We start from the raw sequence: 57,671 nt of genomic DNA on the forward strand, positions 1-57,671 counted from the left end.
TGGTCGATGACGATGGCTGGATCGTCGCCCAGTGGACGCTACTAACGAACGTCCCTGGTGACGAAGCTGATGCGTCCGAAGTAGGCAAATGGTACTACTTCCGCTGGCGCATCGAGAGTTTTTTCAAACTCCTCAAGAGTCACGGCTTGGAGTTGGAATATTGGCAGCAGGAAACGGGTTTGGCAATCGCAAAGCGTCTGCTTCTGGCCGCAATGGCGTGTGTGCTAGTGAAACAGCTGGAGGCCAGCGAGAGCGAAGCGGCGATTAAATTTCGTCGACATCTGATCCGATTAAGTGGACGCCGGATGAAACGCGGCGTGGAGTTCACCGGCCCCGCTTTACTGGCCGGGTATTACGTCCACTTGAATATGCTGGACTACTTGATGGCGACCGAACTTTCACTCCAGGAGATGAAAGACATGGAAAACGCCGCCCTCTCAGAGATAATCGATGTGTAGACACCAATGCCCAGCGGGAGGGTGAATTCTACGACGAATCTAGGCGGCACGACGTGCGGTCGACTCGGCTGCGACACTGGCGATGATATTGGGCATGACTTGTTCCTGACGCTGGCGTGCGGCATGGACAAGCGATGACGCAGCGAGCTGCGATAGAATGCCGACGCGGCCTCCGCTGTAAGCATGCAATTGATCCACGGCGCGAGGATGAAACAGCGACTGGCGTCCACCGACTCGCGTCACCGATTGCGAAAGAAAACGATCGGTATCCTCGGCGGTAAAACGGCCCAATTTGACGGTCTGATAACCGGAGGTTCTTGCGGTGGGCAATCGTTTGACTTGCGTTGCGGTTGCGGCCAACACCAACGAAATGTGCTCGCAATTGGACATCGATTTCAGTACCGACAACACTGCGGTGGTAACCCCGTCGACCAACCACACTGTATGCACTCTCTGGCGGGCGAGAAACTCGATCGCGTGTTGCAACTCTCGCGTATCCGCAGGGCGATGCCGACGCACCGCCGTATCGTTGTTGATCCCCAAGCCACGCGTCAGTTGGCGGATTGTCGATGAAGCATCCAGCGCACGCGACGCGTCGGTCATGACGCACTGAGTCGCCAGATCTCCCATCCCGCGACTGGCCACCAATTGATGCAGTAAGGTGGAAACGCCGCAACGTGGTTCGCTTTGAACGATCACGCAGCGAGTGTGAACCGCTAACGACTGGGCGATTTGAGCCATCGCCGACTTTTGTGCCGAGCCAGCAAAGAACCATTGGCCCGGGGATTCCGAAAACGGCAGGGCCGAAAGACGCCAATATTTGAGGACGTCAGTCATTGCGTAATATCCTTGTCGATTGGCTGGCCATCTATTTCAAAGGGGAGATTCGCTGTGGGAACCTCCTCCAGACGACACCACCCAGACGTCGATCGTCATTACGTGTATTATCGGCACTGCATTGATCGATCCTCCAGCATCCCTGGGTCACCGACTCGCGTAATCGCCACGCTCCCCCGATTCCACAATGACTCGTCGTTATTATTGTTCTAACCTGCCCTCCAACGGGGGAAACATCGTCCTGGTCGACGCCGAGGCCCAGCATGCCATCCGGGTGATGCGAGTCAAAACTGGCGAATCGATCACGCTGTTTGATGGCAAGGGAAGCGAGGCCGAGGCCGTCATCGACTCGATCACCCGGCGTGAGTGTTTTTGCAGCACCCAGCCGACCACCCAACCGGATCGTGAGCCTCAGGTGTCACTGCATATGGGCGTGGCTCTACCCAAACCCGATCGTTGTCGCGAGCTTGTCGAACGCTTGACCGAAATCGGAGTGAAAACGTTAACACCGATCGTGGCTGCACGGACCCAGCGTGAACCATCGGCTTCGCTGCTGGAAAAACTCAGACGGACCGTGACCGAAGCTTGCAAACAATCCGGCCGCAACCATTTGATGGAAATCCAGGACACGGTCACCAGCAGCCAATTTTTTGCCAGCGCGGCACATCAAGATCAACTCCGCTGGATTGCCCATCCTGCCGACGATGTTGACCATGTCGCGATCGCTAATCGCGACGACGCGACAAATTGCTGTGCCGCAGTGGGGCCCGAAGGTGGATGGACCGAGGACGAAGTCGCCTTGGCAATGCAACATGGATTCCAGTGTCTGCCGCTTGGGAACCGAATTTATCGAATTGAAACTGCCGCAGTCGTGATTGCCGCTCGCATGCTGTAAGCCACGTTTATATTGGTCCGATGCGAATCGCCCTTGTCATTACCGAATTGAATCCCGGCGGCGCCGAACGGTGCCTGTCCGAGATCGCGATCGGACTCGCCGACAACGGCGACGACGTGCGTGTCTACAGCTTTGGCTCGCCGCCGCTTCCGCAAAAGGCGATCTTCGCCGAACGCCTTTCTTCGCATGGCATCTCGGTCACCTATCTGAACCTCGACTCGGCATGGCACTTCATGCGGGCCCGCCGCGAATTGGCCAAGTTGCTGCGATCGTTTCAGCCATCACTCGTACAGACCTTCTTGTTCCATGCCAATGTGATTGGAACGTTGGCGGCAAAAGATGCGGGAGTGAAGGTCTGTGTGGGCGGCATTCGCGTCGCCGAGGCGAATCGAATCCGCTGCCAAATCGAACGGCGACTGATTAAGAAAATGGATCATGTCGTCTGTGTCAGCGAAGAAGTAAAACTGTTTTCGCACCAGTATTTGGGTACTCAAGCCGAGCGAACCTCGGTTATTCCCAACGCGGTGGACGTTCCCGCATTTTCAACCGCCCATCCCGTCGCACTGCACACGATCAGCTGGGACGACGACAGCGTGGTGACTCTTTTTGTGGGGCGGATGCACCCGCAAAAAGGACTGGAACTGATTCAAGAACAAATCGATACGCTGGCGCCGGCAGGTTCGAATCGCCGCGTGCTGTTGATAGGCGAGGGACCGCTCGCAAAGAAAATCGATGATTGGACGCAGCAGGTTGGCCATGACCGAGTCCAGCGATTGCCGTGGCATCCCAACATTGCGGCCTGGATGCGAGCATCACGCGTGCTGGTTCTGCCCAGTCGTTATGAGGGCATGCCCAATGTCGTGCTCGAAGCGATGGCGGCGGGTCTGCCGGTCGTTTGCAGTAATGTCGAAGGATCCAGTACGTTGTTGGCTCACGCGGCAGACGACCAACTGTTCGACTCGGGCGATTCGCCGGCGATGGCTAAGCGAGTCACGCGTTTTCTCGATGACGCCGATTTTGCACGTGAACTTGGACTTCAGAACCAAGCTAGGGCTCGTATCGATTTTTCAATTCCGACGATGGTCGATCGTTACCGGACTCTGTATCGCGATCTGCTGAATCGCTGAGTAGTGCGAACAAGCTCGATTCTACCGGATTGCCAGAGGATCGGCCGCTGAAAGCGGACGGGGAGGGCCCGGTGAAACCATGCTTGCATGGTCCACCTCTAACACTGCGAGCCCCACCCAGAACCGGCCGCCGCCGGCTCTGACCTCCCCACGGGGGAGGTGAAATCGGTTTACCGATCCCAGCTTGCGTCGGGAGGGTCGGAAAGCGAGCCTTCAGCGAGATTTCCGGGGAGGGCCTGGTAAAACCATGCTTGCACGGTCCATCTCTAACACTGCGAGCCCCACCCAGATCCGGCTGCCGCCGACTCTGACCTCCCCACGGGGGAGGTGAATTCGTTTTACCCTCCCAGCTTGCGTCGGGAGGGTCGAAAAACGAGCCTTCAGCGAGATTTCCGGGGAGGGCCCGGTGAAACCATGCTTGCACGGGCCATCTCTAACACTGCGAGCCCCACCCAGAGACGGCTGCCACCGACTCTGACCTCCCCACGGGGGAGGTAAAATTGGGTTTGGCTACGGTTGGGAGGGCGGCGCCGATCACTTCGTTCCGGGCAACGCGGTGCGGTTGACCTTGGGAACCTCGTATTGAGTTTGACGAACCGGTGTAAATCGTTTGACACGCACTTCGTCCTCGCTGAACGGATCTGACAGACTATCGAACAGCGATCCCCCTTCTTCTTTTGGTGCCGCTGGTGTGTTTTTGGGCTGCTGACGTGGCACGTCCGGCCGAGGCGTGGGGATGGCACGGGGCACTGCACGCGATTGAGGCATGACGCCGGATCCAATCGACTCGCCACTGCGTGAACGAGGCTCTGTCGGCAACGATCCCGCCCGGACATCGCGTGGTTCGCGTGGCGATGGAGTGGATCGAATGATCGGTTCGCTCATTTGCATCGGCATGCGAGGTGCCATCATGCGGGGCTGAGACATTCGTGTTTGCGGCATTCGGGGCGATGCCATCTCGACACTTTCCTCATAGATTTCGGTCTCGCCACCGAAGCCGTGCGATCCGCTGGCGTACGGCACCACGCTAATCTCGTGTCCTTCGAACGGCATCATGGTGCCCATCGCCGAGTCACACGATAGCGTGTCACAGCCCCCGGTTCGACATTTGTCCAATCCGAGCAATTTTTCGATCCCGCCGGCAAACGCGTCCAGCGAGCGGTAGATCGGACCATGTTTTGGCGGGCAAGCCATTCTCGCACCTCCATCACATCCACAATCGCCCATCATGGGCAGAGCGATTCCGCCACAATCACAGGCTGCGGTTTCACAGCCGCATTCGGCTGCGACCACGGGAAGCGTCGGCGTCGCCAAGGATGCGGCCATGGTGCCCACCACGGCGAATCGAATGACCGCCTTGATCGTGCGGGATCGACGTGACGAAATGACAGTTTTACGGGAATTCATCGGGAACCTCTATCGATGGGATCGTGTTGCCCTCTGATATCGTCGCCGTAGAACCGGAATGACCAAGAGAATCCGAACGAGCCGCAAACTCGCCCTATCTTGCCAGACCGGCATCATTGGAGGGATCGTGCCCGCCAAACAAGGGAGAGCATTTCGCTAAACCGAACGCCCCAGCACGCTGTATTTTGCCAATGCTGCGTGCAAGTCGATCCCCCAATTGACTCCTTACAGACAACGGGGCATTGGATCGTTAAACTGTTGCCATCGGTTAATAATGCATATTTTTTAAGTCCACTTTGCTAGAGAATCCTGCTGTGAATTTCGATCCATTCGGCGCTCGCGATCAATTTGACACTGGCCACGGTACAGCGACGATTTATCGTCTCAGCAAGCTCGAGGAAGCTGGGTTAGGCGAGATCAGCCGTCTGCCATTTTCCATCCGAGTCTTGTTGGAGGCTGTTTTGCGAAACTGTGACGACTTCCTCGTCACTCAGCAGGACGTCAAGAACTTGGCCGCTTGGGACGCCGCTTCCCCGGCCAAACAAGAAGTCCCTTTCAAACCGTACCGCGTTGTCTTGCAAGACTTTACCGGCGTTCCTGCGATCGTCGACTTGGCGGCGATGCGTTCGGCGATGGAGCGAATTGGCGGCGATCCAAACAAGATCAACCCGCTGATTCCCGTCGACTTGGTGATCGACCACTCGGTGCAAGTCGACTTTTTCGGTACCGACGGAGCACTCGCCCAAAACGTCGAACGTGAGTTCGAGCGTAACCGCGAACGCTATGAATTCCTGCGTTGGGGTCAGAAAGCATTCGACAATTTCCGCGTCGTTCCTCCGAACGTGGGCATCGTCCACCAAGTCAATCTCGAATACTTGGCCAGCGTCGTCGCGCTCAAAGAGACCGACGAAGGCCCGGTTGCGATGCCCGACACCCTCGTCGGCACCGACAGCCACACCACGATGATCAACGGACTCGGCGTGCTGGGATGGGGCGTTGGCGGTATCGAAGCGGAAGCCAACATGCTCGGCCAACCCCTTTACATGTTGATGCCCGAGGTGATTGGGTTCGAATTGACCGGAGCGCTTCCGCAAGGTGCGACCGCAACCGACATGGTTTTGCGAGTGGTCGAAATTTTGCGTGAAGAAGGCGTTGTCGGTAAGTTTGTCGAGTTCTTCGGAACCGGAATGAACAAGATGAGCGTGGCGGACCGCGCCACGATCGCCAACATGGCTCCCGAGTACGGTGCGACGATGGGCTTTTTCCCTGTCGATCAAGTCACGCTCGAATACATGCGTCAAACCGGTCGCAGCGAACAACAGATCGCGTTGGTGGAAAGCTATTGCAAAGAACAAGGCTTGTTCCGCACCGATGATGGTCCTGAACTGAACTACACCAAGAAGCTGTCATTGGATCTCGGTACGGTCGAACCCAGCTTGGCAGGTCCGAAACGCCCGCAAGACCGAATCACGCTAAAGGACATGAAAAAGTCCTTCGAAAAATCGCTGACCGCTCCGGTTGGCAAGACAGGATTTGGGCTCGATTCAGAGGCACTCAAACGCACCGCAAAAGTAGAAAACAACGGCGACAGCAGCGAAATTACTCACGGTGCCGTGGTGATTGCAGCAATCACGTCGTGCACCAACACCAGCAACCCGTCGGTCATGATCGGTGCTGGTTTGCTGGCCCAAAAAGCTGCCGAGCGAGGATTGAAAGTTCCGTCGCACGTCAAAACCAGCTTGGCACCAGGTTCTCGCGTGGTCACCGAATATTTGGACAAAGCGAACCTTACCGACAGCCTGCGAACACTCGGTTTCCACACGGTCGGCTACGGCTGTACGACCTGTATCGGAAACAGTGGTCCGCTTCCCGAACCCGTTGCAGCGGCGATCAAATCGGGTGACTTGGTGGCCTCGGCCGTACTCAGCGGCAACCGCAACTTCGAAGGCCGCGTCAACCCGTTGACCAAAGCGAATTATCTGGCGAGCCCTCCGTTGGTCGTCGCCTACGCTTTGGCTGGAACGACCGATATCGATTTGTTGACCGAACCACTTGGACAAGACCAATCGGGTAACGATGTCTTCTTGAAAGACATCTGGCCGACGAACGAAGAAATCCGCGAAACCATGGCAACGTCGATTGATCCATCGATGTTCACCGAGCAATACGAGGCCTCGGTGACAGGCAACGAATTGTGGAATGCCATCGATGTTTCGGGCGGAGCGTTGTACCCGTGGGACGAAAACAGCACTTACATTCACCATCCTCCGTTCCTCGATTCGGTGACCGCCGAAGCCGTGCCGGACATCGCACCGATCAAGGGTGCTCGCGTGTTGGCGCTGCTCGGCGATTCGGTCACGACGGACCACATTTCTCCCGCCGGTGCGATCGCGTCGGATGGACCTGCCGGCCGATTCTTGAAGGATTCAGGCGTCGAAGTGCGTGAATTCAACAGCTTTGGATCACGCCGCGGCAACGACCGAGTGATGGTGCGAGGGACGTTTGCCAACATTCGCATCCGCAACCAATTGGCTCCAGGGACCGAAGGGGGCGTCACTCGCTATCTGCCCGATGGTGATGTGATGAGCATTTACGATGCGTCGATGAAATACCAAGCCGCTGGCGTTCCGTTGGTGGTTTTGGCGGGTGCTGAGTACGGTACCGGCAGCAGCCGCGACTGGGCCGCCAAAGGCACGATGCTATTAGGTGTCAAAGCCGTGATCGCAGCCAGTTACGAGCGAATCCATCGCAGTAACTTGGTTGGCATGGGCGTGTTGCCACTTGAATTTGCCGACGGTGCCACTTGGCAATCGCTTGGTTTGACAGGCGAGGAAACGTTTGACATTCCTGATCTGTCCGACGCGATCGAGCCTCGTTCGACGATCACCGTGCACGCCACCGACGTGAACAACAACACCAAGACGTTCCCATGTGTGGTGCGAATCGATACGCCGGTGGAACTGCAGTACTACCGCAACGTTGGTATTCTGCCCACGGTACTTCGCAATCTGTCGAAGTAAGACGGTTCGAAAAAAGTCGGTCGGGCGGCGGACGCCCGATGCCAGCAACACGAGTCCCCTCGCCCAAGCTTCGCTTGGGCGAGGGGACTGCCGCATCAAGGAATCTTGATGACGTTCAGCAGAAAATCGCCTACCTTGTTCATCATTTCTCGCAGCGGCCCGAGCCCTAGCGGTTTGGTGATGTAGGCGTTCGCGGTGGCTTGGTATGCCTTGGTCACTTCGCTCGGTTCATCCGAAGCCGAGCAAATGATCACAAACAAATGGGCCAACGAGGGATCGCGACGGATTTCGCTCAGCACCTCGCGTCCGCCCATCATCGGAAGATTTAGATCCAAGAGGACCAGATGCGGCATTTCCGCATCCTCAAAACCTGGTTCGCGGCGAAGATAACTCAGTGCTTCTTCACCGCTGGCGACGCGGGTCATCGCGTTCTCAAAATCACACGAAGCCAAAGCTCGCTTCGTGATCTCGGCTTCAAACTCGGCGTCTTCGACGAGTAATATCCGCAGCCTTGTTCTATGCATCATTGCGTCTGTTGAAAAAACGATCGTTTACTTGGTGATTTGAAAACAGAATCGACTGCCACCTTCGGCGGAGGCTTCCACCCAAATTTCGCCGCCGTGACGCTGCACAATCCGCTTGCAAAGCGCCAGTCCAATCCCGGTTCCTTCGATCGTACTTCCATCATGAAGCCGCCGAAACACCTGAAAGACTTCGAGACGAAATTTGGGATCGATTCCGATGCCATTATCCTCCACAACCAACAACCAATGCTCGGGTTGCTCGATCGCGGATATCGTAATTTCCGGACGCCGATTTGGATCGCGATACTTGATCGCATTGCCAATTAAATTTTGCATCAATTGACACAATCGCGACTCGATCCCGCGGACGGTCGGCAAAGGGTCAATTCGAATCACCGCTCCGGTCTCTTCGATTGATACTTCTAATCGCCGCATCGCTTCGTGAACCACCTCCTCCATATTCACTTCGCTGAGATCGGCGTCATCCCGGCTGACCCTAGAATACTGAAGCAAATCGTCGATCAATTTTTTCATCCGCTTGGCAGCTGCAATCTGCAACTGCAAATAGCGTTTGCCTTCCTCGCCTAATTTGTCGCCAAAGTCTTCGTTTATAAACTCGGCATAGTTCGAAATAGCTCGTAGCGGTTGCTGTAAATCGTGCGAGGCGACGTAGGCGAATTGTTTCAATTCTTCGTTGCTCTCGTCGAGCAATTCGGTCTGACTACGCAAATCCTCTTGAGCATGCAAACGCACAATCAGTGTCGAAACAATATACGCGAGCTGGCGGAGCACGGATTCATCTTCGTAATCAAAATCCCCTGTTTCTTTATCCGACAACCAAATTGCTCCTAGCGTTTGCCCCTCGCCATCGATCAATAAACAGACGAGCAGTCCACGCAGCGCGGGTCGATGAGCCGTCGCTTCGCAGAAGCTCGCACCGATCGGGTGCGACCGCAACTGCTCCGCCGTCAACGACACCACCGCTCGGTCGAGCGAGCGAAAAAAATCGCATAACGCGATATCATCAGAATGCTCGGTGGGCTCGGATTCCGCCGGTGCCTCCCCTGCCGCATCGCTTTGGACGACTGTTTCGCTGGACCTTTCGGCAGCTTGATACGTCGGATGTTTCTCGGAATAAGAGCGTCCGTGCATCGCCGGTTTACCGTTTGGCGTATGGCATAAATCCATCCCTGCGATCTCCGCCGAACACAATCGACGAGCCTGCCTGCAAACGATCTGGCTAAGGCCTTCGAGTGACGTCACACGCAATGTCGACTCGAGCGTTTGCAGCATCACCTCACTTAAATGCAAGTCTTTGCTGAGACGTTGCTCGTGTATTTTTTGATCCGTCACATCCAAGTGCACGCCGAGTAATCGGCTGGGCTGGCCGCTGGAGTCACGAAACAGTTGGCCGCGTGCCAAAATCCAACGGTACACTCCCGAGGCATGCTTCATTCGGAATGCGGATTCATATTCGCTGTTCGTACTCGCCAGCAACGCTTTGACACGCGAGATCGCTTCGGGCAAATCGTCGGGGTGGACACGTGATTCCCAGTCCACATATTCCGAAAGCGTGCCGGGGACTTCTCCCAATTGCCGGTGCCACTGGTCGGAATAAAACACTTCGTTCGTCGCTAGATTCCAATCCCACAGTCCAACGTCACCTCCCCGCAGTGCATGTTGCAGTCGGGTTTGCGCCCGCAGCAGCTCCTCTTGTTCGATGCGGCGATCGGTCACTTCATGCCAGACTCCGACGACCGCGTCGCCCGACTCTAACTGCACCGCCGTCAACGCGACTTCACAAACGAATTCATTTCCATCGGTGCGACGAAACAGCCACTCAACGCGATGTTTGCCATGTTCTCGAACCTGTGTCTCGATCTGCTGCCATCGCTCGCTCGACAAACCACCGTCCATTTGGAACTGCGGCGAGAACTCAGCCGGGTGACGCCCCAAAAGTGCTTCCGAATTGGACATCCCCAACATTTTCGCCATGGCAGGGTTGCACTGCAAAATGCCTTGCGAATTGTAAATGAACTGAGCATCTAAGGATTGTTCATACAGCACATTGCGGAGCACCGATTCGGACAAAGGTTCTCTCATTCGGCCATCGCCTCGGAGTACTTTTCGATTTGTTGGTGTAGATGCCATTGTCCAGGATCATCCAACAAACAGCCACTCTCGATCTGCAGCGCTTCGTCGACGCGATCGAGCAGAAACAGAATTTCAGCGAGTGTATCGCGATAAATAGCACTCTCGGGTTCAAAATAAACCGCTTGCTCGGACAACCGTGCGGCCTCGTTGAGTTCACGTTGGTTCATGGCGGCAACCCAAGCCAGATTATTGCCGGCGGTGGCATCAAACGGATAATCGGCAATGTACGCTCGGCCAGCCTCCCAGACACGCTGGAACGAGGCATCCGCGATCGCATCCATTCCTTTGTCGCGCATTTTGGGAAGCAATCGTTCGGCCACATCAATATCCAGCGGATCCATTTGATAGATTCGATCGAGATGTCGCTGCACTTCTTGCTCGTCTCCCTTTGCGATCGCACCTTCGAGCTGCCAACGGCGAACAAACACGGGCAGCGAGATATAGGCCACCGAACGAAAGAAGGTGGTTTCAAGAGTGCCACCGATCGCCAGATCGAACCATTTTGCCGCGTCAATCGGATTGGTTTCACGAACCAGGGTGGAATAATTCCGAGCGACATCATACAGCTCCGTCGCTCCCTCGGAACCAAACGCCGCCATCGGCAACAAGCTTCGATAGCCCTCGAGCGTCATTTGACGCTCACCCCGTTCGCCCAAGTACTCCAGCAGTTCGCTGCGCAGCTCCATCGCAGGCGAACACAACATCAATCGCAATTGGCGTTCGAGACTTTCCGCCTGCGTCAAATGACCCTGGCGTCTCGCCAAAATCCACTGGCCCACCGTCGCTTTGGCCGCGTAATGAATCTGCTCAGGATTTTGGCGAATGTAGCGAACCGTCGCGGCAGAAAGCGCCGGACGCGGAGTCGCGGCCACCGATTTCCAAACACCGTCGAAACCAGTCAATGCACTTTCAGCGCGGCCCAGATCCAGTTCACGTTGGGCAATCGAAAACGTGGCAGAAATATCGCCACCGGCCGCAAGCGTCGCCAAGATCTCGCTGGCAATCTCGGCTTGACCAAGCTGCGAAAACAAGGTCGCCAGTTGAACGTTGAGTCGACGAGGCAGCGAGCGGCGAACGAGCGAGCGCTGACCCGCCGGAGGAAAATAATCTTGGCTGGATGTCAGCGTTTGATAGAGTTGCTGAAAACGTTTTTCATCCTCAAACGCCGCCGGAATTTCACCTCGACACAAATCAAATGCGATCTGCACCCGTTGATCAAACGGAGTCGTCGGCATCATCACCGAAATCGACTCGAGGATCATTTCCCACGTTTTCGAATCGACGCCGGAAAGCGACGCAACAATCAATCGCTGTGTCTCGCTGGACAATGAACTCTCGCCGGGACGCACCGCCAAGCGAGCCATCCAATCGTCACGATTGGTGACCAGCAACGTAATCAGCACCGTGTCACGGATCCGTTGACTGCCAACAATGGTATCGGAGTCCGATAAATCACGGGCGATCGTCCACGCCGCTTGTTCACGCCCCACGGCTAACAAACAACGCATCAGCGACAGTAAGCGATTCAATTTCGGAGCGACCCTTGGCGTCACGCCAAGGGTTTTCGCATCCATCGTGTCTTGCGTTTGCTCTTCGATCGCCTCGGCAATCCAAGTCTGCAAATTCGCATCCACGTCGTTGTAGGGGTACCCCAAAATTTCAAAGGCTCGATTCGTGCGAGCCGCCGAGATGGCGACCACCGCTGCGGAATCCGAGCGAGGCCGTTTGACGGCATCATAGAGCTCTTCGCTGCGAGCCAAAATGGTGATCGCTTCGTCAACGTACCCGTGGCTAGCCAAGCACTTCCATCGCAGGTCGACCGAGGCATCGCTTACCGTAACCGGTAGGTCGACCAATTCCTTTACCGCATGCGTTCGAATGCCTTCATCGTTCGCTCGGTCCGCAGCCACCAACGCCTGGCACCACAATCGACTACGCTCGGCGGATCCTTCATCCGCTTGGGCCGCTTGGCGAGCCGTCTCGGTTGCTATCGCCTGCCATTGCCCCACCAACATTTGGCAAATCCGAAGCAGCGATTCGTCTCCGTGATTCTTGGCTCGTGCGATGGCATCGTCCATTCGCCCCAACACCGCCAGCACAACAATTTCAGCTTCGCTACGGACCATCGGTGTCCAATTCTCAGCCGCCTGAGGCAACAAGCCAGCGTCATCAAGATCGAGCCCTAGTTCTTGCATCATCTGAACTCGACACACCGCCATCTCTTTCGAATCGGCGACAAGATCGACCAAGCGAAGCAAATCCATCAACAAATCATCTTGATAGGCCCGCCGCACATAAACGGGGAAACGCCGATTCAGTGCCGCCGCTAAACGTTGATTCAACAGCATGCGCTGCGAGGTCCCGGCGGACTCTTCGACCGCAACGACGACGGCACCGAATTGGCCGACTTCGAGCAATTCCTCGAGCACCGAGGGGTCGTCGTCCTGTTGTAACAACCTCGCCAATTCCGGAGGTGTCTCGGGCAAAGCACCGCGTCGCCACTGCCGTAAAATCCAATTGGCTCGGTCCGCCACTTCCGGATCAGGATGACGCGCGGCGTCTTGGACCGCTTGCCGTGACGTTTCTCGCAGTCGCCACATCTGCATCATCGCCGCTTGCCGTCGTGAATAACGGTCGTCCGACAATTGCTCGATCGAGACCGCCTCACCCGTGACGGAGCGTGGGGAATCCGTCACCAAGTCGCCGCCATCCCGCGGGCCGCCATCGCGTGGTCCGGCCTTCAGCGGCGAAGTGAACGCCAGCGGACTGAGCAATACCAACAACAGAAATAAACGCTGCGTCGGCGACCAGCCCATCCGATTCACGCGGCGCAAGCTCTCGCGACACGATGTCGTAACGAGTCGTGTGGTAACGAGTCGTGCGGTAAAGAGTTGGGCGGTGACGAGTCGTATGGTGACGGGCGGTGCTGGCTTCACCGACGTTGCATCGAGAGTCTCAGATTCGATCGCTTTCGATCCACTTGCTACGATTCGATACCGCAATGATTGACCGCCGGTTATTGGAGTCATGAAGAGACGCGTTTATTTTGGATGAAAGAGTTTTTTTTAGTGGCAGAGTTAGCCGCTCATGCTGCGACACGTGATGCACCGATACGGTTAAAATTTTACCCAAGCCAGCGTCTTGCCGATGGCTATTCTAGGCGTTTTTGGCTGAATCAAAGGATTTTTGTCACCCTGTTTCCTGTCGTCGCATTGCGTATCTTGTAGAGGTAAACAAATCGCCTCCCACGTTTGATTTCACAGATGCCCCGTCGAAGCACGTTTTTGTGTCGCTCGACATGCCCCATCTGCCATTCCCACCCCACCCATTTTAAAGTGAATTTCCTCATGCGAAAGCTTTCTTTGATTTGCCGCAGCTTCACCGCGGCTTCCCTCACCGCAGCCTCGCTGGTCGGCTCTGGTTTCGCGGCTCTTGGCCCGATGGGCATCGCCTCGCCCACGACCTGCGTGGCCGAAGAACTGTGGCCACAGTGGCGTGGCGCCAACCAGAACGGGGTCGCTTCGGGGGATCGCTTCCCGACCCAGTGGAGTGAATCCAAAGGAGTCGATTGGAAAGTCAAACTGCCCGGTTCCGGTGGCAGCACCCCGGTCATCGCCGGTTCGCATGCCTACCTCACCTACGGCGATAAAGACAAAAATCATCTTGCCGCAATCGATTTGAAGTCAGGGAAAACCAGCTGGTCGGTGCAACTGGGAACCGACCGCGGAAACAAACATCGCAAAGGCAGCGGTAGTAACCCGTCGGCCGTGACCGATGGCAAGCACGTGTATGCCTATTTTCGCAGTGGAGACCTGGCCTGTGTTGACACCGATGGCAACGTGAAATGGGAACTGAATCTGCAAGAAAAATATGGCGAAGACACACTTTGGTGGGACCTGGGCACCTCGCCGCTGTTGACCGACAATGCGATCGTGATCGCCGTCATGCAAAGTGGCCCCAGCTATGTGGTCGCGATTGACAAAACGTCCGGCGACGAGCTTTGGCGGACCGAGCGGATGCTCGATGCACCCGAGGAAGCGGCTCAAAGCTATGCCACTCCGCTAAACGTTTCTGTCGATGGCGAACCGATGATCGCCGTGATGGGCGCCGATCACTTGACGCTTCACAACGCCAAGGATGGAAAGCAAGTCGGGATTTTAGGCGGGTTTAATCCGGATGGCGAAAAATTCTTTCGCTCGATCTCGTCGCCCGTTGCTGTGGGCGACATCATCGTTTGCCCCTATGCTCGTGGTGCAACGCTCACGACGGTTAACATGAAAATGCTGGCCGCGGGCAAGGGTGACGAAGCCATTATTTGGTTCCGGGACGACCTTGGCAGCGACGTCCCCACCCCGGCTGCCCAGAACGGTAATCTGTACCTCGTCGGCGACGGCAAAGCCAACCGCGGCCAAGTCAGCTGTCTGGATATCGAAACCGGAAAGGCAAAATGGCAAGTCCAACTGCCCAAGTCGCGACAGGGTTACAGCAGCTCGCCGCTGGTCGCAGGAAACCATCTCTACATCACGCAAGAAGACGCGGTGGTCTTTGTTGTCGGCCCATTGGATGCCAAAAATCCCGCGCTCGTCGCCACCAACGAACTCGCCGACAACGAACCCTTTACCGTCGCCAGCCCAGTGCCGGCAGGCGATTCGTTGCTGATCCGAACCCACGATTATCTGTATCGTGTGTCGGGCCAGAAGAAGTAACCCTTTTTTACGTCGTTACTCATTTCGCACGCCTACCACAAAAAAACGCCCTGAGGAATGCATCCTCGGGGCGTTTTTCTTGTTTGAAACGGTAGATTGTGGCGGCCGCTTTAAGGTACCGCAACGACTTCGCGACCTGCTCGTGTCGACAAGCCTTGCCACAGATCAAGATCAATTGAATCCGTAACGAAGCGGACCGAACCGTCCATCAAGCAAGTGTTCACGCCGCCTACGTGGTAGCTTCGCGAGGTGACCGCGGCGTAGGTTTTTGGAATCGGTGCGGTCGCAGTCTTGCCTTCACGAAAGTTCGTAAAGTCGACGTCGTACTCAATGCCATTCTCGGTGCAAAGCACTTTCTTGTTAGGCGAAAATGCCGTCGTGAATCCGCTTTGATGAACGCGTCCGTCAACCCATTCGGTGTGCCCGGTGTTGGTTTTGAACGAACCACCCAGCGTACAGATTTCGCTTGGCTGCGTTGGCTTGGTGAGATCTCCGGCTTGGGAAAGGTCTCGATAGTAAGGTGTCCAAGCTTTGACTTCGGAAAACGCCAAGGTGTTACTGAGACCATCCAAACAGTCACGGAACTTCAAGTAGCGATTGGCTGCGAACGATCCATCGCCGATCGTGTTGTCGTTGGGGTTGAATGTAAACCAAACGCCGCCGTTGTAGCCGTAGTTAAGTGGATAGTGCTCAGGCCCACTGCTGCCGATACGCTGCATGTCGTTGGGCTCACTAGGGCACAAGTAGGTCGGTACGCGGTAGCTCGAGATCGGAACGGCCACGCCATCGACTTGCAGCGTCGCTCCGCCGTAGCCCGCGCCAAAATCGATTGCCGAAGCAAGGGAGATGGCTTCGATATAGGGCAAGATGCGAGCTTGCGTGGACCATCCGTCACCGGTCGTCGCCGAAGGCGACCAAGCTGCGGGCAGCGATTTGGTCGCCGATTCATAATTGTGAACCGCCAAACCAATCTGCTTCAAATTATTGCTGCAGCTCATCCGGCGAGCGGCCTCGCGAGCGGCTTGGACTGCAGGTAGCAAAAGGCCTACTAGAACGCCAATGATCGCGATCACAACCAGCAATTCGACGAGCGTAAATCCAAAGTGACGCGGTGCACCTTTGGCCATATCAATTTCTCCGGATGGGTGGCTATTCGTTAGCGAACGCCGGTGAGTTGGTATTGAGAATCAGTCGCAACAAGGAGAAATCTAGTCGTTCGCCCGATTATTCGCAACCACTAAAGCGAAAAAGAATGGGCTAAAAATGCTGGTCCCAGCGATTGCAAGATGGGCAAAAACAGCGTGTTTGATGGCCGAATCGCCACTTCGTTAGCGTGAAGGGAGCGGAAAGGCCCGATATTTCCTTTGGAACTTCGAATTGGCGCATTGGAACGTCGCAAAAAAAAAACGGCCGGAATCACTGACACGTGACTCCGGCCGCCCGAGGTTTAGACGGCTTGTAGCACTCCGTCTTCCATTTCTTTTTGCAATCGCTTTCGAGCTACGTGCAAACGACGTTTGATCGTTCCGACGGGAGCGTCGAATTCGTCGCTCATTTCGATCAACGACTTGCTGTGCAAGTAAAACGCCTTCAGCGTTTGTCGATCCAAATCGCCCAATCGATCGATGCTGTCGCGAACCACCGCGGCTTGCTCACGATCCTCGGCAAACGAATCGGGAGTCCCGATGGCGAAGCAAGTCGCTTCGAGCGTTTCGGGATCACACGCGATTGCGGTTCGATTTCGCGTCATTCGATTGATCGCCATGCGATGCACGATTCGGCGTAACCAACCACCAAATGCCTCGGGCACTCGCAATTGGTCGATCTTTTGCATCGCTTGGATGAACACGTCCTGCGCGAGTTCTTCGGCTTCGTCGGCATTACGAACGCGTCGCATTGCCAATGCGACGATTCCGCCTCGGTAACGCTCGAACAATTCACCGAAAGCGTCTTGGTCGCCGTTTTGTACGGCCAATACGAGTTCGGCAACCGTTGCCGTGCTGAGATGGGTCTTTAAGTCAAGGAAGCTGTTTTCAGTGATGTTCATGTTTTCGGTCCTTCCGAAAATCAACCACGCACGGTAGCGATGTTAGGCCATCGCAGAGGAAAGGTGGTTGTGGCTGCTGCGACAACGGGGGTGTGGAAATGACCACGGACCTGTATGCAGCAGTACCAAGGTTTGATTCGGTTCTGGGGCGTTTGATCAAAGAACAGAACGAAGACGCTCAAATTTCCTTGGTCAAACGAGGGAAACAATCGCCGGATCGCTTCGTGAATCGATCAAATTCGCATTAAGGAACTTGATGAGTCGCGAAACCAAGCGGAGGTGTTACCAGCTTTGGCGGTTGAGAACCTCGAATGATCACGGCATTGCCGTGGTCCAAGCGGGGCGCTCACCGGGTATGGAAAGAGGGGGTTTAGCCTCTGCCAATACCGCCGGCTGGATAATCCGCCGCTATCGCCACTTGTAGGTGGCACAGCGGATTACCGGGTTTAAGCCCACGTTTGCTGGCATTCCACATCACGTCATGATGGCTGAGTTGACTCGGCCATAACGTCGATGTGGACGTCAACGTGCGCGTACCCGTGCAACACGACATCCCCAGAAGCATCCGCCCTAGCCATGAATGGAGGGCAAACGCGACGACGGTCGATACGGCGCTACGGATCTCACGGACTTCGTTGACGACGAAGAAACGTGTGACGATTGCTGTGATCGATTCGATACGCATTTGAATCCTCCCGGCACCTCGAGGGTGCGGCGGCGGAGCAAAGGAAAAAAACAGAACTACAAGCCAGCAGAACTCTCTGCTGACCGTTACCTAGGTGAACAATACCCTCGCCAGGAGAGGAAATCCAGTTAGAAATCCTCCAGTGGCACGGATCTTGTCCGTGGTAACGATGACTTAGACATCGACATCGACCACAGGTTCAGGGGTAAAATCAAAAAAGCTGGATTTTCCTAAAAACTTTTAGTGATGCCAAATGTCGACATTGCTGGCTGGAACGATCACAAAATTCCGTCTCGTGGGCGGTGCCGTCCGCTCGGGGGCCGTTTCTGCAAAAAACGCGATTCTCGACCTTGCCTTCCCCCCCGCATGTCGGCTGTGCAGTCGTTTGGTTCCGCCGCAGCATGATTTTTGCCAAACATGCCAGTCGGCATTGACGGCGTCCGAAGCCGAAATGAGACGAGGATGCCGCCGCTGTGGATTTCCACTTGGCCGCCAGCAAAGGCAGCTCGAATCCGCAGACAACGCCGATTTTGCCGATGAGCACGCTAAGGTTGACGATTGGGGGAACCAGACTTCGGGTTCGCCGCAATGCCCGCAATGCAAGGAAAAAACGTTCCAATTTGACCGAGTGGTGGCGTTGTGGCGGTACCATGGACTCGTCTGTGACGCGGTGGTGGCGGCCAAGTATGTCAGCCAATCGCCACTGGCCGACGCGCTCGGGCGGCGACTTGGCAAGATGTTGGCCGATCAACTCGCCAGCGATTTCCCGACTCTAGTCACCTTTGTCCCCTCGTACTTCACTCGCCAATGGTCACGTGGCGGCATTGGGGTCCGCACGATCGCCGCTGCGGCCGCTTCGACACTTGGTATTCCCTGCGTTCCACTGCTGCGAGCATCCCGCCGGATCGCAAAACAAGCCTGGCTGGAAAATGAAGATCGTATTGACAATGTTCGTGATGCGTTCGAAATCCGAAAACGATATGGTGTGCTCCGGTCGCCAGATTTGTCGAATCAGCATATTTTATTGGTCGATGATGTTTTCACCACCGGAGCCACGTCCAACGAGGTAGCCGGAGTGCTGCGTCAGGGCGGAGCCCCCAAAGTGACGATTGGGGTTGTTGCCCGGGCCGTCCGAGCGGGGTGATGACTCTCGCCGTACTGCGATTTTTCCGTTCACGGTGGCCGCATTTTAAGTTACAACCCACTTAAAAATTTCCCATTTAAAAATTTCCGACGATCGCGTCGGCCCCCATAACTATCGACCCGCATGCAACCCACTCATTCTGAATCGGAAACCATCGAAACGTTCAAGCCGACTCGTGCGGGAGGATTCCGCCGTGCCGTCCTTCGTGGACTGGGCGTCGTGCTTCCTCCGCTGTTGACGATTGCGGTACTCATTTGGGCCTGGAGCACGATCGAAAGCTACGTCCTAGGCCCGATTGAATCGAGCATTCGCTCGGCGATTGTCAAAGGCGTCAGCCACAGCAAAACGTTCTCTCAGGTGCCCAAGGGAGCAACGGCAACCGGCGCGCGTCGGTTGGACGGTTTTTCCTACAAAGGCGAACGCTACGTCCCCGATCCCACCGGCCGACGCTTTTTGCCCGAATATGTCGTCAAGGTGGTCAACGAAAACGCCGATCGCTTTGGACCGTACACCGCAGCGCCGGCCAGCGCGAATGCGTTTTGGCACCGCTACGTCGAAGTCGTGTACATGCCACGCTCGATCGTGGTCCCCGTGTTCCTGATCGTCTTTCTAACGATCCTCTACTTTGTCGGACGCTTGTTCACGTTCGGACTAGGACATTGGTTTGTCCGCTCGTTTGATGCGGCGATCTTGCGAATCCCGATCGTCAACAAAGTTTACGGCAGCGTGAAGCAAGTGACCGATTTTGCCTTTAGCGAACGCGAGATCGAGTTCAATCGCGTGGTGGCGATCGAGTACCCGCGGAAAGGCATCTGGTCGCTCGGGTTTGTCACCGGCAATAGCATGAAAGAGATCTCGTTGGCCACCGGCGAACCGATGCTCAGCGTGCTGATGCCGACCAGTCCGATGCCAATGACCGGATTTACCGTGACCGTCAAACGCAGCGAAGCAATCGACTTGGATCTGACGATCGACGAAGCGATCCAGTTTGTCGTCAGCTGTGGCGTCGTGGTTCCACCGCAACAACGCTCCGATGCGCCAGTTGCGGTACGATCCGCGTCCGTGGTCAAGCCCAACGCAATCACTCACGATCGCAAATAAGGATCGAGCTTCGAGCGGCGCGGGCCCAATGCCATCTACTTTGGGTAGCGGTGCGGCGCGGGGCCTCGCCCGGTTAGTACGAAAGTAGATGCGGGCTTAAGCAAACAGCTTGGCGATCGGAACGCCATTGTCGGTGATCGGTACGGGACGGTCTCCGTCGTACAAATACTTGCTGGGGTCGATCCCCAGCGACGCATGGATCGTCGCGAAAAAATCAGGCACGCTGACGGGATCCTTCACGATCGATTGCGACAACTCGTCACTTTCGCCGTAGGCACCACAGTGATTTAAACCGCCACCGGCCAACACACAGGTGAACGTCTTGCCTTGATGTCCTCGTCCGCCGCCGCCATCAAACTGAGGCGGCCGCCCAAACTCGCTGGTGATCACAATCAGCGTTTTATCAAGCATCTTGCGAGCTTCTAAATCGCGGATCAGCGTCGCCATCGCCACATCCAAATCTTGGATCAATTGATGCTGGTTCACAATCCCAGCGTTATGGACATCCCAACCCGTTCCGTTGACGAAGTTCAAGTTGTGCGAGACTTCGATAAAACGCACGCCTCGTTCGACCAAGCGACGTGCCAACAAACATCGCTGACCAAACTCGCCGCCATAACGATTGCGAAGGTCGTCCGATTCTTCATCCAACTTAAACACGCGATTGAACTCGGGGCCGCTTAGCTTCAACGTTTGCGACAACGCGTCGTCGTAGTCAAGCAGCTTCTTGTCGCCAGCAAAACGTTGACGAGCGGCATTGCGAGTGGTCGCTAGAAACCGCTCGCGACGCGATTGGCGATCCGAGTGAATGCCGTAGGGATGCGACAATCCCGAGGGTCCTTTGGATGTATCGGTCAAATACAAGTAACCACTCGAGGCGCCCAAGAATCCGGGACCTCGTGAAACGTTTGGATAACCGATCAAAACGTAGGGCGGCGCATCGTCGCTGACGGCCCCCTTCTGATTCGCGACGATCGAACCGAGTGACGGATAGACCACCGTCCCGGTGACTGGTCGTCCGGTATGCATGCGGTTGGATGCGGCGGCATGTTCGTCGATCACATCATGGTGGACGGTGCGTACCGCGGTGACGCGGTCCATCAACGGCGCCAGCGTCGGCAAATGTTCACAGACCTCGACCCCCTGGACCGCAGTCGGAATCGCGTCGTAGTAGGAACCTGGCTTTTTGGTTTTCGGATCGCCTCGACGCTTGGGATCAAAGGTATCGATTTGCCCCATCCCGCCGCCCAGCCAGATCGAGATCACATGCTCCGCTTTACCACGTGGCATCGGCGAAGTTTGCTCGCTGCCGTACGCCGAAAGACTTGGCAAACAAGCGGCACCTGCAGCCAGCGAGATTGCGTTACGGCGATTCAGTTTCATGCGATCGATTGTCATGGTCGTTTTTCAAATGGGAGAGAGGTTTCCAGCCAACGTGGGATAGGCTTCCTAGCCTGTCATCGGTGTCCAAGTTATGCGGCCGCCTAGCAATTAACATCCCGACGCAACGCGTACGCGAGGGAATATCAGTCTTGACTCGGTCCCTCGCTTACGCTTCGGGTGATGATTTTCCTAGTCCGGCCGCTTACGCGTCTGGCTCAGTAAATCAACATTACGGAATCCAAACAAACTCGGGGGAATTGAACACGGACCACACCACGTCCTCGTATCGCTCGCGCCACGCGGGCACCAGTCGCGGATCCGGCGGATCACCTTCGCGTGCACGTTGCTCTAATTCCATTTTAATACTGTTGGCTTTCGCCGCTAAATGGTTGGACCACGAAACCCGCCCCAACATCGGCGGATAGACCGGCTCGCTGATCTGATTCACAGGTACCAATCGCGAATCGAATCCTTCGGCCAACACCGGGACGAACGCGTCACGCTCTGCCGCCGTTGGCATTCGTGTCAGAAAACGCAAATAGATCGATTCGAGTAGCGTTTGCGGACTTTGCGTCGTCACCGCCAGCTCCGCCAACTCGCTGGCGTGCGATGCGGATGCCGTCCACGAGGCAAACACGCCGTTGGCGATCGCGCCCGGCTGCAACACATTCGGTTCGACGTCCCGTTCGCTGATTGCCGATTGGCGTGACCCGGTCCATCCAAAGGCTTCGAGCACATCGACGACCGCCGTCGCACGGGGGAACGCCAAACTTGGCCGGTCTCGTTCATTCGACAGCGTTGCGAACATCCAAGCACGCCGCGGTGTGCCCATGCTGACCATCGTCGTCGCAGGACGTCTGGCCTCGGGATCAAACGATAACTCCTCGACATCCATCGGACGCCCTGAACATGCGACCATTGAATCGACCACCTGCTCGGCCGTCAAACGGCGTCGATCGGGCGAAGCAAAAAAGCGATGTTTCGGTTCGGCCATTCGGTTGTTCCCAATCGCTTGGCGTTGATACAGATCCGAGTTCAATATCAAGCGAACGACATGCTTCATGTCGTAGTCGTTTCGTACCAATTCATCGGCCAACCAGGCGAGCAGCTCGGGATGGCTCGGCGCCGTCGAATCCCAGTCATCGACCGGTTCGACGATACCGGCCCCAATCAGCCGCTTCCAAAGTCGATTTACGATCACGCCGGCGAACCGCTGATTCATCGGCGAGGTGATTGCGACCGCCAACTGCTCTCGCGTGTCCGACGGGTTTTGAACCAGATCATCAGGCGTGGCTGCCACATCGACGAATTGATCAAACGGCCACTCGGGGACGACGGGCTCTCCTGGCTTCAGCGTGACCTTGATCAACGATTCGCGGCCCGAGTTCTTTTCAAAGAACCCCGGCGCAACCGTGCTGGTGCTAGGCACTGTCACTTTGCCTCGCGACATCATCGCGGCGAGTGAAAACAGATCACGCTGGGTCGTGTCATGGTAGGGCGAGTCGTGACAACGAGCACATTGCAAGTTCATCCCCATGAAGGCGGACGCCATGATGATGCTGCGTGATGCCAATGGAGCGTCGTTTTCGGCGGCCATCCCAAAACCCGCAGTTCCTCCCTCTCGCTGGCTGCCTCGTAACATCACCAATTCAGTGACCATCCGGTCAATCGGTTTGTTGTCACGCAGCGCCTCGTACAAGTACCAACGAAAGGGTCCCGTGTTGTTTAGCGATGGCTTTAACAGATTCGGGTTCTCACCCAGCACATCTTGCCAATAGCTAATCCAGTGATCGGCCCAGCGTGGATCGTGAAGCAATTGGTCGATCACCCGCGAGCGTTTATCCGCATCGTTATCGGCGAAAAAGGCTCGCGACTCGGCTTCGCTCGGTGGAGTCCCGATTGTATCGAGATAAACGCGTCGCAAGAACGTTTCGTCTTCGACCGGGTCGCCAACAAGCAGTGCCGCAGGATCAATCGACTCGTCCCAACGGGCACCGAGTGAGACCCATTTTGTCAGCAGATCAATGTCGCGTTTGGCCAGCGGTTTGGACGGCGGCATGCGTTCGCCCTCGTCGTCTGTGATCAAACGTGCAATCAACTGGCTCGCATGCGGATCGCCAACCACGATCGCCGGTTCGCCCGAGTCACCGCCGGACAACAATGAAGCACGGCTGTCCAGTTTCAAACCACCTTCGTCGGTTTCACCGTGACACCGGAAACAGTTTTCGCGGAGGATCGGAAGCACCTCTTTCTGAAAGTCGATCGATCCATGACCTTCTGACGAATCGACGCGAGGCGATGGCTGAGTCAATTTTGCACGCGATATTTTTGCGGCTAAAAAACCGTCAATCGAAGCCGATTTGCTCTCGTTGCGAGGGCCGACATGGTGGCGACCGAACTGATGACGTTGCTCCCAATATCCGTCTTGGCTGCTGGCCATTTGTCGCCGAACGTTGTCGTCAAATTGTTGCAGCGAAGCCTCGGTTTTGGCGATTTGCGCTACCACGCTACTGTCTGTCAGTACGGCGTCGCCCGCATTGTTTTCATTATCCGCCGCACGATGTGCCGGACGGAGCAATTCGAAGTGCTCCGTGCCTGGTGGCTGAACCGCGACCATTGTTTCCCCCGGTTCCGCTCGGAACGAAGCTCCTCCCACCAACGTTTCAAAGACCACGCGAACCGTTGTGGTTTTCTTGAACTCGACTTCGCCAAACGTTTCCTTTAATCCGTAACCGACAATCCGCATCCCTGGGGCCGGAGGATCGGGAAGCGGATCGACAGGCTGATGTCCATCGGTCGATCCGCTCATCGGTCCAAGCTTGGCAACGACATTGCCGTCGACCCACAATCGGCTTAACCCGCGAGCACGAATCAGCATGCGGCTTTTACCTGCCGCAAATTGCACATCGGCTGCCGCCCGTACCAACACGGCACCCTTCCACGTATCGCGAATGCCCCATGTGTCATAGCGGTAAGGAAGACGAGGAATCAAAAATTGTTCGGCCTGCCAATTCGGAACGCTCGGTCGAGAGCCGGTGGCAAAGACGGGGTCGACGAACGAATCCTCGGGCCAATCACGATGAGAATCGGCTGACTCATCAAACGCCACGGTCACTTTTCCGGGCACCGTTTCGAGTTTCGGTTCGGTTGCAACCACCGCTTCACGAGGCGTGGTGCGAAACCGCTTGGCCATCTCTTTGTCGGTCAACATGCCTCGATAGATCCCGACGAAATCGAGCCAGCCACGAAAACTGTTTCCGGGGCTGCCGCCGATCGACGAACCGATCCAAATCGCATCGTTATCGACGACAGGCGGCTGTTTCGTTTCGCCCCCCATGTCCCAGCGTCCCTTGCTCGGTTTTCCGTCGATCCAACCACGGATGCTGCTGGGATCACCAAAACGATACGACACGGCGATTGAGTGCCATCCGTTGGCCGGTTTCAGCCCTTCGATCGAGGTCCAGCGATGCCAGTGTGCACCGGTGGCTTGACCGGGTTGAAGCGGAGTCGCAAACAGAAAGCTGATACAAACTTTTCCGTTCAGCTCACGCAGCCGCAACGCCCAATTTTGATTATCCCTGGCAAACCCTTTCGCATTCGTCCGTCCTTTGCCAATCACGTACACATTTTGGTTGCTGCTGATCGCACCTACTTTGACACAGGCTTCCAAGGTAATTTCGTCACCATTGTCAAAATCAAATTCGCTCTCCTCCCCCGAATCGGGAAAGAAATAGCGAGAACCGCTGCCGTCAAAACGAACCGACAAATTCGAAGGGTCGAAATCGGGGAACTGCGGCGGACGGGGCCCCAATTGATCGCGATACACGTTACCGTGGGACTGCAAATTCGAAGTTTCCTCGCTGCCGAAATCCCAGCGAGCGGTTTCCGAGAACTCTTTCGCATCGACAATCGAGCACCATCCCGCGATCGTCCACAGCACGATCCACAAGCCTGCAAGCGGAGTTTTCAAAGCGGATTTCCAATGCATCAAGAAGACTCCAAGAATCACGTTGGCGTTCATCCGTTTGTTGAATCCCATTAAATGCGGGACCAAAAAACGACAGCAAACGAAGAAGGGCAGGTGGGTAGGCGGGAAAGAAGTTCTGCCGAGATAACGTTATCAACGAAGGTAGGGGGCGTAAGAGCACCACAATCATCATAAACCACTTGGCGGGCAATCCGCAAATCCTATCCATATGCGACGGGCACAAAAGTGGGAATTGATGTCCAAAAGTTTACTGCAGCCAAACCTAACTCTATAGCCTTAAAACGCTTGTCTATAGCCTTATCCGAATTTAAAAGTGCACTTTTTGGGTGCTTTCTTTCGCTCTGAACGCTTGCACAGGACCGCCTGCCTACCTAATATTGCCATCGAGCGCATTGCCCCCCCAACTCAACCGTTCTGCGCCCCATCGCTGCGATACTTGAATCAGACGCGGATGGACTCCTTTATTCTCCCTTCCTTCATACCCCACCATTTTGATGTCCAAGACTCTGCAAACTCGTTTGTTCTCGCTGCTGGCAACTGTTCTTTTCGCGACCGTGATCGCCGGATGTGGTGACTCTTCGGGGACCACCGAACTTGGAGATCTACCGGCCGGGGCGAGCAACCAAGAGGAAGAAACCGCGGCACCGACCGCAGCACCGGCAAAGAACGTCCCCGCAGACGAAGTTTGATCGCAAACGCGACTTCCATTCTCAACCGCTCATTGCGTAGCGAAAGTCGTGCGTGACTTTCGTGCTCCATACTCCGCAATGCTTTGGGATGCCTAACATGCTCCGCCCCCCTTCAGTCTACAAGTGTCTTGGACGAGGGGACGCTGACTGCACCTTTTACATGTAGCAACCTTAGATCGCTGAGGTTGCATTTTTTGTTTTTGTTTTGGAGTGTTTATGATGTTTAAATCCAATTCGTGGCGGCGCGGATTCACGCTGGTCGAACTGCTGGTGGTGATCGCCATCATCGGCGTCTTGGTCGGTTTGTTGCTGCCCGCGGTCCAGGCCGCGCGTGAAGCGGCCCGGCGTATGCAATGCAGCAACAACACCAAGCAATTGGGGTTGGCACTGCACAACTATCACTCGGCGTACCAGATGTTCCCGATGGGAAGCGGTGGCACCGGTGAAAACACAACCGGCAGCACGTCGATCGCTGGGACCAATCAACGACGGCTTAGCGGATTGATCGCGTTGCTGCCGTTTCTCGAGCAAACCGCGTTGTGGGAACGCTTCAGCAATCCCACCGACGGTTTTCCAGCGATGGGACCAACCCCCGGGACCAATGACGCGGCCATTGCTGGCCAAGTTTACACTCCGTTGCGAACTCAAGTGACGACGCTTCGCTGCCCCAGTGATCCAGCCGTGCATGCCGGCCAGGCGCAAACCAATTACGCTTTCTGCTATGGCGATGCGGGACGATTCGTCGGCGGAGCTCCTAACCATCACACCCGCTTCAACAACACCTACACTGGCGCCGCCGATCCGGCTTCCAAACGAGGTTGTTTTGCACGTTGGTACCAATACCGGTTCCGTGACATTTTGGATGGGACCAGCAACACCATCGCGATGGGCGAGATGGCGGTGACGCTGGATCAGCGCGAGGTGATCAGCAACCAATACCAAGGTTCCGTCGACTACCACCGAACCCCTAGCCTGTGCAAAACAGGACCGCATATCACCGCCGACGATCCTCGACATTTCGCTGGCGGAACGCTGTATCCACGTGGCCGCCGCTGGGGTGAAGGTCACGTTGGTTACACCGGTTTCAATACGATGCTGCCTCCGAATTCGCCGTCATGTCGTCGCGATTCCGGTAGTGCCGCGGGAGGTATTTCGGGCGTCTTTTCGGCGGCCAGCCGCCATCAAGGCGGATGTCATGTGTTGATGGCCGACGGCGCCGTTAAATTTGTCACCGAGTCAATCGACGCGGGCGACGCCACCAAAACCTCAGTCTCGACTACGGGTACCGGAATCGCCCCCAGCTATGCCCGCGCTGGATCGAAAAGCCCGTATGGTGTATGGGGTGCTTTGGGCACACGCGCCGCGAAGGAAACCGAATCGTTAGAATAGCGGCGAAACCGCTTAACGAGTCGAAACGAAAAAACGCCGTTTGAAACTCAGACGGCGTTTTCTTTTTTTTCACTGGCTAGAAAGCTTATCGCTTTAATAACGGTTCACCCGTCATCTCGGCCGGGATTGGCAAACCGAGCAGCTCCAGTGCTGTCGGTGCGATGTCGGCCAAGCGGCCATCGGTCTTCAGCTTGCGGCCTTCGAGCCCCGGCTCGACCACGATCAGCGGCACATCGTAGGTTGTGTGTGCGGTATGAGGCCCGCCGGTTTCCGGATCAATCATTTGTTCGCAATTGCCGTGGTCAGCCGTCACGATCAAGGAGCCTCCTTTTTTCAAGGTCGCTTCGACGACCTGCCCGACACACTCGTCCACCGTTTCGACCGCCTTGATCGCCGCCTCCAACACTCCGGTGTGTCCAACCATGTCGCCGTTGGCATAGTTGACGATCAACAAATCCGCGACACCCGATTCGATTTCTTTGAGCACCTTTTCGGTGATCTCGTGAGCCGACATTTCGGGAGCTTGATCGTAGGTCGATACGGTGCGAGTGGAGGGTGCCATTTCACGATCTTCGTGCGAAAACGGCTCGTCACGGTAATCGTTAAAGAAAAACGTCACGTGAGGATACTTTTCGGTTTCCGCACAACGGAACTGGTTCAGCCCAAGCGAACAGATGTACTCACCAAGAATGTTCGGCATCTTGGCTCGTTTTTCAAAGATCACTTTGACGGGCAATCCGGTTTGATACGCGGTCATGGTGGCGAAGTACAGATTGTCGACCTTGGCGCCACGATCGAAACCGCCTCCTTCGATGTTCTTCCACGCATCGTCACCAAAGGTGAACGCCTTGGTGATTTCGCGTGTTCGGTCACCACGATAGTTAAAGAAGATGACCGCATCGCCATCTTTCACGAGCGTCGGTTTGCCATTGTGCAGGATCGAGGTAGCGGAAATAAATTCATCTCCGGTGCGGCTCGATTCAATCGGATGATCGTAATAACGCTGGATCGCTTCCCCCGCCGATTCGGCTGTGTTGTCCGCGCCCTTGGTCATCATGTCGTAGGTCGCTTGCACACGTTCCCAACGCAAATCGCGGTCCATCGCATAGAACCGTCCGATCACGGTGGCGATATGACCGACGCCTTTTTCTTTCATCGCCGCTTCGATCTTTTCAACGTACGCCTTGCCTCCGGTCGGCGAGGTGTCACGTCCATCGGTGATCGCGTGGACGGCAAATTTTTCCGATTCGAGCCCCGAGCGACGCACCAGTTCAACGATCGCGATCGCGTGATCCAAATCGCTGTGCACACGTCCGTCGGACATCAAGCCAAGCAGATGCAACGTGCCGCCGGTTTTCTTGACATGCTCGATTGTTCCAAGCAGCACATCGTTATTGAAAAACGATTCGTCGCGAATCGCACGCGTGATTCGCATCACTTCTTGGTCGACAATTCGGCCGGCGCCAATGTTTTGGTGGCCCACTTCGCTGTTGCCCATCACGCCGGCGGGTAGTCCGACGTCCTCGCCCGAGGTGTGGATCAGGACGTTGGGATATTTGGCCATCAACTCATCGGCAACCGGGGTCTTTGCCAGATGAACCGCATTGGCGTGGTCCCATTCGGGGTACGGATTTTCGCCCCATCCATCGCGGACGATCAAAACAACAGGTTTTCGGCGAACTTCGGTCAAGGCTCTCTCGCTTATTCAGAAAGGTGGATTTTGATAGACGCATTTTTGATAGACCCAGGGGCGAATCTCTCTCGTTTTAGCCAACCCAAGCGAAATTCGGAACCTCGTGTCCGCTTCGAAGTTCTCGCGAGGTCGGGTAATCTACCGCTACAGTCATCTCGTGTCCGCCAAAATGACACGCCCAACCACTCGTCCCCCTTCGAACATTGATCCCGTATGAGTCTTTTGCGTTTTGACGCATCCCGAGCTTTTTCTGCCGATTTGGGGCACGACCAGACGCAGTACGGGAAAACGTTGGGTGAGGCCGATTCGCTCCGTCCCGAAATCCTGGAAATGCCGTTTTTTCGGCTGCCAGCCCAGCAATTGGCGGACTATGTGGCGATTCGTGAGGAATCTGAAGTCGGTCGCATCTTCAAAATCGCCAACTCGATTCACGACAAAATCGATGCCGTCGTCGTGCTCGGGTCGGACGCCGCCACGGCCGGTCCGATCGCACTGCGAGATGCGTGTTGTGACCCCTACCACAACGAGCTGTGCCGAGCCGGTCGCGGCAGTCGGCCGCGGATGTATTTTGTTGGCAATCATCTCGATAGCGATTCGATCGGGGCACTGCTAAATCGGCTGCGTAGTGGCGGCTACGGTGAAACGGCTCCCGAGACTCGCTGGGCACTCGTGGTGATCGACCCGACGGGACAAACACGCGAAACATCGGTCGTTTTGCCGCATTTCATCACCGCACTGAAAGCATCGCTACAGCGGTCGCCGGGTGAATCGCTGGGCGATTACCTGATTCCGATCACGGGGGAATCGGGACCGCTTCGTCAATTTGCACTGGCCAACGGGTGCCGCGAAATCTACGACCAACACCCTCAAATTGCCGAATCTCACAGCATTTTCACTGCTGCTGGATTGATGCCGGCGGCGATGTTGGCGTTGGACTGCATGAAACTGCTCGAAGGAGCGGTGGCGATGAACGAGCACTTCAAAATCGCCGCTCCCGAAGAGAATTGGGTGATGCAGTACGTCGCGGCGAGCAGGGGAGCGAACCGCACCTCGAGGATCATTTGCCTGTGGACCGAAGCGCTTGCCTCGGTGGCTCGTTGGTACACCCAAATCGTGGACGAACCGCTTGCCAGCACCGTCGTTTCTCACCCCAGCGGCCTGCTTCGCCAATTGGAATCGTCTGAATCGCTGCCCACCTCCTCGCTGCCCGATGCCTCCTCGCTGCCCACAGACCGCCCGGTAATTCACCACTGGTCGACCGCCAAGTGGCGAATGGACCCGTTGTCGTCGCCGAAATTCATGCATGACGACGAACCGGCAGAATTTTCCGATGCCGCACCGACGGCCACGATCCCGCATCTGTTGGCTGACATGATCGCCACGTCCTGCGAAGCGGTCCATCAACGGGGCTACCGGACGACCAGCTTTGACTTGCCCCATATCGACACATTCACGCTGGGACAGCTATTTCAGATGTTGATGATTTCCACGGCGATCGAAACCGGTTGTAGGAAAATTGCCGCGTCTGCCGTATAACTTGCCATCCCTTGATTCCTCGTTCTCTGCACAAATCTATGTCTGCGATTGACCAACTTTTTACTCAGCTGCGTGCATCCAAGAAGAAGGCGTTGATGCCGTTTATCACCGCCGGCGATCCCTCAATCGAAACGACCGAGGCGGTGCTTCGCAACCTTTCGGCCGCCGGAGCCGATTTGTGCGAAGTCGGCGTCCCCTACAGCGACCCGATCGCCGACGGCCCCGTGATCCAGGCGTCCTATCAACGTGCCCTCGATCAAGGGTTTCGTCTGCAGAGCGTTTTTGATCTGGGCAAGCGACTGTCCCAGGACGTCGTGATGCCCCGAGTCACGATGGTCAGCTATTCGATCATTCATCGCGTCGGAACCGAGGCGTATGTCAAAAAAGCGATCGAGGCGGGTTATGCCGGCGCCATCGTTCCCGATCTGTTGGTCGAGGAAGCCGAAGCGTTTTCGAAGATCTGTAAAGACGCAGACTTCAATTTGATCCAGCTGGTCACGCCGACCACCCCCAAAGAACGGCAAGTGCGAATCGCCAATTCGTCATCCGGATTCCTGTACTACGTCTCGGTCACCGGGATCACGGGCGAACGAGCGAAGCTGCCGCCGGATCTGCAAGAGAGCGTCCAGTGGTTGCGGGGCGAGACCGACCTGCCAATCTGTATCGGTTTTGGAATCAGCGGCCCAGAAACCGCAGCGACCTTGGCCCCCGTCGCCGACGGCTTGATCGTGGGATCCGCGATCGTACGCCGGATCGCCGAATCCAGCGGCAGCGAAGACGCGGTCAAGAAGGTCAGCGAGTTTGTGGGTGAGCTGCGAACGGCCATCGACGCCGCGTAACTGGCACGACCGTTACAAGCGGACGGGTTTCCCAGGCGGCACTGCTTTTCTAATCGGAAAAGTACCCGAAAACAGCGAAGTTTACTCAAGTGGTGTGCTACGTTTTTTTGGCCCACCACATACCATCGCTGTTACGAGAGTCTTTGCTACAGCTCGCCACTGTAGCAACCCACAAGACTCTTCCAACCAAAACGGGACATCACTGCCATGACCAAAACCGTCACTGCCAATCCAGCGGAAGATAAGAACATCCTCACTCTTGATCGTCGTAGCAAGCGAAACGAGCGACGCAATGGCAACCCGGACGCGGTTGACACCAACGTGATGGCCAAGCCACGTCGCAAAACACAGCGTCGTCGCCACATCGACCCGACCACTTGCGAACGCGATTACAACGATCAAGAAATCGAATTCATGCAGGCGATGGACGATTACAAGCGTTCGGCCGGACGAATGTTCCCGACCTGCAGCGAAGTTTTGGAAGTCATTCGTGCATTGGGTTATGTCAAACTGAACGCCGACCAACGCGAAGAGTTGTGCATCGACGAACAGGGCAGTGATTACTACGACGCCGATGCGAATCTCGAGGACGAACTCGAAGACGAAATCGCCGACGCCTAGTCGGTAAGGATCGGCAGAAAAGGAATGAATGCCCTGGATCGCTCTGCGGTTCGATTTCAACGTAGCTGCCGTCGCCAAACGGCGGAAATCCACGCTCTGGCGAGCGCAGCTACCGACAGCATTAAACGGCTCGTTTCGAGCGATTAACGACAACGACAAACACAAACAACAGCCTGGGTGGCGACTGCGGTACAATCCGTAAGCCGCTTTCCAGGCTGTTTTCGGTTTCCCAAGGTCGCTTGTGCGCATCGCCATCCAAACTATCGCCTATCTATGGGCGTCCCCCTACACCATCGCCGGCATCGCGATCGGGTTAATCCTGGGTGGACGATTCCAGCGAGTCGACGGGGTGATTGAAATCCACGGACCTCGAATCGCTTGGTTGCTCCGACATATGATCGTGCCCGCCCAAGCCTTGACGTTCGGGCATGTCGTGTTTGGGCAAAACCAATCGGCACTCGACTGCACACGGCTGCACGAACGAGTCCATGTGCGTCAATACGAACGCTGGGGTCCGCTGTTTGTGCCGATGTACCTGCTGTTCTCGATGATCCTGTTCCTCCGTGGTCGCGACGGCTATCGCGAGAATCCCTTCGAGATCGAAGCCTACGACGCCGAAGAGAGAGTGTGAGGCGGCTTTAAACCACCGGCGCTGTCTGTTTTGTGCCGGAGGCACTTTTCGCGATAGCCTTGGGTTTCCAACCCAAGAGGCGGATCGTCCGGAGAACACTCCGTCGCGGAGCGACGTTATGTGGTGGGGCCTCGCAGCGTTAGTGAAAGCCACGTACCAGTTCAACGTCACCAGCCCTTGTGCGGAAATCTCGCTGCAGGCTCGATTTCCGACCCTCCCGACGCAAGCTGGGAGGGTGAAGAAAACTCTCGCTCCGCTACAAACCGTTGCCACCTATGCCAACAAGCGGGTGATCGGGGTGCCGTCGCTGTAGCGGATCGGGCGGCCGATCGAGGTGTTGATTTCATGCGTTGGATCGACGCCTAGCCCTCTCAGCACGGTGGCGTACAGATCCGCGACGGTGATTGGATCCTCAGGGCTCTCGCGTTCTCCGCTGGGGTCCGTCGCTCCGATCCGCACGCCACTTCGCAAACCGCCGCCGCCGAGTAAGCATGAGAATCCATGCGGCCAATGATCACGTCCGTCTGCCCCATTGATCTTGGGCGTACGGCCGAACTCACCCAGACACAACACCACGGTCGAACTCAACAGGTCTCGCTCGTGTAAATCCTTCATCAACGCCGCAAACGCGGGGTCGAGCACGGCCGCCAGTTCACTGTGCTGGCCAAAGTTATTGTTGTGAGTGTCAAAATTTTGTAGCGTCACCTCGATTGCTCGCACCCCTTGTTGGACCAATCGACGTGCCACCAAACAGCCTCGACCAAAGTTCGAATCGCCATAATCCGCCAGGGTCGATGCGGATTCCTCATTCAGCTCAAACGCTTTTAGTTGATCCGAAGTCATCATCGTCAACGCGGCATCGACGTTTTCAGAGTGCATGGTGCGATCCACGACCGATTTTCGTCCGCGTGCGAAAGCTTGGGCCACCACGTCCAAGTGCGACAACCGCCGTTGTTGACGCGGCGCCGCCAACCAAGCCCTCAAGTCGTCATTCGATGATCCTGGCTCACGCACTCGCAAGGCGTCGAAGCGGCCGCCTAAAAAACCGCCTCGCGAAAGGTGATTGTCATAGCCCAGCGAGATGACCGGCGGGATTTCCAGCGGCTCATAGGGCAACGCGTGGGCGACGATCGCGCCGACCGACGGATGACGAAGCGTCGGATCGGGACGAAAGCCGGTCTTGACCAAATACGAGGCCCGGTCATGGTCGCCCTCTTTTGAAACCAGCGAACGGATCACCGACAAGTGATGCATCTGGTCCGCCAACCGTGGAAACGAGTTGGCAATTTGCACGCCGGGAAGCGACGTCGAAATCGCCCCCGTGGGACCGCCGATCCAAGTCGTCGGGTGCGGATCCCATGTCTCCAATTGACTCGGTCCGCCGGACAACCACAGCGTGATCAGCGATCGCGGTCGCTCGCCTCCACGTCGTTCGGCCGCCCGCACATCCATGCCCGGCAACGCAAACGAGACGCCTAGCCCGGTGGCCCAGTGAAGCAGTTCGCGGCGATTTAGAGATAGCGGTGATGCCATGGCTTTAATGATTCCAACAAAACTCGGCCGAGTTAAACAAGGTCCAATATATGTCTTCGCATGCTCGAGACCGCACTTTCCGATTGCCCTCGAGCTCCGGCAAGAAATGAGCCTTTTCTTCGGCCGACGGATGCCGTGTTAAACAGGCCATATAGCAGTGATCCAAACACGCTTCGGCGGTGCCGCTGATCGCGGCGATTCGGCCCACTGCCGAGAACAGCGTCGCCTCGCTTTGTTGGCGAGTTTCATTGCCGCTGAGCCGCTGGACCGTGTGCGGGATCGTACTCGCTTGAGCGTCTTCGGAATCGCCCGCAATGCCGTACTCGTTGATAAAACGCGATTGGCGTTGCCAGCGGCGAAACGCGGCCACCGGGTTCAATTCATCGGGACGTAGTGTGTTGATCGACGACGCTTGCTGCATCGACCGAATCATTTGGTGCGGGCCAAGTTCAGTCAGCGGGAAAACGGCCCACGACGCTTCTAGCTTATTGGCAGTCACTTCGTCGCCGAGTCCGGGGTGAGTCGAGGCGAGGCCGAAGGGACGCGTTTTGACAATCACGTGGATCAACCGTCTCAAATCGTCACCGTGATCGATCAAGTCGTCGGCCAAGATATCCAAAACATCCACATCATCCGGATCGTTTGACGTGCCTGGATCCGGGAGATCATCGACCGGCGAAATAAACGGTCGCCCTAGCATCAATCCCCAAACCCGGTTGGCGATCGCTCGGCGAAAGCGACGATTCTCAGGATGGATGACCCAGCTGGCTAATGCCTCACGCTGATGCTTGTGGTCCGAGGCCATGAAGGCGTCAAAGGGCAATTCGGCAGCGACGGAACGCGACTGTTCCGCTCGATCGTCCTGAATAACAAACGGCCGTGGCCGCGTGTCTTGGACGCGGTTGCGTTGAAATTGGACGTCGCCGAAATAGGCTGCGAGCCCTTCAAATTGCGATTGTTCCCACGATGCAAAGGGATGATCGTGACACTGCGCACAATCGATCCGTTGCCCTAAGAAGGCACGCGATGTACGGGCCGCTAATCGCTCGGCCGCGAGATCACCGAGTGCCAATTCAGAGGCAACAAACGTAGTCGCGGGATGGTCCGCAAACACGCCACGACCGGCGATCATCGCACTGGCGATTTCGTCATAGCCCGTCCCTTGCTGGATCGATTCACCCAACCATTGTCTGAAACGTTCACGTTGATGTGGTTTCAATTCCTCGGACACCGGATCAATAAAGGCATCGCCCAACCGGGCGGCAAAGTATTCGCTGAAACGCGAATCGGCAATCAATCGCGTCGTCCATCGGGCCAGCCGATCGGGCGAGGTATCGGACTCAAATTCACGAACCTCTTTGAGCGATGGCGAACTACCCACTAGCGCGAGCGTCAGTCGTCTTAGCACTTGCAGATTGTCTGCGGCCGCGGCAGGACGGATCGACGAATGCTCCCACTCTTTGTTCAACAACGCATCGATACGATCCACAGCCGCCATGTCGTCGCTAACCGAGGCACGCTTGGGCAGCGTAATGACTCTGGGCTCGACCGCTTTCCAGCCAACCATACCGACGATCGACATCATCACGATCGTCGTTGGCCAAATGGGATGTTGAGTTCGCATCACGGGAATTCGCCGAGCAGTCGAGTGCTCCGTCCAAATTGTTTTTTTGGGGTAGTGGATCTTGCTAAAGATCCAGCAGCATGAAAATCTTCAAAGAGATCCTCTACATCAATGCTTCATTCTTAATGGGGACAACGTTAATTAAACAGCATCAAGATGAATTTGTTTCGATAAAATGGGATCGCGTTACCCAAGAGGATTCGCCAGCGAACGAATGTTCTTGTGTGGACCACCTTGAATATCTCGCAATTTTCCGGAGACCACAACCTTTTTGCTCCGCAACCTACCGTGAGACGAAACCTCAATCGTCCGACCTCAGCGGAACTTGGCCCTTCCGGGATGGTTTAAACTTGATGGTTGTCACTCTGTTGGTTGCCTCTCACTCCGATACGCGAGTCGGCTTTTCATGTCTCTTCCCCTCCTGAACGACTTCGCCCCAGGCTCGACGATCGACGCATCGGAAGAGACGTCCGTTATACAACCAGGTCACTCCGGCATGAGACCTCCGGTCATTACCCGCGGCGAACTTGAATATTTCCCCTCGATGCCTTCGCTTCGCAGCCGTCCCCTTGCCGCGATCGCATGGTTGATCCGAGCTTGTGTCGCGATTCCCTGCGGCGTCGTGCTGCTTGCGATCGGTGCCACGATACCGATCGTCAACGTGTACGTGCTTGGCTGTCTAATGGAAATCCAAGGCCAAGTTGCGCGGACCGGAAAGTTCCGGACGGCGTTCTGGGGGCTGCCGCTGGCGCTGCGACTTGGGATCATCGCTCTGGCCGTCACGTTATGGTTGTTGCCGATTGAGTTGCTTGCGGCGCTGCACCGCGACACTCACGTTTTAGCTCCCGGAAGCGTCAAGGATTGGCTCGTTGCGATAACGCTGGCGATCGCAAGTGTCGTGATCGCGGCACACTTGGCTCTGGCGATTGCCGGTGGCGGTCGGTGGTGGCAATTCCTGCGTCCGATTCAAAATATTCGGCAACAACTCGACCGCCATTCTCGCGTTCGGTTTTGGCAGCAAGCGACTCGGCAAATCAACCAGTTCGTTGCGGCGATCTCGTTTATCCGACTATTGCGATCAGGCATCCTGGCGTACGCCGCAGCCTACCTCTGGCTCGTCATCCCGACGTTCCTTTTCACGTTGCTCGATGATGTGACGATCCGCTGGCAATGGTTCGGGTTTGCAACAGGATGTGCAATGTTGACCGTGACATTGATGTGGCTGCCGTTCCTGATGGCGCATGTTGCCGCCGAGCGGAGGACCGGGGCAATGTTTGAAATGCGGACGGTTTGCGAATTAGCGGCTCGCACACCTTTGTGTTGGTCGATGTCGACCGCATTTTTGATCGCCAGTTCGGTATTGACGCTGCTGTACACCGCTCTGGTCAAAAACGTCTTGCCGCCTCACGTTTTTCGCTGGGATCTGATGGCGGTGTTTCTTGTCACCATGATCCCCGCCCGCATCTTAGTCGGCCGAGCCTACCACCGTGCCACGACGCAACCGCCCACACGACCGAAGTGGAGTACAAGGATATGGCGGTGGAGCAACATCGCAGCCCTAAGCGTGGGGATGGGATATTACGTCTACTTTTTGTACTTGGCTCAAACCGGGGGCGAATTGGGGCAAAACGCAGTCTGGCAATTCCCCAGCGTGCTGCAGCCATTCCCCTATTGAGGACTCGACACCGAATCACCGCCCCCCGCCGATTCCCCCTCGAAACAATTGCTAGCAATTGAGTCAAGAAATCGCGTAGGTTTGCGGTTGTCGTTGCGTGGGCATTTTTTGTAGGGTCGATGACTGTCGATGCAAATAATGCTTGTTTCGCGACGGAAGGATCCGTAGCGAACAGATCGTAATAGTTCAAGAACTCTCGCGAGGCCCCGATGCTCTCTCGCTCATCGAAATGGATTTCATTCTCACTGATCGCAACGGCGATTGGGGTATCGGGATGTCGTTCGCAAATGCCTGCTGGGAATATATTCAAGGTCACTCAACATGACTCGATGGATTTGCCGGAGGTGGAATCACCACGCCAGCGGCTGGCGTCGACCAAGCCCCGTGTCGGGTCAGATCCATCCCGTCCGGATGTTTTTGCCAGCAGCGACAGCGAGGCTAACCCTCACCGCGCCGCAGCAACACCGCAGGACATGGATCGATCGAATTCGAAATCGGTCGCAAGCCATCGGTCGCGCCCCACCGATCCAGCGGAGACCGAGCGTCGCTCTCGCAACCCCGCGTCGGCTTACACGCGAGCGAAAGCTCAAACCCAACCCACCTCTGATGAAACTCATTCGGTAGCCAAACGCTCGCCATCAAAATCATCGCCTGCGGGTGATCCGCAACCCGACGCCAAAACCAAGATGTCGGACGACGAATTGATGGAAGCGTTTGCCAACACATCGCCCGAGGTGAAAGAGCAAGCGCTTCGCCAATTGGTCGCCGTCTTGTCTCGCAACGCCGAATCGACAGAGCAACCAGGCGGGCTGGACAAAGCGATCCGCGAATCGCTTCAACACGAACACGATTTGCCTGCGGTAAAGAACGAAACAGCGAGCGAACCGATCAACCGACTTGCTAGCCATACGGGTTCGGCAAGCAAGTCGAAGCCGACGGCGGACGGCGTCCCCGAAAGCGAATCCGCTGAAAAATCGGCGGTCGTCATCACTTACGAAAACGAAACCAAACCAAAATCGGACAGCCAAGACACGGCCACACAATCGCTTGCCGCCGCCGATACTGCGGGCTCCACAGGCTTGCAAGACACGGTCGTCGAATCGATCTCGGACGTCGCCAGCTCGCAGTCGAGCGAAAACAAAAGCTCGATCCAACCTGTATCAGCCACTCAGTCGAAACAAGATCAATCGATGGTAGCAACGGCGTCAATGCAGTCACCAGCAACGGAACCGGCCACTGCAGCAACGCCAAACGTCGACGAAATTTCCGACAAGCTGTTGTACGAGACGCTGCTAAAACGCGTCGCATCGGCCACGCCTGGCGAGTCCGAAGCTGAGAAGGCACGCCGGGTCATCACTGCACGCCACTTGATGGTGTTGGCGGGCAATCCCGATCGAGCGGTCGAAAAGATCGAAGGGATGACCGACAAAGAACAAGAATACTTGCGACATCAACTGCTCGGGTTATGGACGATGGTCGACCCCGACGGACATCCGGTACAAAGCCGACGCTTCAGTTCGGCGCTGCCGCAATTGCGTGAAGCCACCAAGTACTTGGCCGCCGCGACCGATTCGCTGGAAGTTCGCTCATTGGCGTTTTGTACCGAGATCTTGGCTTACGGCCAAATCAAACCGTTCACCAGCAACCGTTTCCAATCAGGCCAGCAGGTCATTTTGTATTGCGAAGTCGAAAACTTTATCGCACGCAAAATCGACAACGGTTTTCAGACGCACCTGCAAGGCAGCTACGACATTCTGGATGCCAACAATCAAAAAGTCGCCAGCCAATTGCTGCCCGCCGACCAACAGACCTCCAGCAACTATCTACGAGACTACTTCATCGCCTACCAGATGCATCTTCCCAAGCAATTGCCCGCCGGGAATTATCGCTTGCAGCTAACGATGGAAGACGTCGAGGGCAAGAAGTACGGCCAAGCGAGCATCCCGTTCGAGATCAGCCAATAGCGGATCGCGATTTCGAAACCCAACCTTCGGAAGTGTTTTTACAAGTGCCGGATGGCACGCCAGCACGTAGCTTGGGGCGTGAGCTCTTTTGTTCCAGCACGTCTCATCACGAATCGTTTTCGATCTATCCCGACAGGGATTAAAGACATTAGCCGTAGGTAAGCGAAGCGACACCTACGGAATCGAGAATCCGGAACCGTTATCGCCCCCGGAGGGGTCGAAGCACAGTTGGCTGTGACCCCGTCAGGGTCAATTCCGCATTTGGCATGGTTTTCCGGTGGTGTTCGCTACGCTCAAACCACCGGCTAATTGCTGAAATCCCTATCGGGATTGGCGCAAAACGTTTTCCTGGGGCTCACGCTCCAGGCTAAATGCTAACGCCACTGGCGTGGCTAAGAGAACACCAGGAAGCCCATCAAGGAAGTCAAGGACTTTCAATGCTTGCAAACTGACTCAGCTGAGCTGGCAGCGGATGGGTTGCAATGATCTGCACTCCCGTACATCCCATGAATCCCTGCATCTCCAACAAAGACTTCGCTTCCCGCTTGATTGCCTCAATGGCGTCTTCGGTCCAGGGACCGGCGTGAACAATGAATGTATCGTTGCGTTCGTCCTCGTGACATGAAAAGATTTTCCCAACGCCACCGAGCGAGCTAAACGTGTCGTGACGATGAACGTACAAATCCGCGGATTCAAATGCAGCGACCGCTTGTTCGTAAGCGACATCAAGTGAAGCGTTTTTTGGCAATTTAACGGTAGGGTAATTTACAAGTTCGTCTTTGGGAGTGCTTTGAAAACGTTTGACGTTTTTCACGAGTGGTTTGATGTCCGCATATTTGGCTTCATCGCCAAGCAATTCGAATTGATCACTGTAGCCCACTTCGGTGACGGTTTTCTTCAGCCATGCGTCGTCATGATTGGTCGCCAGCAACAATCGCGACCCATCCGGGTGATGCTCAACGGCAGTATAGATATCCATAAAGTCTTCCATGTCGATCTCATTGGCGCGGTTCGCGTTCCAGGCAACCGGATAAACCCGAGTGCCTTCACTGTGTCCTGGATGTTTGAATGGATCGAACTTCTTGTTCGGGGATGGATAAAAATCAGTGTACCATTTTGGTGCAAGTGATTGACAATATTCGGCAGCGATGGTGGCCTCTTCAACAAAGGATGCAACTTTCACCTCGATGCATTTCGGTCTGCCCATACATTCGACAAGCACTTTCGCCGTTTTCTCAGCCAACTGCGAAGCAAATTGAAAGTCTTCAATGTTGGCGTACGACATTGTCGCCGCCCAGTCAGGAGTTTGCATGTCGTTGGTGCAACGGATCCTTCCAGAAGGCGTATCAGTGAAATCATTGGAAAACTTGCAATTGGTGGGCGTGACAATGAAATCGTCTTCCACGGACCAAAGTGTTGACACCTTCCCGAACATGCACTTCAGCATTTCGAACAATTCACTGTGACGCTGCCTAGGATGAGGATCAAGACGCAGTGAAAAGCCGCGATAAACTCTTTCGTGGATTGATTTGAGCGGAAGCTGAATTAAAAAAACGCCATGCCGCGGCCACACAATTGACACGGAGACTTCGAGTTTCCCTGGATGGCTTCGCACCAACGGAAGCAACGAAGCGAAATTTCTTAGCGAAAAAGGAATCTGCAAAATCCGATCGATCATCATCCCTTGTTCACACTTCCACACATCCGGCCAAACTGGCGTGCAAGGTGGGATTTGGACACGAAAAATCGGAGAGGCGTTGCTCTTTGTGAAACTGGCCTTTTTGAGTTTATCCCGCTTAGTGACATGATCACGAATGGCCGCTTCTGCCGTTGCAAGCTCAACAGCCTCTAATTTGCCAAGACTGTAGTCAAGAAATCTAAACATAATTTGACCTTTCGCTAATAATTTGGACCACCGGGCGACCAATCTAGCCACGGTGATTTGATGACATCAGATCCCAGACTTGCACTGGAGTCATCAAGACAATGGAACGCGAGAAGGGAAACTTGTGCTGGGCTGCAAAGAATTCGGTATCGCGTGGAAATCAAGGCTGTACAAGTTTTGTTGCGATTCTTAGTCGCGATAGCTCCGGCAGGTGCGGATTCCCAGTAATTCATTCTCGTGCACGTCCGTGTTTCCTGTCGTCGCGTTGCGACTTGCTTTGCTTTGGTTTCCCAAGCCACGGACTGGCGTCCGTGGCTATTGCATGTCGTCACTTCGTGACTAACCCTTCGCGAAACACTGGAATATAAACTACGCAAAGATGGGTAGTCGAAATGTCGGTGGCATGGTCCTAGCGAAGGCGTTATTCGCCCAAGTCGATCGTGTCCATGACTTGGTAGCTCGGCCCTTGTTTCTCCAGAAAGCTGGCGATCAATTCGACCGTGTCGACGTTCATCTGCCCTAATCGCATCTCGGCGTGAGCTTTGACCCGCTGCAGCACGTCGCCGCTGGCGCGACGTGATCCTCCCTTGGTTCGCCCCAAGGTCAGGTGAGGGACATAGTCGCGAGGCTCCGGTTTGAAACCGATCTCGGCGAGCTCGGTCTCAAGTCTCGCGACCATTTGGCTAAGTGAATTGGTGGGGTCATCGATATGGACGCATAACACGCGAGGGCGATCGAGGTTCGGGAAGCCACCAGCACCGGCAAAATCGAGATCAAAGGGTTCGAAGTCTTGAGTGACATTGCGGATGATCTTACAGACCTGCGGGACTTCGACATTGTCGACTTCACCAAGGAATTTCAGTGTCAGGTGCAGATTGTCTTTGGGGACCCAGCGAATGCCATCGCCGGGAACCGATAACGCCTCGATCAAGCGAACCGCGTTGCGTCCGACTTGGGGTGATAGCGGAATGGCGATAAAGGAGCGTATCGTTTGCATGAGTCAAACCGCGATGGAAATCAACGTGGATGGAGAGGGGAATAGGTAGACGGGGATCGGATGCGTGAGTTTCGGATCGTTCGGCTGATACAACGAAAGTCTTGACGTGCAACGAAAGTCTTGACGACTTCCGCTACGTCGAGATACGGGTTGATAATGAATCGGGTGGCACGATCGATTCGCGGCTCACTACAATTGACTGCCCCAGCCTCTCAGTTATAGCGAATTATGATTTCATTTCAGCCACCTTCCTTTCAGCAACATCGATTGCTGCGAGGCGGACATCTACAAACCCTCGCGACGGTCACGCCGACCGGGCCGATCGGGCTGCCTACTCAGAAACATACGGTCGAGTTGCCTGACGGCGATGCGGTGGTGCTGCACGAGACTTGCCCCCGTGATTGGCCGGATGACGGGTTGTCGTTGTTATTGGTGCACGGATTATCGGGATGCCATGCGGCTCCGTATATGATTCGCTTGGCAAAACGATTCCATCACCAAGGCGTGCGTGTTTTTCGCATCGACATGCGGGGTTGTGGCGACGCGTTTGGGCTCGCTAAACAATTGACGCATGCGGGGCGAAGCGATGATTTGATTGCAGCACTGGATGCGATCTCGGGTTTGGCGCCCCATAGTCGCTTGGGGGTCGCAGCCGTCTCGTTAGGTGGGAACCAGATCCTGCGTGCGGTTGGCCGAATCGGTTCGGGAGCGGATCCGCGTCCTGCTTGGTTTGACCAACTTGACCGAATTGCCGCGATTTGCCCGCCATTGGACTTGAGCCGTTGCAGCAACAATATGCAGCGACGGATTCTGCGGCCGTACAACTATTACTTCATCCGCCAATTGATGTCGCGAATCCCTCCCGGCGTCCGTGAACGTGCCGATTTTGCAGCGAGCATCGCAACGAATCGGCCCCGCACGCTGCGTGAATTGGATGATCAATTCACCGCACCGCTGAGCGGGTTTGCCGATGCACTGGACTATTACGAAAAATCGTCCGCCGCCCATCACATCGAATCGGTAACGGTCCCCACATTGGTGTTGGCCGCCGAAGACGATCCCGTTGTCCCGGTCGATTGTTTTGACGAGTCCAAGCATCGCTGGAGCCCCGCGATAAAGCGAATCGTTTCCAAGCATGGGGGGCATGTGGGGTTCATCGACCGCAACCGCAATTGCTGGATGGACCGCGTGCTCGCCGACTGGTTCTTAGGCGATGGTTGCTAGCGAGAGCTTCCAGCTGAGGGAAGTCATAACCCGAAGCGTGAGCGAGGGACTGCATCAAACAAACGAAACGAAGGGCTAACGTACCGGCCAATTGCTAGGGGCCGTCAATGGATCCGAACAAACGGCCGGCCCGTTAGTTAGCCCTGCAATTCATTGGTTTTCTTGGCTTTGCCCCTAATACAATGGCACAACTTCAAAACTCACGCATCGGGTTAGGATGATGAAGTCCCTTGCTCACGCTTAGGGGGGGTAGGCCGAGTCCGGCTTTACCGAGTCGTCCATTCCGGAGCGGGTTCGATTTCGGCAGCCAGCGGCGATCCTTGGTCTTTGCGACCGCTGCCTTCGAGTCGGCTGATCAGCTCGACGGTCATGTCATGGTCACAGGCGATTTGGCAGCTCAAACGGACACCGGACTCTTTGACTTCACGAACTTTTAATGTTTCTTTTTCTGCCACGGTGATGTTTTTTGGCTCGCCCTCGACAAATTTCACACGACAAGTGGTACAGCGTGCTTGGCCACCGCAAGCGTGCAGCTGATCGGTTCCCGCGTCCTCAATCAAGGCGTTTACGAGTCTTTTTCCAGCGGGGACATCGAATTCACCGATACCTTGGACGGTCAATTTGGGCATGAATTACTCCTGCAGAGTACGAGTAGGGAAGATGAAGCTCACGTGAGCCAACCCTACACTGTACCGAGAAAAAGAATCGAGCAAAGACACCATGTTTTCAAAGCAGGGGCAGGTTAGAATCTCGGATTGGCCCACGGCGGGAGCCCCGAGGCCGCAAACATGGACGTTCCGCAAACGAGCTGAATCACGTGTCCGCGCGAGAGACACGTAAGGCGGGATGATTTTTCCGTTGCGGATACATTCCTTTTTCCCCTTGGCCCCCGACTCACACACCCGTACTGCGTCGATACAATGGTAGCCCTTTGGTTCATCGAGATTCACGCGACAATGGAAGGCAAGATATGGATTTGATGTCCGACGACGCGATTGCAGCGTTTGGACTTCTCGTCGGCGAAGCGATTGAACGCTTGGTGAATGAGCACGATGAATCGTTGGACAAACGTGCTGCGATGTTGACCGTCGACTCGCCCACGCTAAGCCGCGAGGGACGCCAGTTGAAGTTTGAGTTCAAGGTCAAGGGGAATCGCCAACCCACCGCAGCGGCAGCGATCGACGTCCAAGCAGAGCTGGACGACGAGGACGAGGATTTCGACCATTCCCCTGACAGCACTTCGCTCAAGGCGATCGCGACCTGTGAATGCGCCCAATTCAAAACGCATTACCAGTGCTCGCACACGCTTTCGACGGCGTGGTGGTTGCAAGAGCAGTTGGGACGCCGCAGCATTAGCGACGTGCTGAATTTCCTTGGCGAACTAGAAGTCGATTCGGTCAGTATCGGCCGTGACTTGGTCGACAACATTCTGACGCTCGCCGAAGAGTCGAGTCGTCCGGCTGAAACCAGCGACGAAGAGACGCGGCTGCAATGGCGGATCGGTTTTTCACGCTCACGCTACTACGCTCCGCTTTCGATCACTCCGTACGAACAGAAGCCGCGTAAGAACAAAAAAGGCTGGACCAAGGGCAAAGAGATTCGCGGTTTTGAATTGCTTAAACGCGACTTCACCGCGTTCCCGATCGACGGCAAGATTTCCGCCTTGGTGGCTTCGCGAAGCTACAGTTTTGACGAGGACCATTACGCCGAATTTCAAGCCCTTCAATCACTCGTCGGTCATCCCAACGTAGGCTGGGCCGACGGGGATGCGAGTGATTTGGATGTTTATTCTGCGGAATTAAGTTTGACGCTCGAGCCCGTCGAACGTGATTTGGAGGAAGAGGAAGAACAGCACGAAGACAACCACGATCCCCATACCTCGGCGACCCATTTTCGCCCCGTGCTGCACGTCTCGGGTTTCAGCATCGATATCAAACAGTGCGAAGTGGTGATGGGGCACAGCAGCCCCGTCGAGCCGCTGGTCATTTTGGCCGATCGTAAACACAATCGCTTGATCGTTTGCACGCTGCGTGATCCGCGAGCGACGCGAGTGATCCAATTTTTGCTGAAGAGTGACTTGCAAGACGCCGTTTTGGATGCGGAATCCGCCGCTCGGCTGGCAGTCGGCTGTGCCACCGTGGATTCGCTGGTTCGCGTCAATCTGCCTCCCGAGCTGGCCGGACCGATCACCCCGATCACGGGTGAATTGGTCTTCGAATTACGGCCGCGTCCGGGCGCCGGATTGCTGATTTCGCTCGCCATCCACGACGATCGCTTCCGCGAAGTCTTGGCACCGGGTGCCCCGCCCAACATCGTTCCGTGTTTGACCGACAAAGGCCCGATTCGGCTGCAGCGTGACTTGGACGACGAAAAACAACGCGCCGATTCGGTGGTCGAGCGGTTCGAGTTCAACAAACTCAGTCCGGATGCGAACTATCGCTGGGTCGCCGAAAGCGACGAAGCGGCTCTCGATCTACTAGGACGACTGTACGAAGGCGGCAGCGACGCGCCACGGATCATTTGGCCCGAAGGTCAATCGATTCGAGTCCGAGGCGAATTGACCCCGTCGGCACTTCGCGTGCAAATCGATGACAAACGAGACTGGTTCGGATTGACCGGATCAGTGACGATCGATGGACAAGACATCTCGTTGGCCGATTTGTTGGCTGCGGTTCGCGAAGACCGTGCATTGGTGCGAGTCGGGGATCGCGAATTCGCCAAAATCAGCGAATCGTTCCGCCGTCGTTTGCAGCAGCTCGGCGACGTCGTGGTGAGCGATCGTGATTCGATGAAGATCGCCGACGCCGCGATGCCGGTCGTGCAAGAATTGATCAGTGACGATGTTGTACTCGAAGCCACCGCACGTTGGCACGAATCGGTCAAACGACTCGAGTCGCTTGCTGATTGGTCTCCGGAAAAACCCGAAGGACTCGACGCCGAACTCCGCGATTACCAATTGGATGGTTACCGCTGGTTAGCCCGATTGAGCAAGTGGGGCGTCGGCGGCGTGTTGGCGGATGACATGGGTTTGGGGAAAACCGTGCAAACGCTTGGCGTGCTGTTGGACCGCGCCCAATTGGGTCCGTCACTCGTCATTGCCCCTACCAGCGTTGGTGACAACTGGGTGCGAGAAACCGAACGGTTTACCCCGTCGCTGAAATCGCATCTGTACCGCGATTCGGATCGTCAACAATTGATCGACTCGGTCGGTCCCGGCGACCTCGTGATCGTCAGTTACCAATTGGTTCAGCGGGACGCAAAGAAATTTGCCACCCGCGACTGGAGTACGCTGATTCTGGACGAAGCTCAGTTCATCAAGAACTCGCAAACCAAGACATCGCAAGCGATTCGTTTGATCAATGCCGATTGGCGAATCGGGTTATCGGGCACCCCGCTAGAAAATCATCTTGGCGAATTGTGGAGTCTGTTCCGAACGCTGTCACCGGGACTGCTGGGATCATGGGACCGTTTCCGCAACCGGTTTGCCGATCCAATCGAACGCCACAAAGATGACAAACAACGTCAATCGTTGGCGCGTTTGGTCCGCCCGTTCATCCTGCGACGGACCAAAGACAAGGTGCTGAAGGAATTGCCGGCGAGAACCGAGATCACGCTGCACGCCGAATTGAGCAAAGCCGAACGCAAACGCTACGAAGACGTGCGAATTGCGGCACTGGCGGAATTGAGCGGCGAGTCCGCTGATGCCTCGCAAGCCGGCCAACAACGAATCCGCACCCTCGCGTGGCTGACCCGACTGCGGCAATTGGCCTGCCATCCACGCTTGGTCGATCCGACGTGGAAGAAAGGTTCCGCCAAGCTCGAACTGCTGATGAATCTGGTCGAAGAACTTCGCGAAGGAGAGCACCGAGCGTTGGTGTTTAGTCAATTCGTCAAGCATCTCGGCGTGATTCGCGAAGCGCTCGATGCACAAGGGATTGAGTACCAATACCTTGACGGGGCAACCCCGGCGGCAGAAAGACAGCGACGCGTCGATGCGTTCCAAAATGGCGAAGGCGAACTGTTCCTGATTTCACTCAAAGCCGGGGGAACGGGATTGAACCTGACCTCGGCCGACTATGTGATCCACTTGGATCCATGGTGGAACCCAGCGGTGGAAGATCAGGCGACCGACCGTGCTCATCGTATTGGACAACAAAAACCAGTGACCGTTTATCGCTTGGTCGCCGAAGGCACGATCGAAGAACAAATCTTGCAACTACACGCGGACAAACGTGAACTGGTTGCCGGCGTTCTCGATGGAACCGATCGCGCCGCTCGCATGAACACCGATGAATTGATCAAGTTGATCCGCGAGGGCGCAAGGTAATTCGGTACGGATGATGCGGGAAAGAGGTGTTGCGTTTGGAGTAGCGGTTGGTTCTCACCAGCCGGCTCCGACTGCATCGCTCAATCCCGTTTGGTAGCGAGTAAAACGTTCAGAATTTAGCGGGCGACGTCCCCCCGCGCCGCTGCGGTATAAAACCGAGCCGGATGGCGAGAGAGAGTCGATGGCAAGCGAAACGTAGGCATTTGGGCAGCCGCCTACGTTTCGCTTGCCGTCGACTGCGTTTCGTCACTTTGCAATGCCCAAATCACATGCATTGCGATGCAGTACAGCAGCACGATGATCATCATCAACGCACCGCTCTGTTTGATGCTGTAGGCGATAACGCCCAGCAGTGAATCCGATGGATACTTTAGTCGCGTCCAGACGAGATGAACGCCCATGGTCAACATCATCAGCCCCAGGACTGGCCATGTCACCGCACGCGGCAATTGAAAATGACAGCGCTGGTTGGGGTCTCGCGGTTGACGCCAAATCCAGATGTAGAATCCCACTAACATCGGTGGCAAAAACACAACGGAGCTAAGGTGTTGCAGCACCGAGTACCAGGAAACGGCTCGGTCGCTTAGTGAGATCGCAGTGGTTTTCAAGACGGGGAATTGCTGGACACCCCACCGCCCACCGTGCGTGAACGAGTCCCACAACACATGCGTGCCGGCGCCGAACATCACGCACAAGACAACCGCGGCGATGGCGGGGATCGAAAAATCGATCGGCTTGTTCAGCCACGGCCACAGTCGCTCGGAGAGTCGTTTGGGCAGCAAATCCGCCAACGGACGTTTCAGCAGCGATTGGTACAGATAATAAAACGCGACTCCGATCGGCAAGCAGTGCGTCAAAATCCCCGCAATCGAATGGGTGGCTCGATAGTCAATCCAGGCGGGATAGAATGCCGCGATGTCGGGAATCGCACACCCGATCGCCAGCGCTGAAAAAGGCAACCGCCATCGACACAGCCAAGCAACCGGAATCGCTGCGGCAATATGAGTCACGGTGAATGGCATAAGTCTGCTAATCGGTTGTAGTTCTGCGAATCCGCGCCGGGCCGCGCCGGGCCGCGCCGCGCCGGGTCTCACCGGGCCGCAGCGGGAACGATACGGTGCGAGCCCCAACAGAGCGGGGTTTGTCGATTCCGACTCGACCGTCACATGATGCAAGATAGCTGCAAACTAATGTAGTCCAAATCCCCGACAATTCGGACGCGTTGTTTTTTCGAAATCAAGCCACCTACAGAAACACTTGCTTCCTGCTAGCCTTAGCAACATGACTCGCTCGACCCCCTCTCTACCCGTCATTCGCCGGCTCTCGGACGATTTTTCGATCGAGCGTGTATTTTCGCATTTTGCCAGCCGGGCAGGTTGTTTGTGGTTCGATTCGGTCCCCAAGTCGACCTCGCCGGTCGATGTCGATGTCCCGCCGCCTCGTTACTCGTTTTTGATGTCCGACCCGATCGCCACGCTCGTTGCGAACGTCGGGGATCCCGATCCCTGGCCGGTACTGCAACAGTGGTATCGCCAACTCCCCTCGACCCAGGCGGCAAATTTACCACCGATGCAGGGAGGAATTGCGGGGTTGATCGGGTACGAAGCTGCGACTTGGCTCGAGCAGGTTGGGGTGTCACAGCGTAACGATTTGCCGACTCCCGCAATCTCGCTCGGACTGTACGACTGGACCATCGCAATGGACCATGCCGAGGGAACGTCGTGGCTGATTTGCCAAGGGTTCAGCGACGAGGCCTGCTTCGGTACCGAACAGGACCGGCTCGAGCGGGACCGGCTCGAACAGGACCGGCTCGAACAGGACCGGCTCGGGCGGGCGACAGTTCGGGCGGATGAAATCGAAGCTCAAATCCAGACGATGTTGGAAACCCCTTCGGAAGCGACACCCCTGGATGATCATGTGAGTCCCTGCGATCGCGAGCGAGTCACCAGCAATTTCAGCAGCCAGGAATTCCGAGCCGCTGTCGCGGATGTGGTCAACCGAATTCGCAGCGGCGACTCGTTTCAAGTCAATTTGGCGCAGCGTTTGTTGCACCCTGCGGTGCTGTCGTCCGCAGACCTGTATCGTCGACTTCGCGTGGCAAACCCCGCTCCCTACAGCGTTTTCTACCACGGCGACCCATTTGATGTGCTCAGCAGCTCGCCCGAGCTGTTCTTGAAACTCGATGGCCGTAACGTGCAAACACGGCCGATCAAAGGGACGGTTCCGCGGACCGGAGACGCAGGCGAAGATCAGCGACTTGCCGAGTCGTTGCAGCGAAGCTTGAAAGACCGTGCGGAAAACATCATGATCGTCGATCTGATGCGAAACGATCTTTCGCGAGTCTGCCGTGACGACAGCGTCGAAGTCCGCAAATTGTGCCAAGTCGAACGGTATCAGTTCGTTCAGCATCTGGTTTCGATTGTCGAGGGAACGCTGCGAGACGATTGCAATGTGATCGATTTACTGAAAGCATGTTTTCCCGGCGGCAGCGTCACCGGAGCTCCCAAGATCGAAGCGATGCGGACGATCGCAGAGCTGGAACCCGATCGCCGAGGCCCCTACTGTGGATCGATGGGATACATCAGTTGTTCGGGACATGCTGAATTCAACATTCTGATTCGCACCGTCACCGCCACAGGCGGTCAGTGGCAGATTCCGGTCGGCGGAGGAATCACGGCGCGAAGCAATCCCGAGAGCGAAGAAGCGGAAACGTGGACCAAAGCGGAAGGGATTTTGCGAGCCTTGCCCAGTTCGCAGCAAGATTGATGCTCGCAGCAAGATTGATTTGGCCGCCTTGGAATTTGTCGAAACCGGTTATTGCGAGACTGCAAGAAGTTGTTAAAATTGGGCCGTTGATGTGACGGAGACGATTGTTTCCCCACAAAACACGCCCCTATAGCTCAGTTGGTAGAGCAACGGACTCTTAATCCGTTTGTCCAAGGTTCGAGCCCTTGTGGGGGTACTTTTCATTAATAAAACACGGGAGACACCGTGTTTTTCGGAGGTGGCGGACAGCGTGAACCACGTTGAACCATCATGCCCCTTCTAAGTGGTGCCAAAAAGGGCACCACGTTTCGATTGTGGGCTGGACGCATGATCTTCACGCCCATTTTGCGGAATCTCTGTTAGCCCTACACTGACTAACTAATAAACGGTTAGTCGAACAGGACTACGTTTTGTCGGATTTTGTGGTCGACCTTGATGTTGTCACGGCCACCGTTTGAAAAGAGATGAACGACGTCAACCAAAGACGATTCAAACGAATGTTTGACGTTGCGTTCGCCTGCGAAGGAGGCTTGGATCTCCAATTTCGATCCCTTCCGTTTCACTTGAATCCGATCTCGATCGTCTGTTCCAACGATGAGCAAAGTACCATCGTCTCGCAATGAGATCCCTGCCACAACGGCTTGTAGCGTGGAGGTAGTTGAATCGGTCCCGTCGTCTACGGTCACCGAGATATCATAAAAGCCGGCGACATCGTATTTGTGTTCGATTATGAACGCATTGCCTGTCTGGTCGATTTGGTCTCCGGTCAATAATGTTGATGTTCCATCACCCCATTGGATGAGAACCAAGTGAGAATCGCCGATGTCTGCGTCAGCAAACTCGCCCGTCAATGTGAATGATTGGCCAGCTCTCGCAGCATTATCGAGCGTTGGCCCGTTTAGCGTCTCAATGGTTGGGGCTTGGTTGGGTGGCGGAACTTCGTTGTCAATGATCGTTAATTGCTTCGCCGCGACCACATCTTGCGCTAACAATTGGACAAGACCTGTCTTATCTCCATCGAACGAATCGTTATCGATCGCTTCGATATCAAAGGTTGCAGACGACTCTAACGCATTGACGCGAACGGATGCCGGCATCGAAAGATGACCAGCCAATTCTGCGGTCGCGCTGGTCGAGACTTCGTAATCGTTTCGTAAGAGCACGTTGAGCTGGACCGTTGCCGTTGCCGTGCCCCCGGACTCACTGATCGAACTCGGGTTAATCAGCAATTGCGGTTGCAGCTCTGGTTCGTTATCGACCACTTCGATCGAAGCATTCAGCGACTCATAGCCGTCCACTTCAACCGAAAATCCCCAGTTGGTGTCCGTTTCGCGAATTTGGTTCTCGACGGCTCGCAGTTCAAAGATTAACGAAGTTTGACCGGCGGCAAACGAAAGGCCGGTGTCTGATTCTAGGACGGTGGATTCCTCGACTTTGATGGCCACGGTGACTGCCGAATCCAGATTGACATTTCGTTCTAGCCGGAAGCGTGCTACCCCATCGGTTTCATCAATCGACGAGTCGTCACCCATTCGCGTCAGGGTTAATTGCGGAGCGATTGATTCAAACAAGTGAGCGGCACCTTGATCGCTGCCAATGGTTGAATCGCCAGGCGATGCAACCAATACGCGATCCCCCGAGACCGCGACGGCACTGCCGAAATCGGAGCCAACCAACCCCGTCGGATTATCAAAATCAGCCTCGGCTACGAACTCGCCATCGACGATCTGGTACAAGTAGGCGCGTCCACCGGAGACCCCGGTGTGTCGATCGAAGACCGCACCCACCGCCAGTCGACCATCGCTTAGATCGACGCTCTGTCCGAAATAAGATGATTCGATCTGTGCAATCGACTGGCGTAGTGAAACCTGATTGCCTACGACCTCATAGACATAGACGCTGCCGGTGTTGTCATTGGTGGCGTTTGGATCCAAATCGCGACCTGGTTCACCGACCACGATCCTATTGCCTTCAACGGCGAGCCCACTGCTGTAGCCGTTCACAATCGAAGGGGAAGGAGACGTCAATGTCTCAATCAAAACGGCATCCTCGTTTACGACACGATAGACGTGCGTCTTCCCGGCAAGGTCAGCGGTGCCGGTATCACTGCGGAACGCCCCGATAGTGATCAGGTCGCCGTCCATCGCTGCGGTCCAACCAAAGAGATTGGATCCAGTGTCAGGATCCGTGAGAGTGTCAATCAATACCGGTTCGGAACCACCGATGTCGAACAACGAGGCACTTCCTTTTCGGAAATCTCCGACAAGGACTCGGTCACCGCTAATGGCAACCGAACGACCGAAGCCATTGCTGATACCATCGGGGCTGTCCAAGCTCGTGAGCAACGTTGTGCCGGTGGTGGACAATTCAAAGACAAATGCCGTCGAATGTTCGCTACTGAGCTGACCGACTACCAAGCGATCGCCATCGAGGTCCATTGAGGTTCCGAAGGATCCACCTCGGCTTGGGTTGGGGCTTTCCAACCGCTCGATCAACACGGGGGAAGGCCCCGATGCATCATAGATTTCCACCGCACCTGCGGACTGTAGACCTTCCGTTTCACCGGGGACACCGATCACCATCCACTGTCCGTTCAATTCGATCGAGGTGCCAAACGCATCGTCAGTGGCGGGCGTTGCATTGGTGACGGATGAACCGGGCTGAACGATTCCTTCGACAACGTTGAAAGTAAAAGCTCGCCCCGTAGCGAAATCGCTCGACGAAGCCCCAACCGCGGGTGCCCCAATCAAGATCGAGTCGCCACTAATCGCCACAGAATCGCCAAAGGTATCACGTCGACGTGGATCGGGATTGTCGATCTTGACCGTGGACTCGATGAGGCTGGTGGAGTTTGGCTCCATCAACGTAAACAGGTATGCGGCACCGGCGTCTTGCTCCGACGTGTCATCGCCATCAGCCCCGATCAGCACACGGTTTCCAGAAACCGCAACATCCGACAGGAAGACATTGTTGGCGATATTTCCGGCAGGGTTGGTGAGCGTGCCGAGCAGCCCGTCTCCTGGGCTGGATGCGGTGATATCGGACAACGCGTAGACATTCAGGACCGCAGAAGTCGGCGCGGTTGGCGAGAGCGAAACTGCATTCACGAACAGCCGACCCTCGCTCAGGCGAACGAGTCCGCCCGACTTTTGACCGATTCCGTCATCAGGGTCGGCGTCAGGGTGACGCAGCGATGCGACGAATGAGGGCGACGAGCCATTCGCTCGAAACTCGGCAGTGGAATAGATATATGCCGCCCCAGTATCTTGTTGATCAAAGGGTTGCTCGGGATCGAGTCCATCCAGTAGTGAGCCCACTGCTAAAACATCGTTGTCCAGCGCAATCGAGGTACCGAATAAGTGCGATCCGTTATTTGTCAGCGTTGCATCGACCGAGGTGTCCCCATCGCTCAGATCGTACAGGTACACCGCTCCCGAGTCGGCACCTGCGGTGTCGTCACTTCGCACCCCAACCACTAGCACGCCATCCTGCATCGCGATGTTTTCGCCAAACCGGTCGCTCGCCGATGGCGTAGGGTTGACGATCGTGATTGGCGATGGTGTCGGTCCACTAGCAAGGTCGTAGAGGTAGACGACTCCTGAATCCGACGCCCCCGTAGAATCACGCGATGCCCCAACGGCAACCGTCGATCCATCAATCGCCAACGATTGTCCGAAGTAATCTCCTGGAGAGCCTGGGTTCTTCAGCGTCGCGACTAGGTCTCCATCCGCATTGTTGTCGTAAACATAGACTTCTCCCACCGAGTTGAATCCATCAATATTCGTCAATGGCGCCGACACGACCCGGTATTGTGCATTGACTGCCACGACATCGCCAAAAGCCGCGTTCGTTTGTGGACCGATGGCATCAGGATAGTACGATTGAGATAAGCCAAAGTCACCGGCCAACAGTTGCCTCGGTTCCAGCTTTTCATGTCGAAGTCGAGGACCACATCCTTGAGCAATTGTCTTCCGTTTGGCGGCTAGGCGACGCGGTGATTTTCTGCTGGCAGGCTGCAGTCTGGATGATCGCATGACTTTCCTTTACGGTGGCAATGACGGCATTAGATCGCGATTAGGGGCCATCCTAGAGGGATGCAAGGCAGAAATCAATCTTGCTGTATGGGAGAATTCGAGGAATTGAGGACGCTGATCCTATTTGCATGAAACCAACCACGCTCTGGCGAGCGTAGCTACAAAACGCAAATGCCGTAATCGCCGCCTCCAAACGCTTCACCGTGTGGGCCAAAACGGCTAACTCAGTCAACGGTCTCTACCGGGCATGGATGGTGGTTGAGGTATTCATGTCCCACTTTGGACGTCGTGGGCTAATCGCAGCGGTCCCTGCCGCGACTCATCCGAGAGGGCGTGGGACAGCGACGTGACAGGCCGTGCCGTCGTTGTATTTTTTTTTGCTGGCACGCGGACCTCTTCCGCGGATCGCTTGGTTCTCATCGCTTGCTGACAGCGAATCTTCTCTGACCGCGGCGATAACTCGATCACGCGTCATCATCGCGAGTTGTCATTTGTTCACATACTGGCGGCTTTCGCTCGTTCGCATTCGGCCCATTCGGTCTTCGTTTCGTGGTCTTTTCGCCGGGACATCGGCATGTCCCCTGGCTGTCCCTCGATGTCTCGGCGGCCAAGAAGTGTAAGGCCATCGAGACAGCTCTTTCGTCGATGGCTTTTCCACCCAGGTTGCTTCGCTGGTGCAGGCAACGATAGGAGGCGAAGGAGCAGTGGAGGCATCGAATCGTTATGCGTTCTAGCGGAATGGCAGTTGCCGATCCTTATCGTTTTCTGTTCGAAGACCACTCGCTTGGACTGACGATCACACGTGACTTTGGAACGGACAATCAAGTCCACGAACAAGTCATGCAGGTGCGTCGTGAGGGAGGCGGCGAGTCTTCGTTTGCGTTTGATTCGTACAGTTTTCACTACAGCATGTTGTACGACGGGCAACCGGTTGGCGCGATGACGGCAACGCGGCCCGTCGATGGGGAAGTCGATTGTGCAGATGTCTATTCACCTCAATTGATGACGCGGTATCACGATTGTTTGGTGTCGACATGCAAGTTTCGCATCAACCGAAGTGGTTGCTCGTCCTTGAAGACACTGCGAACGATGGTGCGTGAATTTTGGCGCGACCAAGTCAACCTCGGCTCGCGGCTGAATTTGATCAACGCGGACAAAAAATTGGCCTCGTTCTATCAGCGAATCGGATACGAAGTGATCGAAGGCTCGGATTTCATTCACCCCACGCTGGGAACTAACAGCATCGTCATGATGATGTCGGCCGACCCCCATCGTCGGTCGTTCTGTACCGACATCTTTGCCAGTCTAGATGACATCCTGCCGATGCAGGACGTCGTAACAAGCTGTTACGCCACGCCCATGATCCTTTCTTAAACACCAAATCTTGACCACCGAGATGGTTAACGGCAACGTCGCCGCATCCGTTTTTGTTCCTATTTTTTTAAAACCATGCCTCAAGGAATTCTGCAATGACCGTGTATCGCTGGACGAACTATGACCAATACAAATCCGCAGTAACCTGCGTGCGAGAGTATTACGATGCCGTGCATCGCTGTCACGAACTTGCGCTGCAGCAGCTGGTTCCACAGAAATGTGAATTGGCACTCGATATCGCTTGTGGGCATGGCGAGTCGACTCAGATTCTAAAGCCCTTCGCGAATTCGATCGTGGGTGTCGACAGCTCCGAAGACTTGATCGACATTGCCAATTCTCAGAACGAAGATCCCGCGGTTCGCTACGTTTGTTCGACGTTTGCGGACTTTGATGCCGCCGACGAATCGATCGATTTGATTAGCGCCGCATGGTACTGGAACCATGTGCATACCGCCGAGGATCTCGAGGCAGCCGCGGTGAAGATTGCCTCGTTGCTGCGTCCCGGCGGAAGTGTGGCCTTCGTGATTCCTGGCGATTCGTTCACGTCTCGCCGGATCCAGAGTATCGCTCGCGAAGATTTCCAGTGGCGTCAGGCGTGGACTCACGAAGAACGCGAATGGACCGAAGGCTTGTTCTCGTACGATGACACGTGGATTCAAACCAAGATCTGGCAACCGTTCTTTTTGATGAAGTTCTTCCGCGAGTGGTTTGATTTATCAACGTGGGACGTCAAAGGCACGCTCGTTCGCGAAGACCGGTTGTCGGGTTTGGTCGCGGAACCTCCGTTTGAAATTCTGTATGGGAAGCGACGATGATCCGATCACGTCATAGCGACCGCATGAATCTCGGAGCCAACCAGCTGTCGTATGCAGCCGGTTCATCATCGCTGGAGCCTTACGGATTCCGCATCCTGGGGCAATCGGACAATCAGCGATTGCCCCAGTTGCTGGCTTCGTTTCCAAAAATCTCCACAATGCTGCACCCCGAGGCACTCATCGTCAGCGCCTATCCGGCCGCATTAGGATTAGCTGGATTTGCACCGCTGGTGGACACCTACCTGCATCCACCGACGTTCATTCGCGCGATGCGGCTCGCTGCACTGGAAAAACGAACGGTGGTAATGGCGGCCCAACCGTTGGCCGGTGTCGACCTGTTGCTGCGGATGCTACGCAATCAAACGGAAATCCCCGAGCGGATCTTGTGGGCGGCGGGCGGCTACTATTTCCCGCTCTCGTTAGAGCGGTTTATTTCGGACCAACTGCAGCAACATGGGTGCCAGATTGAGTACCTGCACTGCTACGGCGTGGCGGAGATAGGGCACACCTGTTTTGCTGCAATGGAGCGTTTTGAATCGGGACATCCTCGCTTTCACAAAGTGGCAACCGAGGTCGTCG

Annotated in this window: 38 protein-coding genes, 1 tRNA gene and 1 pseudogene (1 of these 40 running past the window's edge); 22 read left to right on the plus strand and 18 right to left on the minus strand. The window is 55.8% G+C overall.

The window, feature by feature from the left end:
• Positions 1 to 458, plus strand: a pseudogene (locus ABD971_RS17640) (IS4-like element ISRba2 family transposase); the annotation flags it as partial.
• Positions 459 to 497: 39 nt separating this feature from the next.
• On the opposite strand, the gene ABD971_RS17645 reads toward ABD971_RS17640, so the two are convergent.
• On the minus strand, positions 498 to 1,295 hold the full coding sequence (locus ABD971_RS17645; protein WP_345324211.1) for a hypothetical protein: 798 nt from the start codon (positions 1,293 to 1,295) through the stop codon (positions 498 to 500).
• 187 nt (positions 1,296 to 1,482) lie between these two features.
• On the opposite strand from ABD971_RS17645, the gene ABD971_RS17650 reads away from it, so the two are divergent.
• Both ABD971_RS17650 and ABD971_RS17655 read left to right on the plus strand, forming a co-directional pair.
• Entirely contained in the window at positions 1,483 to 2,190 is a 708-nt protein-coding gene (locus ABD971_RS17650; RefSeq protein WP_345324213.1) for an RsmE family RNA methyltransferase, read from the plus strand.
• A 20-nt stretch (positions 2,191 to 2,210) separates the two neighbouring features.
• Positions 2,211 to 3,317: a glycosyltransferase gene (locus ABD971_RS17655; RefSeq protein WP_345324215.1), complete on the plus strand. Its 1,107-nt coding sequence runs from the start codon at positions 2,211 to 2,213 to the stop codon at positions 3,315 to 3,317.
• 534 nt (positions 3,318 to 3,851) lie between these two features.
• Here the strand turns inward: ABD971_RS17655 and ABD971_RS17660 are convergent.
• Positions 3,852 to 4,724 (minus strand): hypothetical protein, encoded by an 873-nt coding sequence (locus ABD971_RS17660; protein ID WP_339945764.1) that lies wholly within the window; start codon positions 4,722 to 4,724, stop codon positions 3,852 to 3,854.
• A gap of 314 nt (positions 4,725 to 5,038) precedes the next feature.
• On the opposite strand from ABD971_RS17660, the gene acnA reads away from it, so the two are divergent.
• Entirely contained in the window at positions 5,039 to 7,744 is a 2,706-nt protein-coding gene (gene acnA / locus ABD971_RS17665) for an aconitate hydratase AcnA (protein WP_339945766.1), read from the plus strand.
• Positions 7,745 to 7,839: 95 nt separating this feature from the next.
• Here acnA and ABD971_RS17670 read toward each other — a convergent pair whose 3' ends face one another.
• Genes ABD971_RS17670 through ABD971_RS17680 form a run of 3 tightly spaced genes read right to left on the minus strand, consistent with a single transcriptional unit; the run spans position 7,840 to position 13,451 of the window.
• Complete coding sequence (locus ABD971_RS17670) at positions 7,840 to 8,268, minus strand: response regulator (RefSeq protein WP_345324218.1); 429 nt, start codon at positions 8,266 to 8,268, stop codon at positions 7,840 to 7,842.
• A gap of 27 nt (positions 8,269 to 8,295) precedes the next feature.
• The gene (locus tag ABD971_RS17675) at positions 8,296 to 10,371 is read right to left on the minus strand and encodes an ATP-binding protein (RefSeq protein ID WP_345324219.1); all 2,076 of its coding nucleotides are present in this window, start codon (positions 10,369 to 10,371) and stop codon (positions 8,296 to 8,298) included.
• Positions 10,368 to 13,451 (minus strand): tetratricopeptide repeat protein, encoded by a 3,084-nt coding sequence (locus ABD971_RS17680; protein WP_345324221.1) that lies wholly within the window; start codon positions 13,449 to 13,451, stop codon positions 10,368 to 10,370. The genes ABD971_RS17675 and ABD971_RS17680 overlap by 4 nt, the downstream gene beginning before the upstream one ends.
• Before the next feature lie 318 nt (positions 13,452 to 13,769).
• Between ABD971_RS17680 and ABD971_RS17685 the strand changes: the two genes are divergently transcribed.
• Positions 13,770 to 15,128 (plus strand): outer membrane protein assembly factor BamB family protein, encoded by a 1,359-nt coding sequence (locus tag ABD971_RS17685; protein WP_345324223.1) that lies wholly within the window; start codon positions 13,770 to 13,772, stop codon positions 15,126 to 15,128.
• Positions 15,129 to 15,238: 110 nt separating this feature from the next.
• Here ABD971_RS17685 and ABD971_RS17690 read toward each other — a convergent pair whose 3' ends face one another.
• The 3 genes from ABD971_RS17690 to ABD971_RS17700 form a co-directional block, all read right to left on the minus strand.
• Positions 15,239 to 16,255 carry a DUF1559 family PulG-like putative transporter gene (locus ABD971_RS17690; protein ID WP_339945776.1) on the minus strand — a complete coding sequence of 339 codons (1,017 nt, stop codon included), beginning with the start codon at positions 16,253 to 16,255 and terminating at the stop codon, positions 15,239 to 15,241.
• 320 nt (positions 16,256 to 16,575) lie between these two features.
• A complete protein-coding gene (locus ABD971_RS17695) occupies positions 16,576 to 17,175 on the minus strand; it encodes an RNA polymerase sigma factor (protein ID WP_345324225.1) in 600 nt (199 codons plus the stop codon).
• A gap of 370 nt (positions 17,176 to 17,545) precedes the next feature.
• Positions 17,546 to 17,860 carry a hypothetical protein gene (locus ABD971_RS17700; RefSeq protein ID WP_345324226.1) on the minus strand — a complete coding sequence of 105 codons (315 nt, stop codon included), beginning with the start codon at positions 17,858 to 17,860 and terminating at the stop codon, positions 17,546 to 17,548.
• A gap of 253 nt (positions 17,861 to 18,113) precedes the next feature.
• On the opposite strand from ABD971_RS17700, the gene ABD971_RS17705 reads away from it, so the two are divergent.
• On the plus strand, positions 18,114 to 19,004 hold the full coding sequence (locus ABD971_RS17705) for a ComFC family protein (RefSeq protein ID WP_345324228.1): 891 nt from the start codon (positions 18,114 to 18,116) through the stop codon (positions 19,002 to 19,004).
• Between the two features lie 123 nt (positions 19,005 to 19,127).
• A complete protein-coding gene (locus tag ABD971_RS17710; protein ID WP_339945784.1) occupies positions 19,128 to 20,105 on the plus strand; it encodes a DUF502 domain-containing protein in 978 nt (325 codons plus the stop codon).
• Positions 20,106 to 20,201: 96 nt separating this feature from the next.
• Here ABD971_RS17710 and ABD971_RS17715 read toward each other — a convergent pair whose 3' ends face one another.
• Together ABD971_RS17715 and ABD971_RS17720 are read right to left on the minus strand one after the other, a co-directional pair.
• Positions 20,202 to 21,503, minus strand: a complete 1,302-nt coding sequence (locus ABD971_RS17715; RefSeq protein ID WP_425571329.1) for a DUF1501 domain-containing protein — start codon at positions 21,501 to 21,503, stop codon at positions 20,202 to 20,204.
• Positions 21,504 to 21,717: 214 nt separating this feature from the next.
• A complete protein-coding gene (locus ABD971_RS17720; RefSeq protein WP_345324230.1) occupies positions 21,718 to 25,527 on the minus strand; it encodes a DUF1553 domain-containing protein in 3,810 nt (1,269 codons plus the stop codon).
• A 443-nt stretch (positions 25,528 to 25,970) separates the two neighbouring features.
• Here ABD971_RS17720 and ABD971_RS17725 point away from each other — a divergent pair, with 443 nt between their 5' ends.
• Both ABD971_RS17725 and ABD971_RS17730 read left to right on the plus strand, forming a co-directional pair.
• A complete protein-coding gene (locus tag ABD971_RS17725) occupies positions 25,971 to 26,165 on the plus strand; it encodes a hypothetical protein (protein WP_339945788.1) in 195 nt (64 codons plus the stop codon).
• A 219-nt stretch (positions 26,166 to 26,384) separates the two neighbouring features.
• Entirely contained in the window at positions 26,385 to 27,554 is a 1,170-nt protein-coding gene (locus tag ABD971_RS17730) for a DUF1559 family PulG-like putative transporter (RefSeq protein WP_345324232.1), read from the plus strand.
• A gap of 85 nt (positions 27,555 to 27,639) precedes the next feature.
• On the opposite strand, the gene gpmI is transcribed toward ABD971_RS17730, so the two are convergent.
• Complete coding sequence (gene gpmI, locus ABD971_RS17735; protein ID WP_345324234.1) at positions 27,640 to 29,244, minus strand: 2,3-bisphosphoglycerate-independent phosphoglycerate mutase; 1,605 nt, start codon at positions 29,242 to 29,244, stop codon at positions 27,640 to 27,642.
• Positions 29,245 to 29,460: 216 nt separating this feature from the next.
• Between gpmI and ABD971_RS17740 the strand changes: the two genes are divergently transcribed.
• From ABD971_RS17740 to ABD971_RS17755, 4 genes are all read left to right on the plus strand, one after another.
• Complete coding sequence (locus ABD971_RS17740) at positions 29,461 to 30,783, plus strand: glucose-6-phosphate isomerase (RefSeq protein WP_345324236.1); 1,323 nt, start codon at positions 29,461 to 29,463, stop codon at positions 30,781 to 30,783.
• 38 nt (positions 30,784 to 30,821) lie between these two features.
• Positions 30,822 to 31,622 carry a tryptophan synthase subunit alpha gene (trpA, locus tag ABD971_RS17745; RefSeq protein ID WP_345324238.1) on the plus strand — a complete coding sequence of 267 codons (801 nt, stop codon included), beginning with the start codon at positions 30,822 to 30,824 and terminating at the stop codon, positions 31,620 to 31,622.
• A gap of 207 nt (positions 31,623 to 31,829) precedes the next feature.
• Positions 31,830 to 32,243 (plus strand): hypothetical protein, encoded by a 414-nt coding sequence (locus ABD971_RS17750; RefSeq protein ID WP_339945798.1) that lies wholly within the window; start codon positions 31,830 to 31,832, stop codon positions 32,241 to 32,243.
• 241 nt (positions 32,244 to 32,484) lie between these two features.
• Complete coding sequence (locus ABD971_RS17755; RefSeq protein WP_345324240.1) at positions 32,485 to 32,874, plus strand: hypothetical protein; 390 nt, start codon at positions 32,485 to 32,487, stop codon at positions 32,872 to 32,874.
• A 273-nt stretch (positions 32,875 to 33,147) separates the two neighbouring features.
• On the opposite strand, the gene ABD971_RS17760 is transcribed toward ABD971_RS17755, so the two are convergent.
• Both ABD971_RS17760 and ABD971_RS17765 read right to left on the minus strand, forming a co-directional pair.
• The gene (locus tag ABD971_RS17760) at positions 33,148 to 34,407 is read right to left on the minus strand and encodes a DUF1501 domain-containing protein (RefSeq protein ID WP_345324242.1); all 1,260 of its coding nucleotides are present in this window, start codon (positions 34,405 to 34,407) and stop codon (positions 33,148 to 33,150) included.
• 4 nt (positions 34,408 to 34,411) lie between these two features.
• Complete coding sequence (locus ABD971_RS17765) at positions 34,412 to 36,031, minus strand: DUF1549 domain-containing protein (protein WP_345324244.1); 1,620 nt, start codon at positions 36,029 to 36,031, stop codon at positions 34,412 to 34,414.
• 406 nt (positions 36,032 to 36,437) lie between these two features.
• On the opposite strand from ABD971_RS17765, the gene ABD971_RS17770 reads away from it, so the two are divergent.
• Together ABD971_RS17770 and ABD971_RS17775 are read left to right on the plus strand one after the other, a co-directional pair.
• Positions 36,438 to 37,706 (plus strand): hypothetical protein, encoded by a 1,269-nt coding sequence (locus ABD971_RS17770; protein ID WP_345324246.1) that lies wholly within the window; start codon positions 36,438 to 36,440, stop codon positions 37,704 to 37,706.
• 209 nt (positions 37,707 to 37,915) lie between these two features.
• Positions 37,916 to 39,670, plus strand: a complete 1,755-nt coding sequence (locus tag ABD971_RS17775) for a hypothetical protein (protein WP_345324248.1) — start codon at positions 37,916 to 37,918, stop codon at positions 39,668 to 39,670.
• Between the two features lie 424 nt (positions 39,671 to 40,094).
• Here ABD971_RS17775 and ABD971_RS17780 read toward each other — a convergent pair whose 3' ends face one another.
• Both ABD971_RS17780 and thpR read right to left on the minus strand, forming a co-directional pair.
• Positions 40,095 to 40,982, minus strand: coding sequence for a hypothetical protein (locus ABD971_RS17780; RefSeq protein WP_345324250.1), 888 nt, complete (start codon positions 40,980 to 40,982; stop codon positions 40,095 to 40,097).
• Between the two features lie 994 nt (positions 40,983 to 41,976).
• On the minus strand, positions 41,977 to 42,552 hold the full coding sequence (thpR, locus tag ABD971_RS17785) for an RNA 2',3'-cyclic phosphodiesterase (protein WP_339945812.1): 576 nt from the start codon (positions 42,550 to 42,552) through the stop codon (positions 41,977 to 41,979).
• Between the two features lie 228 nt (positions 42,553 to 42,780).
• Here thpR and ABD971_RS17790 point away from each other — a divergent pair, with 228 nt between their 5' ends.
• On the plus strand, positions 42,781 to 43,776 hold the full coding sequence (locus ABD971_RS17790) for a YheT family hydrolase (protein WP_345324252.1): 996 nt from the start codon (positions 42,781 to 42,783) through the stop codon (positions 43,774 to 43,776).
• 266 nt (positions 43,777 to 44,042) lie between these two features.
• On the opposite strand, the gene ABD971_RS17795 is transcribed toward ABD971_RS17790, so the two are convergent.
• On the minus strand, positions 44,043 to 44,405 hold the full coding sequence (locus ABD971_RS17795; protein WP_339945816.1) for a 2Fe-2S iron-sulfur cluster-binding protein: 363 nt from the start codon (positions 44,403 to 44,405) through the stop codon (positions 44,043 to 44,045).
• A gap of 341 nt (positions 44,406 to 44,746) precedes the next feature.
• Between ABD971_RS17795 and ABD971_RS17800 the strand changes: the two genes are divergently transcribed.
• Positions 44,747 to 48,103 carry a DEAD/DEAH box helicase gene (locus ABD971_RS17800; protein WP_339945818.1) on the plus strand — a complete coding sequence of 1,119 codons (3,357 nt, stop codon included), beginning with the start codon at positions 44,747 to 44,749 and terminating at the stop codon, positions 48,101 to 48,103.
• Positions 48,104 to 48,318: 215 nt separating this feature from the next.
• On the opposite strand, the gene ABD971_RS17805 is transcribed toward ABD971_RS17800, so the two are convergent.
• Complete coding sequence (locus tag ABD971_RS17805; protein ID WP_345324256.1) at positions 48,319 to 49,125, minus strand: DUF4184 family protein; 807 nt, start codon at positions 49,123 to 49,125, stop codon at positions 48,319 to 48,321.
• 259 nt (positions 49,126 to 49,384) lie between these two features.
• Between ABD971_RS17805 and ABD971_RS17810 the strand changes: the two genes are divergently transcribed.
• Positions 49,385 to 50,869, plus strand: coding sequence for an anthranilate synthase component I family protein (locus ABD971_RS17810; protein ID WP_345324258.1), 1,485 nt, complete (start codon positions 49,385 to 49,387; stop codon positions 50,867 to 50,869).
• Positions 50,870 to 50,992: 123 nt separating this feature from the next.
• Positions 50,993 to 51,065, plus strand: a tRNA-Lys gene (locus ABD971_RS17815).
• Between the two features lie 193 nt (positions 51,066 to 51,258).
• On the opposite strand, the gene ABD971_RS17820 is transcribed toward ABD971_RS17815, so the two are convergent.
• A complete protein-coding gene (locus ABD971_RS17820) occupies positions 51,259 to 54,903 on the minus strand; it encodes a hypothetical protein (protein WP_345324260.1) in 3,645 nt (1,214 codons plus the stop codon).
• A gap of 723 nt (positions 54,904 to 55,626) precedes the next feature.
• Here ABD971_RS17820 and ABD971_RS17825 point away from each other — a divergent pair.
• From ABD971_RS17825 to ABD971_RS17835, 3 genes are all read left to right on the plus strand, one after another.
• Entirely contained in the window at positions 55,627 to 56,277 is a 651-nt protein-coding gene (locus ABD971_RS17825) for a hypothetical protein (RefSeq protein WP_339946282.1), read from the plus strand.
• Positions 56,278 to 56,372: 95 nt separating this feature from the next.
• Entirely contained in the window at positions 56,373 to 57,092 is a 720-nt protein-coding gene (locus ABD971_RS17830) for a class I SAM-dependent DNA methyltransferase (protein WP_339946283.1), read from the plus strand.
• A protein-coding gene (locus tag ABD971_RS17835) for a hypothetical protein (protein ID WP_345324263.1) crosses the window boundary here: on the plus strand, positions 57,089 to 57,671 show its 5' portion. The gene runs 398 nt beyond the window's last position; only the first 583 of its 981 coding nucleotides appear in the window; it begins with the start codon at positions 57,089 to 57,091; the stop codon falls past the right edge of the window. The genes ABD971_RS17830 and ABD971_RS17835 overlap by 4 nt, the downstream gene beginning before the upstream one ends.

Source organism: Novipirellula rosea, from assembly GCF_039541335.1.
Classification (GTDB): Bacteria; Planctomycetota; Planctomycetia; order Pirellulales; family Pirellulaceae; genus Novipirellula; species Novipirellula rosea.

Bases quoted from the DNA above. Each gene is read 5' to 3' on its own strand.
- ABD971_RS17645 (WP_345324211.1), bottom strand. From the start codon at position 1,295: ATGACTGACGTCCTCAAATATTGGCGTCTTTCGGCCCTGCCGTTTTCG.
- ABD971_RS17650 (WP_345324213.1), top strand. From the start codon at position 1,483: ATGACTCGTCGTTATTATTGTTCTAACCTGCCCTCCAACGGGGGAAAC.
- ABD971_RS17655 (WP_345324215.1), top strand. From the start codon at position 2,211: ATGCGAATCGCCCTTGTCATTACCGAATTGAATCCCGGCGGCGCCGAA.
- ABD971_RS17660 (WP_339945764.1), bottom strand. From the start codon at position 4,724: ATGAATTCCCGTAAAACTGTCATTTCGTCACGTCGATCCCGCACGATC.
- ABD971_RS17670 (WP_345324218.1), bottom strand. From the start codon at position 8,268: ATGCATAGAACAAGGCTGCGGATATTACTCGTCGAAGACGCCGAGTTT.
- ABD971_RS17675 (WP_345324219.1), bottom strand. From the start codon at position 10,371: ATGAGAGAACCTTTGTCCGAATCGGTGCTCCGCAATGTGCTGTATGAA.
- ABD971_RS17680 (WP_345324221.1), bottom strand. From the start codon at position 13,451: ATGACTCCAATAACCGGCGGTCAATCATTGCGGTATCGAATCGTAGCA.
- ABD971_RS17685 (WP_345324223.1), top strand. From the start codon at position 13,770: ATGCGAAAGCTTTCTTTGATTTGCCGCAGCTTCACCGCGGCTTCCCTC.
- ABD971_RS17690 (WP_339945776.1), bottom strand. From the start codon at position 16,255: ATGGCCAAAGGTGCACCGCGTCACTTTGGATTTACGCTCGTCGAATTG.
- ABD971_RS17695 (WP_345324225.1), bottom strand. From the start codon at position 17,175: ATGAACATCACTGAAAACAGCTTCCTTGACTTAAAGACCCATCTCAGC.
- ABD971_RS17700 (WP_345324226.1), bottom strand. From the start codon at position 17,860: ATGCGTATCGAATCGATCACAGCAATCGTCACACGTTTCTTCGTCGTC.
- ABD971_RS17705 (WP_345324228.1), top strand. From the start codon at position 18,114: ATGTCGACATTGCTGGCTGGAACGATCACAAAATTCCGTCTCGTGGGC.
- ABD971_RS17710 (WP_339945784.1), top strand. From the start codon at position 19,128: ATGCAACCCACTCATTCTGAATCGGAAACCATCGAAACGTTCAAGCCG.
- ABD971_RS17715 (WP_425571329.1), bottom strand. From the start codon at position 21,503: ATGACAATCGATCGCATGAAACTGAATCGCCGTAACGCAATCTCGCTG.
- ABD971_RS17720 (WP_345324230.1), bottom strand. From the start codon at position 25,527: ATGGGATTCAACAAACGGATGAACGCCAACGTGATTCTTGGAGTCTTC.
- ABD971_RS17725 (WP_339945788.1), top strand. From the start codon at position 25,971: ATGTCCAAGACTCTGCAAACTCGTTTGTTCTCGCTGCTGGCAACTGTT.
- ABD971_RS17730 (WP_345324232.1), top strand. From the start codon at position 26,385: ATGTTTAAATCCAATTCGTGGCGGCGCGGATTCACGCTGGTCGAACTG.
- ABD971_RS17740 (WP_345324236.1), top strand. From the start codon at position 29,461: ATGAGTCTTTTGCGTTTTGACGCATCCCGAGCTTTTTCTGCCGATTTG.
- trpA (WP_345324238.1), top strand. From the start codon at position 30,822: ATGTCTGCGATTGACCAACTTTTTACTCAGCTGCGTGCATCCAAGAAG.
- ABD971_RS17750 (WP_339945798.1), top strand. From the start codon at position 31,830: ATGACCAAAACCGTCACTGCCAATCCAGCGGAAGATAAGAACATCCTC.
- ABD971_RS17760 (WP_345324242.1), bottom strand. From the start codon at position 34,407: ATGGCATCACCGCTATCTCTAAATCGCCGCGAACTGCTTCACTGGGCC.
- ABD971_RS17765 (WP_345324244.1), bottom strand. From the start codon at position 36,031: ATGCGAACTCAACATCCCATTTGGCCAACGACGATCGTGATGATGTCG.
- ABD971_RS17770 (WP_345324246.1), top strand. From the start codon at position 36,438: ATGTCTCTTCCCCTCCTGAACGACTTCGCCCCAGGCTCGACGATCGAC.
- ABD971_RS17775 (WP_345324248.1), top strand. From the start codon at position 37,916: ATGCTCTCTCGCTCATCGAAATGGATTTCATTCTCACTGATCGCAACG.
- ABD971_RS17780 (WP_345324250.1), bottom strand. From the start codon at position 40,982: ATGCAAACTCCTGACTGGGCGGCGACAATGTCGTACGCCAACATTGAA.
- thpR (WP_339945812.1), bottom strand. From the start codon at position 42,552: ATGCAAACGATACGCTCCTTTATCGCCATTCCGCTATCACCCCAAGTC.
- ABD971_RS17790 (WP_345324252.1), top strand. From the start codon at position 42,781: ATGATTTCATTTCAGCCACCTTCCTTTCAGCAACATCGATTGCTGCGA.
- ABD971_RS17795 (WP_339945816.1), bottom strand. From the start codon at position 44,405: ATGCCCAAATTGACCGTCCAAGGTATCGGTGAATTCGATGTCCCCGCT.
- ABD971_RS17800 (WP_339945818.1), top strand. From the start codon at position 44,747: ATGGATTTGATGTCCGACGACGCGATTGCAGCGTTTGGACTTCTCGTC.
- ABD971_RS17805 (WP_345324256.1), bottom strand. From the start codon at position 49,125: ATGCCATTCACCGTGACTCATATTGCCGCAGCGATTCCGGTTGCTTGG.
- ABD971_RS17810 (WP_345324258.1), top strand. From the start codon at position 49,385: ATGACTCGCTCGACCCCCTCTCTACCCGTCATTCGCCGGCTCTCGGAC.
- ABD971_RS17820 (WP_345324260.1), bottom strand. From the start codon at position 54,903: ATGCGATCATCCAGACTGCAGCCTGCCAGCAGAAAATCACCGCGTCGC.
- ABD971_RS17825 (WP_339946282.1), top strand. From the start codon at position 55,627: ATGCGTTCTAGCGGAATGGCAGTTGCCGATCCTTATCGTTTTCTGTTC.
- ABD971_RS17830 (WP_339946283.1), top strand. From the start codon at position 56,373: ATGACCGTGTATCGCTGGACGAACTATGACCAATACAAATCCGCAGTA.